At 56.9% G+C, this 50,147-nt stretch carries 30 protein-coding genes and 1 CRISPR repeat array (1 of these 31 only partly in view); of the genes, 20 read left to right on the forward strand and 10 right to left on the reverse strand.

Features of this window, described 5'->3' with window-relative positions:
* Positions 1 to 797 carry the beginning of a hypothetical protein gene (locus VEH04_04730; protein HYG22067.1) on the reverse strand. 1,753 nt of this gene lie to the left of the window's left edge, so only the first 797 of its 2,550 coding nucleotides appear in the window; it begins with the start codon at positions 795 to 797; its stop codon lies off the left edge, out of view.
* 414 nt (positions 798 to 1,211) lie between these two features.
* On the opposite strand from VEH04_04730, the gene VEH04_04735 reads away from it, so the two are divergent.
* From VEH04_04735 to VEH04_04775, 9 genes are all read left to right on the forward strand, one after another.
* Complete coding sequence (locus tag VEH04_04735; protein HYG22068.1) at positions 1,212 to 1,919, forward strand: prepilin-type N-terminal cleavage/methylation domain-containing protein; 708 nt, start codon at positions 1,212 to 1,214, stop codon at positions 1,917 to 1,919.
* Between the two features lie 79 nt (positions 1,920 to 1,998).
* Positions 1,999 to 3,852 (forward strand): glycoside hydrolase family 97 catalytic domain-containing protein, encoded by a 1,854-nt coding sequence (locus tag VEH04_04740; protein ID HYG22069.1) that lies wholly within the window; start codon positions 1,999 to 2,001, stop codon positions 3,850 to 3,852.
* A 201-nt stretch (positions 3,853 to 4,053) separates the two neighbouring features.
* Positions 4,054 to 5,868: an NPCBM/NEW2 domain-containing protein gene (locus tag VEH04_04745; protein ID HYG22070.1), complete on the forward strand. Its 1,815-nt coding sequence runs from the start codon at positions 4,054 to 4,056 to the stop codon at positions 5,866 to 5,868.
* 120 nt (positions 5,869 to 5,988) lie between these two features.
* Positions 5,989 to 7,074 (forward strand): glycoside hydrolase family 43 protein, encoded by a 1,086-nt coding sequence (locus VEH04_04750; protein HYG22071.1) that lies wholly within the window; start codon positions 5,989 to 5,991, stop codon positions 7,072 to 7,074.
* A gap of 25 nt (positions 7,075 to 7,099) precedes the next feature.
* A complete protein-coding gene (locus VEH04_04755) occupies positions 7,100 to 8,626 on the forward strand; it encodes a family 43 glycosylhydrolase (protein HYG22072.1) in 1,527 nt (508 codons plus the stop codon).
* Between the two features lie 61 nt (positions 8,627 to 8,687).
* Positions 8,688 to 9,386 carry an acetylxylan esterase gene (locus VEH04_04760; protein ID HYG22073.1) on the forward strand — a complete coding sequence of 233 codons (699 nt, stop codon included), beginning with the start codon at positions 8,688 to 8,690 and terminating at the stop codon, positions 9,384 to 9,386.
* A gap of 18 nt (positions 9,387 to 9,404) precedes the next feature.
* Entirely contained in the window at positions 9,405 to 11,168 is a 1,764-nt protein-coding gene (locus VEH04_04765; GenBank protein HYG22074.1) for a tannase/feruloyl esterase family alpha/beta hydrolase, read from the forward strand.
* Positions 11,169 to 11,325: 157 nt separating this feature from the next.
* Positions 11,326 to 16,416 (forward strand): RHS repeat-associated core domain-containing protein, encoded by a 5,091-nt coding sequence (locus VEH04_04770; GenBank protein HYG22075.1) that lies wholly within the window; start codon positions 11,326 to 11,328, stop codon positions 16,414 to 16,416.
* Positions 16,417 to 16,430: 14 nt separating this feature from the next.
* Positions 16,431 to 19,547 carry a hypothetical protein gene (locus tag VEH04_04775; GenBank protein ID HYG22076.1) on the forward strand — a complete coding sequence of 1,039 codons (3,117 nt, stop codon included), beginning with the start codon at positions 16,431 to 16,433 and terminating at the stop codon, positions 19,545 to 19,547.
* A 116-nt stretch (positions 19,548 to 19,663) separates the two neighbouring features.
* Here VEH04_04775 and VEH04_04780 read toward each other — a convergent pair whose 3' ends face one another.
* The 3 genes from VEH04_04780 to VEH04_04790 form a co-directional block, all read right to left on the reverse strand.
* Positions 19,664 to 20,431: a PEP-CTERM sorting domain-containing protein gene (locus VEH04_04780; GenBank protein HYG22077.1), complete on the reverse strand. Its 768-nt coding sequence runs from the start codon at positions 20,429 to 20,431 to the stop codon at positions 19,664 to 19,666.
* A gap of 430 nt (positions 20,432 to 20,861) precedes the next feature.
* Entirely contained in the window at positions 20,862 to 21,755 is an 894-nt protein-coding gene (locus tag VEH04_04785; GenBank protein HYG22078.1) for a prepilin-type N-terminal cleavage/methylation domain-containing protein, read from the reverse strand.
* A gap of 4 nt (positions 21,756 to 21,759) precedes the next feature.
* Positions 21,760 to 24,471 (reverse strand): hypothetical protein, encoded by a 2,712-nt coding sequence (locus tag VEH04_04790; protein HYG22079.1) that lies wholly within the window; start codon positions 24,469 to 24,471, stop codon positions 21,760 to 21,762.
* A 203-nt stretch (positions 24,472 to 24,674) separates the two neighbouring features.
* Between VEH04_04790 and VEH04_04795 the strand changes: the two genes are divergently transcribed.
* Positions 24,675 to 26,492 carry a glucoamylase family protein gene (locus VEH04_04795; protein HYG22080.1) on the forward strand — a complete coding sequence of 606 codons (1,818 nt, stop codon included), beginning with the start codon at positions 24,675 to 24,677 and terminating at the stop codon, positions 26,490 to 26,492.
* On the opposite strand, the gene VEH04_04800 is transcribed toward VEH04_04795, so the two are convergent.
* Positions 26,443 to 26,640 (reverse strand): GIY-YIG nuclease family protein, encoded by a 198-nt coding sequence (locus tag VEH04_04800; protein ID HYG22081.1) that lies wholly within the window; start codon positions 26,638 to 26,640, stop codon positions 26,443 to 26,445. The genes VEH04_04795 and VEH04_04800 overlap by 50 nt on opposite strands.
* Before the next feature lie 329 nt (positions 26,641 to 26,969).
* Positions 26,970 to 27,701, reverse strand: coding sequence for a JAB domain-containing protein (locus VEH04_04805; protein HYG22082.1), 732 nt, complete (start codon positions 27,699 to 27,701; stop codon positions 26,970 to 26,972).
* A gap of 1,090 nt (positions 27,702 to 28,791) precedes the next feature.
* On the opposite strand from VEH04_04805, the gene cas3u reads away from it, so the two are divergent.
* From cas3u to VEH04_04855, 10 genes are all read left to right on the forward strand, one after another.
* Positions 28,792 to 31,416, forward strand: coding sequence for a type I-U CRISPR-associated helicase/endonuclease Cas3 (cas3u, locus tag VEH04_04810; GenBank protein HYG22083.1), 2,625 nt, complete (start codon positions 28,792 to 28,794; stop codon positions 31,414 to 31,416).
* Complete coding sequence (gene cas8c / locus VEH04_04815; GenBank protein ID HYG22084.1) at positions 31,413 to 32,255, forward strand: type I-U CRISPR-associated protein Cas8c; 843 nt, start codon at positions 31,413 to 31,415, stop codon at positions 32,253 to 32,255. The genes cas3u and cas8c overlap by 4 nt, the downstream gene beginning before the upstream one ends.
* Entirely contained in the window at positions 32,252 to 33,424 is a 1,173-nt protein-coding gene (gene cas7u, locus VEH04_04820) for a type I-U CRISPR-associated RAMP protein Csb1/Cas7u (protein HYG22085.1), read from the forward strand. Before cas8c ends, cas7u begins: the two co-directional genes overlap by 4 nt.
* 12 nt (positions 33,425 to 33,436) lie before the next feature.
* A complete protein-coding gene (gene csb2, locus VEH04_04825; GenBank protein HYG22086.1) occupies positions 33,437 to 35,074 on the forward strand; it encodes a type I-U CRISPR-associated protein Csb2 in 1,638 nt (545 codons plus the stop codon).
* A gap of 12 nt (positions 35,075 to 35,086) precedes the next feature.
* Positions 35,087 to 37,216, forward strand: a complete 2,130-nt coding sequence (gene cas1, locus VEH04_04830) for a CRISPR-associated endonuclease Cas1 (GenBank protein ID HYG22087.1) — start codon at positions 35,087 to 35,089, stop codon at positions 37,214 to 37,216.
* A gap of 3 nt (positions 37,217 to 37,219) precedes the next feature.
* Positions 37,220 to 37,510: a CRISPR-associated endonuclease Cas2 gene (cas2, locus tag VEH04_04835; protein ID HYG22088.1), complete on the forward strand. Its 291-nt coding sequence runs from the start codon at positions 37,220 to 37,222 to the stop codon at positions 37,508 to 37,510.
* 203 nt (positions 37,511 to 37,713) lie between these two features.
* Positions 37,714 to 38,695: direct repeats of the CRISPR family, unit length 36 nt; unit sequence CTTTCCGCGCTCATCTGAGCGCGGCCCCGTTGAAGC.
* Positions 38,696 to 38,884: 189 nt separating this feature from the next.
* A complete protein-coding gene (locus tag VEH04_04840) occupies positions 38,885 to 40,336 on the forward strand; it encodes a hypothetical protein (protein HYG22089.1) in 1,452 nt (483 codons plus the stop codon).
* A complete protein-coding gene (locus VEH04_04845) occupies positions 40,333 to 41,085 on the forward strand; it encodes a hypothetical protein (protein HYG22090.1) in 753 nt (250 codons plus the stop codon). The genes VEH04_04840 and VEH04_04845 overlap by 4 nt, the downstream gene beginning before the upstream one ends.
* 55 nt (positions 41,086 to 41,140) lie before the next feature.
* Positions 41,141 to 45,442 carry a hypothetical protein gene (locus VEH04_04850; GenBank protein ID HYG22091.1) on the forward strand — a complete coding sequence of 1,434 codons (4,302 nt, stop codon included), beginning with the start codon at positions 41,141 to 41,143 and terminating at the stop codon, positions 45,440 to 45,442.
* A complete protein-coding gene (locus tag VEH04_04855; protein ID HYG22092.1) occupies positions 45,439 to 46,479 on the forward strand; it encodes a hypothetical protein in 1,041 nt (346 codons plus the stop codon). Before VEH04_04850 ends, VEH04_04855 begins: the two co-directional genes overlap by 4 nt.
* Positions 46,480 to 46,947: 468 nt before the next feature.
* Here the strand turns inward: VEH04_04855 and VEH04_04860 are convergent, their stop codons facing one another.
* The 4 genes from VEH04_04860 to VEH04_04875 form a co-directional block, all read right to left on the reverse strand.
* Positions 46,948 to 48,600 carry an IS66 family transposase gene (locus VEH04_04860; protein ID HYG22093.1) on the reverse strand — a complete coding sequence of 551 codons (1,653 nt, stop codon included), beginning with the start codon at positions 48,598 to 48,600 and terminating at the stop codon, positions 46,948 to 46,950.
* Positions 48,597 to 49,466, reverse strand: a complete 870-nt coding sequence (locus tag VEH04_04865) for a Druantia anti-phage system protein DruA (GenBank protein HYG22094.1) — start codon at positions 49,464 to 49,466, stop codon at positions 48,597 to 48,599. The genes VEH04_04860 and VEH04_04865 overlap by 4 nt, the downstream gene beginning before the upstream one ends.
* A gap of 55 nt (positions 49,467 to 49,521) precedes the next feature.
* A complete protein-coding gene (gene tnpB, locus VEH04_04870; GenBank protein ID HYG22095.1) occupies positions 49,522 to 49,860 on the reverse strand; it encodes an IS66 family insertion sequence element accessory protein TnpB in 339 nt (112 codons plus the stop codon).
* A partial coding sequence (locus VEH04_04875) for a hypothetical protein (GenBank protein ID HYG22096.1) occupies positions 49,854 to 50,147 on the reverse strand: 294 nt, incomplete at its 5' end. The genes tnpB and VEH04_04875, both read right to left, overlap by 7 nt.

Raw genomic sequence — 50,147 nt, forward strand, 5'->3', positions numbered from 1 at the left:
GACTGGTCGGTCCATTGGTCGGCTTTCTCCGATAACCTCTTTTTTTGAATTGCGTAGAACCCGAAACCTGTAGTGATCGCCGCGAAGACAGCAAAGGAAAGCACCAGGGCGGATTTGATTTTGCGCCGTTTTCGGAATTGCCGTTCTTGCTCGCGTTGCCAGCCCGCAATGAGGTCGTCCGCCGCCAGGGAGTTTCCTTGCGGGTCTATAGGCGCCCTCAGATCGACGGCGAGGCGCATGCGTTCGCGGTCAAAATCCCGGACCTTCTTCAAAGCACTGGAGTTGGACTGCTGCCCGCGAAGGTCAAAAAATATCTCGTGGTGAAGACCAATTTCCAATTGTGTGTCGGAGAAAAATGAGTTCGGGGCGGCGGCCGGGTCTTCTCCCTGAGTGACAGCGATGCGAACAGGACGGTCCCACTGGTTGTCGTTGTTCTGGCGAAGGAACTCCTGCAATTCCCAATCCATAAATGCAGTCGATTGATCCCGTCCAGGCCACAGGATTACAAGAGCTGCGGACCGTTCCAGGTAAGGCCTGATCAAGGCTTTGATCGGCTCAAGATGCTGGCCCTCCGGCGGCGACGGCCTCCCGCGAGACCGGGGTAGAACAAAGTCGCCGCCATCTCTGCAAATCCGCATGGGTTTAAGACGACGCCCCTGGATGCCGCGCTCTTCATGAAAACCCTCCAGGAACTCCTCAAGTTTGACGGCGAGCTTATAGTCCGCCCGCGTGGAGTAACTCAGAAACGCGTCGTAATCCCACTGTGGAGTTTTATTTAGACCGGTTGATTCGTTCACGTGCGTGCACTTGCGAACTGTTGATCGATGCGTGACACACAAATGCTAGATCTTGCGTCGTTGGTCAATCATCTCCCGGGGACTCGAGTGGTGTTCGATCTTGCACCGCGGAAGATGGAGGTCGTTCGTGGTTCGTGGCTTTTTGTCCCTTAGTCCTTTACTCTTTTGGTCCCGTCTTCTGTCCACCGTCCTCGGTTCTCATCTGGAATCCGTGTCCATCCGTGGTTAAGGTCCGGGTCTTCGGGAGTTTGCGCGTTGCTGTGGCTGAGACGGGCTCGGTCCTGTGACATACGTCCTAGAGCCGCGGTTCTGCGGTTTGGCTAGGTTGGCTTGAACCAAAACACACTCGGATTCGAAATGGCCGCTCATGAACTCGAGTGTTCAATGCGAGTGAGTGCCAAAATAACCATGCGTATGACTGCCTTCCGAATCCTTCCAACCGTTTCTGTTCCCGGCAAAAGGTCACGTGCCTTCACATTGATTGAGTTGCTGGTCGTGATCGCCATCATAGCCATCCTGGCGGCCATGCTGCTGCCCGCGCTCGCCAAGGCCAAAAGCAAGGCGCATCGAACCGTCTGCACGTCCAACCTCAAGCAGGTCGGATTGGTCATGGCGATGTACATGAGCGATTATCGCGATACCTTCCCCTACACGCCGGCCGGTTGGTGGCGCATGCCGCTGATTGATCTCCCCGGCTTGCAGCACAATTACATCAGCACCAACAACCGTGCATTCTATCGCTGTCCGTCGGAACGGGGCCTTGGTTTTAACTATCAATTGCTCATCGCACAGGGCCAGACAGGCATGACCAACCAGCTGCCGTTTTCGAGCTCCTATTATTATTATGCGACGTTTTATCGAAACAGGGTCAAGGTGAGTTCAGTGACGCGTCCAACCCAGAAGGCTGTTCAGGTGTGCTTCGCCAGCGCGAACAACGCGCTGTTCAACACCGACCTGAATCCTCCGCGAAATGGCGCACACGGCGACGGATTGAACTGGCTCTTTGTGGACGGCCGCTCGCAGTTCGCAAAATGGAAGCAGATGACTCCGTGCAGTGCCAACCTGGATCGACCCTATAATTACGACAACGATCCCGTAACTGCGATCAATCTGGCGAAATGAGGTGGCGGGGACATTGACTGGACGGACGTGCATTTCACCCCTCGCCTTCGACGTGAGGGTGGGGGAAAGGACAAACATTATGAGTTCCATGACAACAGCGGGCCTGTTTTCTGCCGCGGTCATCCTCTTTGCCGCCGCGGTTCAGTCCGCCGCGGTAAAGGTGAAATCGCCCGACGGAAAGGTGATGGTTACCGTCACCGACACCGGCGGGTTGAGTTACTCGGTTGTTTTCGACAAACGCGAAGTTGTTTCCACGTCCCGCTTCGGCATCATTTCCGATGGCGTCGATCTCGGCGAAGGAGTCAAGCTTGGGAAGACGGCATCGCGCAAACTTCGTGAGACTTACGCGATGTTTGGTGCGCATGCTAAGGCGGAGAATCACTGCCGCGAAACCACGGTGTCGGTCAGCAGCCCCGGCGGCGAAGCTTACGACCTGGATGTGCGCGCCTACAACGACGGCGTCGCCTTGCGCGCCCGTTTGAACGCCAGGCCGGGCAGGAAAATCAACCGGGAGACGACGGAATGGAAAATTCCCGGTAACCCGATGGCCTGGTATCAAACGGATTCCTTTAACTACGAGGGTATTTTCCAAGGCAGGCTGCTCGGAAGTTTTCGGACGAACGAACACATCGCGTTGCCGGTCACATTCACGCTGCCGGGCGGCGGTTATGCGCTCATTTCGGAGGCGAACCTTCTCAATTACAGCGATGCGGACGTGCAGGTTGCCCCCGATCATTCATTGCGCTTACGTTTTCATGCGCCTCCGAATCGGGATGGCTGGATGACGGATGCGGCCGTTGTCCAGCCCTGGCGCGTCACATTGCTCGCCCGTGATTTGAACGCCCTGGCGAACAGCGATCTGATTCGCAACTTGTGCCCGTCCGCATCGACTGAACTTGTCAATGCGGACTGGATCAAGCCCGGCCGATCTGCGTGGCAATGGTGGTCCATCGGCGATCCCCTGTTTCAGGATCAGCGTCAGTGGGTGGACTGGACCCGCGACCTGGGCTTTGAGTATTACCTCGTGGATGAAAACTGGAAGAACTGGAAGGACAATGGGCGCGACAATTGGGGTTGTCTGAAGGAGGTCTGCGATTACGCGAAGACCCGCGGCGTGAAAATCTGGATCTGGGTGCATTGCAACGACGTATCGAACCCGACGACACGCTCGAACTTCCTGGACCGTGCTGTTGCGCTGGGTGTTGCCGGTGTAAAGATCGATTTCCAGCCGCAAGCCGATGTGCGGTGGGTTAATTGGTATGACGAAACACTTCGTGACGCGGCTGCCCGGAAATTGATGGTGAACTTTCATGGGGCAAACAAGCCCGTTGGACGAGATCGAACCTGGCCAAACGAAATGACGCGCGAATCCATTCGCGGCCACGAGTGGCATATCATCCGTTACAGGCGCACGCTGCCACCGGCGCATGACACCATCCTGCCATTCACCCGATACGTCATTGGGGCAGGTGATTACACGCCCACGGTGTTTAATCCGAAGGAGCTGCGCGGCTATACCTGGGCGCGCGAGCTGGCGCAAGCGATTGTCTTTACGTCTCCGTTCCTCTGTTACGCGGATCATCCGACAAACTATCTTGCTAATCCGGCGCTCGACGTATTGAAATCGATTCCCGCGACGTGGGATGAAACGATCGTCCTGCCCGGCAGCGAGATCGGCAAGTGCACGGCCTTCGCCCGGCGCAAAGGCACGCAATGGTTCATTGGCGTGATCAATGGCGGTGAAGGCAGGACGCTGGATATCGCTCTGGATTTCCTGGGACGCGGCAAGTTCCAGATGGTGCAATTGGTTGATGTCGCCGACCGCAACGATGAGTGGCAGCGCACGGAAAAGCCGGTCACGCGCAGGGAGCGATTGAAACTTTCGTTGCGGCCGGGCGGCGGCTTCGTCGGACAGTTAGCGCCATTGAAATGAAATTGGAATGTCGGGACTTGTCCCGGAGCGCGGCGTTCAGATCGCGGCAATGGGCGCACTGAATCGTGGGAAGGCACTGCGCTGCGGGTCGCGAACGCTGAAGAGCCGTAAACGCCGCGTTCCTGTTGCGATCGTTGACACAAGGGTTGATCGAAAGAAACGGGACGGCCACTATTCAGCGGTTTGACGAATAGGATTACCATGAGGAAACATCGATTATCGCTCTTAACGCCGATCGTGGCAGGTGTGTGGATGACTGTGGTGGCCGTGGCGCAGTCCGCGCCTTTTCATTGGAAGTTCGCATCCACTCCGCCGCTGGGCTGGAACAGTTGGGATTGCTTCGGCACCACGCTGACAGAGGCGCAGGCAAAAGCGCAGGCGGACGCAATGGCCCGCGAACTTTTACCTTCGGGTTACCAATACTTCACCGTGGATATCCAATGGTATGAGCCAAACTCCCGCGGCCATGTTTATCGCGCGGGCGCGCCGCTGGCTATGGATGAGCACAGCCGCCTGGTGCCTGCGACAAACAAGTTTCCAGCGTCGGTGAATGGCGCGGGTTTCAAACCGCTGGCGGAGTATGTGCATTCCAAAGGTTTGAAATTTGGCATTCATATCATGCGCGGCATTTCACGCCAGGCAGTGAAACAGAACACGGCTATTCTGGGCACGACCGCACGGGCTGCGGACATCGCCAACACGCGGTCGACCTGTCCCTGGAATCCTGACATGTACGGCGTCGACATGAGCAAGCCGGGCGCGCAGGAATATTACGACTCGCTATTTGCTCTATACGCTTCATGGGGCGTTGATTTTGTAAAGGTGGATGACATCTCCCGCGCCTATGACAACGTGCAGAAGGCGGAGATCGAGGCGATCCACAAGGCCATCGAAAAATCCGGACGCCCCATCGTGTTGAGTCTTTCCCCAGGCGATACTCCGATTGGACGCGGGGACCACGTGATGAACCACGCGAACATGTGGCGCATCTCCGACGATTTCTGGGATCGCTGGCAGCCGCTCTACGAGATGTTTGGGCGTCTTGAAAAGTGGACGAAGTACCGCGCGGAAGGCGCGTGGCCGGATGCCGACATGCTGCCGTTCGGCATTGTTGAATTCACGCGTCCGACGCGGTTCACCCAGGATGAGCAAATCCTTTGCATGACGTTGTGGTGCATTGCGCGATCACCGCTCATTTTCGGCGGGGACATGACGAAGCTGGACACATTCACGCGCGACTTGCTGACGAACCCCGAGGTGTTGGCCGTGAATCAGGCCAGCGTGGGTAGCCGTCAATTATCGCGTCAGGACGATCTCATCGTCTGGAGCGCCGAAGTTCCAGGCAGCCGGGATCGATATGTCGCCTTGTTCAATGCGCAGAATGATGATTCGCCTTTCGATCTTTCGAAGGTCACGCATCGCAGCCGCTCCATTCGTGGCGCCGCGGGCAGCGAAATTGTCGATATCTCCGTGCCGGTTACGAATGCGCATCGGCTCGTGCTGGTTCTTGGGGATGCGGGTGACAATTCGCATTATGATCACGGGGCTTGGATTGAACCGACGCTCACCGGATCGAAAGGCAGCCTGAAGTTGACGGACTTGAAATGGTCGATGGCCACCGCTGGATGGGGACAGGCCCGCGTGAATCGCGCTGTGGACGATCAGCCGCTTATGCTGAACGGCGAGCCTGTGAATGGGATTGGGACGCATGCGGTATCGGTGATTGAATACGATCAGCTTCCCGAAGGGTACGACACGTTCACGGCGCGAGGTGTGATTACGTCAGGAAACCAGGGCAGGGGATCCGTGCAATTTCAGGTGCTTGTGGATCCGCCCAAGAAAGTGGTCCAGGATCGGAGGTCTGTTTCGGTTTCATTGGCAGAGCTCGGAGTTACGGGGGCGGTCACGGTGCGGGATTTGTGGAAGAGGGAAGATATTGGAACATTCACGAATACCTTCACTCGCGCGATTAGAAAGCAGAGTGCCGGCCTTTACCGCATTTCGCCCCAACGCTAAATAACCGCAGATAGCGCAAGTTTGGAAATTGTTTGGAAACCTGCGCCACGATCGCGATTGCAAAGCCGGCTGAGCGCTGGAATTTGCGGCGGGGTGTCGGTCGGACATTCGAAAGGCATTATGGCTGGAGTTTATTTAATGATCGCTGGGCTGCTGATTGCATCCCAGCAACTGGTGGCCCAGGTTCAAACGGCCGGCATCAAGATTGTGCCGGCGCTTGAAAAACCGAAGAACGCCCGCAATCTCGAGGAGAATGACCTGGCAGGCTACCTCTTCGTGTATTTTAAGGACCAGACGCATTCCGCGTATTTTGCGGTCAGCCGCGATGGTTACAACTTCACGGATCTCAACGGAGGCCAGCCGATTTTCGACGGCAAATTGCTCGCCGAACAAAAGGGTGTGCGGGATCCGCATATTGCGCGGGGACCCGACGGGGCGTTCTATCTCGCGATGACCGATCTCCACATCGCAGGCCAGCGCCACGGCTTCCGCACCAATCAATGGGAACGGCCGGTGGAACGATACGGTTGGGGAAACAATCGCGCCATCGTCCTGATGAAATCCTACGACCTCGTTCACTGGACGCATTCAGACTTCCGCGTCGACAAGGCCTTCGAGAAATTCAACGACATTGGCTGCGCGTGGGCGCCGCAGACGATTTATGACGAGGAGAAGGGCCGCATGATGGTCTATTTCACGATGCGCATGGGCGGGGTTGAAGCCTGCCATATTTATTACTCCTACACCGATGACGCATTCACGAAGCTGGAAACCACGCCCGAACGCATTTCGGGAATTGGGGGTATCGATAGCGACATCACGCGCGTCGGCGACACGTTCCATCAATTCTATGTGGCGGACGCGAAGATCCGCCATGCTGTCTCGGACAAGATCAATGACGGATACCGGGCGAAGCCGCGGCGGATCGATCCCAACACGGTCAGCACCGAAGCGCCGAACGTCTTCAAACGTCTGGGCACGGATCGCTACATTCTGATGTATGACGTTTATGGTGCGCGTCCGAACAACATGGGCTTCAGCGAAACCACGGACTTCGAAACCTTCGCGTACATCGGGCGATTTAACGAAGGCGTGATGAAGGGAACGAACTTCGACCGCCCGAAGCACGGCGCGGTCACCCATCTTACGTTGGATGAATTGAAAGCCATGGCTGATCACTGGAAGGTGGACATTAAATTGGACTGAATTGAATTCCTGAACTGTGGGTTCTATGAAGATCAAAATTCTGACAGCCGCGGTTGTTGCGCTTGCGTCCGCTGCCATTGCGCTTGATGGCACGGTTCAAATCCACGATCCCTCAACCATCGTCACGTGCGATGGCAAGTTCTACACTTACGGAACCGGGGGAGCGACTCTGGTTTCCGACGATGGCTGGACGTGGCGGCGCGGCATCACGCCTGTGCGAAGCGGAATGGCGCCAGACGCCATACAGATCGGCGACCGCTATTATCTGTATATCGCGCGGAACATCGGCGCGCAGCCCAGGGCGGACATCAACATGATCTGGAGCAAGTCTCTCGACCCGGATTCACCGGATTACAAATGGGAGGAAGGAGGCGTGGTTGCCGCATCGGACGGACTTGAAGATTGCAACGCCATCGCTCCCGGCCTTTTTCTCGATCCGAACGACGGCAAACTGTGGATGGTTTACGGTTCCTATTTTGGTTACATCCGGCTGGTCGAACTGGATCCGAGAACGGGCAAACGTGTCGATCCCAATGACAAGCCCGCGGACATTGCGATCAATTGCGAAGCGGCGATCGTGATTTATCGCGACGGCTGGTATTATTTGCTGGCGACCCACGGCAGTTGCTGCCGGGGCGCCGAATCGGGCTACAACATTCGCGTGGGCCGCGCGAAGAAAATTACGGGTCCGTATCTCGATAACGCGGGTGTGGATATGATTCTGGGTGGCGGCAAGCTGTTCGTCGGCTCTGGCGGGCGCGTGATTGGCCCCGGACATTTCGGCCTGATTGAGCTGGGCGCGGAAGTGCAGAAGTTTTCGCTTCATTATGAAGCGGACCTGGATCGCGGCGGCGCGAGTGTGCTGGACATCCGTCCGTTGTTATGGAAGGACGGCTGGCCGGTTGCAGGGGATCACTTCAAGGAAGGCACTTACCAGATTGAATCCGCACGAACGGGCACTGCGCTGGAACTGGCCGTGGAAGGGCTGCCAGTCGGCGGTCCGAGAGCGCGGCGCGCCGGACCCGGCGTTGGCGCGCCAGGCGCCCGAACGAATAACGTTGCGAGTCAAACGAACGCCGCTGGACCACGACCACCGCGGCCTGGTGGAGGTGGTGGCATGTTTGCTGGAACGGGCGTCTCGATCCCACCGCAGGAGGTCATGCAGGTCTCGACGAACTGGCCCTCCGGTAACATCCCCACCCGCATGGCCAATTATATGTGCCAGGCGCAGCAGAAATGGACCATCACGGCCGTCACCAATGCCGGCGGCTATATGGGATCGCCGTATTTCAAAATCACCATCGCGGGCACGGATCGCGCCCTGGCTGCCACAGAGGAATTTGAACTGACCACAGTGCCCGTCTTTTCCGGGGAACCGCATCAACTCTGGCGGATGGATCAACTCACTGACGGGACCTGGCGCATCATGCCAAAGGCGGTCCCGGGTGCCAAGGACTCGCCGGCGATCTCTGCCATCGGCAGCAGCTTTGCAACACTCGCGCGGTTCAATCCCAACACTGACCGGCAGCGATGGATACTCAAAGCGCCATGACGCTGAATTTGAAGTTCGTAATTCGAGAACGTTGAAAAATGGAAGTGCGCGAAACGTAATCATGATCACGCTCCACAAAATGCTTGCGTCGTTGTTTCTACTTGCGGCTGGTTCGTCGAACCTCGCGAATGGCGCCGAGGTGGGCGCTGCAACGCGCGATCCCGCAGCCTCGCTTTCACGACCCGCGTCCGCCGAGAAAGCTCCTGATGCCGCTGGCTTTCTGCAACGCTGGCTCATCCTTGAACCGATCAGCGCCAATGGACTCGCCGACAGGGCCGCGCAGGCCTTGGTGAAGAAGGAATACTTTCCCAACCAGTTCACCGTTGTTCCGCGCCATGGCGATTCTGTTACGGTGGGTGGCACGAATTTTTCGTGGCACGCTGTGGACACGAGGAATTACAACGTCAATCTCTATCACTTCGCCCACGCGCTCGGAAAACCAACTTCCTACGTTTTGTTCTGGGCTGTCACAACGGTCAATTGTCCGGAGGAAATATCCAACGTGCGGCTCGCCATCGGCTCGAACGCCGCGTCCGTCTGGTGGGTGAACGGTGCAGAGGTCATTGGCATTTACGGCGATCGACAAACTGTGATTGACGACGGAGTTTCCAAACGCCTGACGCTCAAGAAGGGGCGGAATGTGATTCGCTGCGCAGTCATCAACGGGGGCGGTGCCACCGACTTTTGCGCGCGGTTTCTCAACGAGGAAGGCGATCCCGTAACCCGATTCACTTTCAGCGTCGGGGACGTCGTGAAATGACCTTCCGATCCTTTTGATATGAAACATTACTCAGGGAGAAGCTCGTTGTTCGCGGCTGTGGCTCGATCCTGCCTGGCATTCGTTTTCGCTTCACCCTGCGCAATCCAGGCGGCCGATTCCATTCCCGCTCCAGGAACGAAATTCCCTGCGGTTACGAACGAGATCGTCATAACCGCAGACGACGTCACGCTGGAAAAGGTGGGAAGTTCGATACCGGCCAGCGCCATTGGCGAACCCGTGAATGGCGTGACGCTGTCCCCGCCGCGCTGGGTGGAGGCGACTGGGAATTCTGTCGCTCACGCAATCGTTGAAGGGTCGATTGCGCCCAAGGACCCGAAGGGAAAGCCGATCAATTTCCGCGTGTTGCTCCCGGCGGCCTGGAGTCGCAAGTCGATTCAAATCGGCGGTGGCGGGATGAATGGAATGGTTCCCATGTTGCGCGGTGAACGCCCGGGATCCGGCACCGCGGGTTATGCGCGCTATGGCAGCGATTCCGGCCATCAAATGGGAGGCTTCGGCAGCCCGCGATCTCAAAGCGGCGGAGATGACTGGGCTCTCAACGAGGAGGCCATTCGCAATCTCGGCTACATGCAGATGAAGAAAACCCGCGATGCCGCGATGGTGATCATGGAACGCGTTTACGGTGAACGTCCGCGTTTCAACTATTACATCGGGGCTTCCCAGGGCGGCAGGGAGGCATTGACCGTCGCACAGCGATACCCGTCGGATTACGATGGCATCGTTGCGGATGTCCCGATTGTGGGCTTCTCGACCTTGATGCTGGCGCCGGACCTGATTCGCATTAAGGAGAAGCCGATTTCCAATTGGGTTACCCGCGCGAAAGCCAATGCCATCCGCGCCGAATTCATGCGCCAGGCTGACAAGCTCGACGGCCTGGTGGACGGGGTGATTAATAACTACACGGCCGCACGCGCCCTGTTTGACATGTCGCAGGGCGACACCAACCGCAATCCTTGGTCGGCTCTCCGCGCTCCGAACGGCGTGGATCCAAATCCTGAAGACACGTCGGCCAGCGCGCGGTTGACCGATGGACAGATCGAGACTTTGAAGCGGGTTTACAGTGGTTATCCGTTCGCGACGCCGCTGGCAAACGGCGTTCGATCGTTTGGAATGTGGGTTCCAAACACCGACCCTGCCGGGAGCGGATTGATCGCGGAGCGGCGCTTCAAAGGACAGGAAGGCGCGGCGGAAAACGCGCCTGCTCACAGGCATTTGGGATCGCTCGGCGTGACCGGATTCCTGATGGAGGATCTTTCTGCGAATCCGCTCGACTATGTGGAAGGCGGTCCGTTGAACAAGCGACGGGAGGAACTTTCCGCATGGCTCGACTCGACCAATCCCGATCTCTCCGCGTTCTATCGCCGAGGTGGCAAGATGATCGTGACCATTGGGACGGATGACACCCTGGCATCGCCCGGCGCTCAACTGGATTACTTCCAATCGGTGCTCGACAAGATGGGCCGGCAAACGGTGGACGCGTTTGCACGCTTCTTCGTGCTTCCGCAAACAGGACACGGATTGAGCGGGCGGAGCGCGGCGACAAATGGCGACGGACAATCCGTGACGCCGTTTGCGATACCGAACCAGGTGGATCGCACTGCGTTGCTCATGGCATGGGTTGAGCGCAACGAAGCGCCGGGCAAAACGGTCATCGTCAAAGCTGGCGGCCGCAGCCTGCCGCTGTGTTCCTATCCAAACTTTCCGCGTTACAAAAGTGGTCCGGTGGAATCGGCTCACTCGTACGAAAGCGCGGCGCCGTAATGGTGAAATCAAACCGAAGGGCGACATTCATGCCGCTTCGGTGAAGGGCTGCGAGGGCGCTGTGCACCACAAACGTTCTGAAGAACGTCTTTGACTTGCGGGAAATTCTCGCCATTGTTGGTAGCAATCCCTGGGTTCGTTTCTCGAACCATTTCTTATGCGCGACCAATCCGTTTCAGTATCGGCGCAGAACAAACCCCTCCGACGCCTGTTGATTCTCTGCTGGTTTGGCGCGACCGCAGTGATTGGAGGGTTCAATGCCTGGACTGCAAGTTCCCTGGTGAATCGCACGTTACCGGCCATGCAATCTTGGAAGACAGGCCTGGAGTTCTCGGCCAAGCCAACCACCGACGAGATCTTTCGCGCCAGGGTTTTTGGCGAGCCGCTGGTGCCGATTGGGAGCGAGCCGAGCGCAGACGAGAATGCGCAATTGGCGACCGCCCTGTTAGATTACTCGAAACGAATCGAGCCCGACGACTTCTGCAGTTTGACGGATTTTCTGCGGGATCATCCTGCGTCGCCGTGGCGCGCCGCGCTGCTCACGGGGCTTGGGCTTGAATATTACAACACCGCATACTACAGCTGCGCACTCGTCGCGTGGAGGGAGGCGTGGACCCTGGGGCAAAAAGCCACGGACGCACGCGGCAAGTTTCTTGCAGATCGTGCGCTTTGCGAACTCGCGGCGTTGTATTCGCGTCTCGGTCGGATGAATGAACTGGAGGCGTTGCTTCAATCAGTCGAAATGCGCTCTTTCGTTGGCGGAGCAACCGAGAGAATCAATCTTGCAAGGGAGGCGCTCTCGATGATGAAACAACAACCGGAGATTTCCTTCCGTTGCGGACCACTGGCGTTGCAGAGCATCCTTCAATCGGATCCAGACGTTCTCAAAGGCTCTTTTTCAAATGCGTTTAGGGAGATTTTTAACTCTGCCTCGACCGAAAAGGGATTCTCCCTGACGCAGGTGGCGAAGCTCTCGAAGAAGATCGGGTTGAATTACCGAATGGCGTTTCGGGAACCCAGAAGAGCGCGGTCCGGTGAGCACGACGGCAATGGGACGGGCCATTTTTACGTTCCGTCGGTTGTGCATTGGAAAGCCGGACATTATGCGGCGATCGTGCGGCGGGACGGAGATCGGTATCTGCTGAACGATCTCACCTTCGGCACGGAATTATGGGCGAGCCGCAAGGCACTGGAGGATGAATCAAGCGGGTATTTTCTGGTTCCGCCGGGAGACTTGCAAAGTGGGTGGCGGGTTGTGGACGACAACGAGGGCGCCTCGGTGTGGGGAAGGGGAGTGACAGGCAGCAACGACCCGGACCAGTACACCTGCAGCAACGAACAAACACCCTCGTGCGAAGGTTCAGCCTGCAACGGCATGGCGGTTTCCACCGTGCATCTGATGCTCGCCAACTTGCAGGTGAAGGACACGCCAGTCGGTTACAATCCACCGGTAGGACCTCCTGTTCAGTTCACGGTGCGTTACAATCATCGCGACTATCTTCAGCAGCCCAGTGAGATCGGCCGGTTGCTGGGCCCGAAATGGACGCATGATTGGAACGAGTCCCTTCGAATTGATTCTGCCACAGCTACGCATTTCGTTGGAGGCGGAGGTGCGCGAAAATTTGCGGGTTTTGACACCAACACCCAGAGTTACGCGCCCAACCAGTTTGAGCAGACCGTGCTCAAGCGCGTCGCTGTGAACCTTTACGAAATGATGTGGCCTGACGGATCGAAGAAGATTTTCGGTCCTCTCAGCGGCGCGAATGGCTTGCTGCTTTCGCAAGTGATGGATTCCGCGGCCAACGCCGTCACGCTGACATACGGCGGGCAAGGACTGGCAGCCATCACGGATGCCATCGGACAGGTGACGACCATCTCCTACGGGTATCCGCCGGAGAATCCGACCAATTTGTTCAACATGATCACGAAGGTCACCGATCCGTTCGGACGGTCTGCGACTTTCGAATATGTCATAGGAGGAATTCCATTTCCGAACGTGGACAGCACCAATCATCTGGACACCGCATTCCTGGTAAAGATCACGGATGTCCTTGGACTCGAGTCACAGTTTACATACCCGCAAATGGGAACAGCCCACACCGGCACTCCCTCGCCGGAAGATGATCATCCGCTCATGCTGGATCGGATCCTCAACATGACCACGCCTTACGGACTGACATCCTTCAGCGTGGGGCAGGTGGGGACGAACGCGAACAGCCGGTTTGTGGAGACCACGTTCCCGGATGGGAGCCGCGAGCGTGTCGAATATAACCAGGCTTCGGGGCTTATCCCGGCAACCGATCCGTCGGCACTCCTTCCCGCGGGGGTGTTCACGTTCAATTCGACTTCGCCGCGAAACACTTTTTATTGGAACCGCACGGCATCGGCCAGCAGCTACGGCATTTACAGCCAGGCAAAGATCTATCACTGGCTCCACACCGACGGCGGAGCCCAGACGTCGGGAATATTGGAATGCACCAAGGAGCCGCTTGAGAACCGTGTCTGGTTTAACTACCCGAATCAGAATACCCAGGGCGGCTCGGCCTGGGTGGGTTCCATCGACAGGCCCACGAAGATTGGGCGTGTCCTCGAAGACGGGCAGACCCAGCTCTACACCTACGCCTACAATCGATTTGGCAATGTGACCAATTCGATTGACCCCGTCGGCCGGACGCTCAGTTACATCTATGACACCAACGGAATTGATTTATTGGAAGTTCGCCAAACGCGCGCTGGAAACAACGAATTGTTATTCCGCGCCACTTACGATGCCCGGCACCGGCCGCTGACGGCGGTGGACGTCGCCGGGCAGACCAACACCTTCACGTACAATGTCCGCGGCCAGCCGCTTACCCATGCCAATCCCAAAGGCGAGACGACAACCTACACCTATGGCGTTGACGGGCAATTGATGTTCGTTGATGGTCCGCTGGCGGGCACCACTGATCGCATTTCCTACAACTACGACGCGTTGTACAGGGTTCGCGCCGTCACCGATCCCAGCGGATACAGGGTTGATTTGGAATACGACGACATGGATCGGGTGACACGCATCACGTATCCAGACGCCACGTTTGACCAATTTACCTACGACCGGCTGGACATGGTCACGGTACGCGACCGGGCAGGGCGGCAGACGTTCTTTGAGTATGACAACATGCGGCAGGTTAAAAAACAAACCGATCCCTTGGGCCGGGTGTCGCACATGGAATGGTGCCGATGCGGACAGATCAAAAGCATAACAGACCCCCTGGGGCGCACCACGTCGTGGCTTACGGACGTGCAGGGAAGAACCATTGGAAAACAATACGCTGATGGCACCCAGATCACCTATCAGTATGAAAAGGGCAGCAGCCGTCTGAAGCAGGTGATCGACGAGAAACAGCAAGTCACGCAGTACGCCTGGAATCGTGATGAGACGCTCAACTCGATCGCGTATTTCAATTCTTCCGTCCCGACACCAGGCGTCAGGTTCACCTACGATCCGAATTACCAGCGGATTACTTCCATGGTGGATGGAACCGGAACGAACTTTTATTCCTACAATCCCATCACTGGCATTCCGGCTTTGGGAGCGGGAGCTTTGGCGAGCGTGGATGGCCCGCTGACGAATGACACGGTCACCTATGCCTATGATGCCTTGAGCCGCCCTGTTTACCGCGCCATCAATGGAGTCGCGACGAGGATGTCGTTTGATTCGGCAGGACGGATCATCGGGGCCACGAACTCGCTGGGCGTATTTGGTTACGTTTATGATGGCGCGTCGGATCGGCTGATATCCGCATCGTTTCCGAATGGCCAGACACAAAACCTGAGTTACGGCAGCACGAGCCAGGACCTGTTCCTTCAACGCATCACACACGCCATGGGTGGCACGCCGGTTTCGGAATTTCTGTACGGGTACGATGTTCCGAAAGGCCGCATTGCGAGCTGGTCACAGCGCGCGGGTGCGAACGTGCCAAATGTATTCTCGTTCGGCTACGACAGCGCAAACCAATTGCTATCGGCTGTTGTCACCAACGCCGGGATTCTCGTGGGAACGTTTGCCTACACTTACGACCCCGCGGGCAATCGCCTTACCGAGCAGGCTGGCGGTTCGCTCCGCACGGCCACTTACAACGCCTTGAACCAAATCAATGCCGGCACAGGGCCTGTGCCGGCGCGCACGAATGAATGGGATGCGCTCGACCGTCTTGCGGCGGTTAATGTCGGGAACCAACGAACCGAGTTTTCTTACGATGGCCTGGGCCGCCGCGTGGGAATTCGAAAACTTGTGAATGGCTTGCAGGTTTCGCATCGGCGGTTCTTATGGTGCGGTGATCGGATTTGCGAGGAACGCGATGCGGCCGGGAGCGTGACCAAACGATACTTTCCGCATGGGATGACAATTGAATCGGGGCCGAATGCGGGAAGTTTCTTTTACACCCGGGATCACCTCGGTTCCGTTCGTGAACTGACGGACAGTGCGGGGAACGTGCGCGCGCGCTACGATTATGATCCCTTCGGGCGGCAAATCAAAATGGGTGGAGATCTGGAATCGGACTTCCGGTTTGCGGGAATGTTTTGGTCTCCCGAAGCCAATCTCGCGCTGACACAATTCCGCGCCTACGATCCCGAACTGGGGCGCTGGCTCTCGCGTGATCCGCTTTCGGATGCGGAATTATTGGAAGGTCCCAATTTGTATGGCTATGTCATCAACGATCCCGTCAATCGGATCGATCCCCAGGGTTTGATTTCAAGCTTGAAGGCATGTGTCACGAGTGCCGCGGGTTTTGCAACGTGCGTGTCTGCAGGCATCATCACTGTTCGTGAAAAGGGCCGGCAAGCCGTCGAGTTCGCTGGCGCAGGACTGCACCGCGCGGGCTCAGCCATCAGGAGTTGCTTCAGTCGTTCGCCAGCTCCGCCACCTTCAGCGCCGCCTCCACCGGCGCCGGCTTACCCGCAGCCGTTGGGTTTCACAAGCGACATAGTCGAAGTATCACGCAGGACAGTCAACGGGATTGGCGCTGCCAGTCCGCGGGTCGCTCCACCGCCGCCTGGTTTGCGCGATGTTGCTCTCCTGGACCGGCGGCTGGCGCACCTGCAGGAGTCGTTTTCCGAAATCACATTGAGCGAGCGCTGGTGGTGGGACACCGCGCAAGCGACGAAAGATTGGAGGCTCGCGCTTCCCGGAACCCAGAACCAGGAGTTTCTTGAGTCGCTCGCGGAAACCGCGCAGAAACTCTTTGGCCCATTTTCATTTTTGTAAGACCGGCTCGCACCATGAATGCTGCCCGCCTTTATTTCATTTTGAGTTCTCGAGGCACGCGTGCGCGGGTAACGAAAGCGCTTAGCGGATCGTTTGTTCTCCTGTTTGCGCTGTTCGCGAGCGCACAGAATTCCACGTTCGTTTTCGATGCCAATGGCAATTTGCATATCCAGGCAGCGGCAACGCTTGCGCCCCCCCAGATCATCGCCCAGCCGCAAAACCGAATTGCCGCCCCGGGAGAATCAGCGTCGTTCTCTGTCGTCGCGGCGGATGCGCGATCGCTCGCGTATCAATGGCGGTTTAGTGGCACGAACCTCGTGAACGCCAACAAGGATACTCTGCTGCTCTCCAGCGTGAATGCGAACAGCCAGGGCGAGTTTCGGGTGGTTCTCACCAATCCGTCGGGAAGCGTGACCAGCGCGCCTGCATTCCTGATCATCGACAGCGACGCCGATGGCCTCGGCGATTCATGGGAGACAACTCAGTTTGGCGGCTTGAGTCAAGTTGCTGCAGGTGACTTTGATGGCGACGGCGCTTCCAATCTCCAGGAATTTCAGGACGGCAGCAACCCGGGCAACAGCAACTCCGTTCATTATCGGCTTCTCGTGATTCGCGATGGAGGGTCAGTCATCAAGGCGCTCGATAAAATCAGTTACACGAACGGCGAATCGGTGACCCTCACGGCCGTGGCGTCTGCAGGGCAGGAGCCGTTTCATTCATGGATGGGAGACATCCTCACGCGAAGCAACCCGGTCACTCTCGTGATGACGAATAACAAAACAGTGATTGCCCGCTTCACCCCTATCGTTTTGACCTGGACCAACCTGGCGGGTGGTGATTGGAACGTCGCTGTGAACTGGAGTCCCAATCTCACGCCCGGCTCGAATGACACGGTGATCATCCCTGCTGGCTCGGCCACGCTGAATACTTCTGCGGATTGTGCGGACGTCATCCTGAGCAGTGGATCGTTGGCAGGAAGTGGCACGCTGACGGTTTCCGGAACCTTCGCGTGGCTGGGCGGCGGAATGAATGGAACGGGGCGCACGGTTATCAAACCCGGTGCAATTCTCGAGATCGCGAGCGGGTCGGCTTCGTTGAACGCCCGTGTTCTGGAAAATGCCGGGACTGTGCGAATCACCGGTGCAGGCGTGTTCAGCGTGGTCGGCGGTGCGGTGATCACGAATCGTGCGGGAGCGTTGTTTGAAATTCAAAACGCCGTTTCGATCGGGAGCGGCTTCGCCAATGGCCGGTTGGATAACGCCGGGACATTCCGCAAATCCATCAACTCAGGCGCTGCGACTTTTGACGGCGGCATGAGCTTGAACAACTGGGGCGCTGTGGAGATTCAGGCGGGCACAATCAATCTCGGTGGCGGTGGTTCCAGCAGCAGCACTTTCATGGTTCCGGCTGCGTCAGCCCTCAACTGGACAGGCGGAACATTCATCGCAAATCCGGGGGCGCAGTTCCTGGGCCAGGGGCGTTACGGAAACAATTTTGGAACATTGACCGCGAACACGAACTTAACCATCGACAACCTCGACATGGTCAACGGCACGCTCAATGGAAGCGGAACGGTGAGTATTGCCACCGAAATGAACTGGACAGGAGGAACGATGAGCGGCAGCGGACGAACGTTCATCGCGGCGGGAGCCACGGTCAACCTGTCGAACCCGAGCGGGGTCGGCCTGAACACCCGCACTTTGGAGAATGCCGGGTCCATCGTTTGGACGGGACAGGGACCCATCGGCATGAACTTTGACGCGGTCATCACCAATCGGCCCGGCGGGTTGTTCCATGTGCGCACCGATGCGTCGCTGAGTTCAGGCGCTGGCGGGAACCGGTTCGACAATGCGGGAATCTTCCGGAAATCGATGAGCAGCGGCACGACGGTTTTGAGCAGCATCTTCAACAACCTGGGTGTGGTGGAGCTTCAATCCGGAACGCTCCAATGCAATGGCTTCTTTACAAATAATGGGACGCTGAACCTTTCGCTTGGCACGACGAACAGGATCGCCGGCGGAGGTGCCAGCAGCGGGATTTTTTCCACGCCAGCCACGGCTCTCGTCGAATGGGTCGGGGGGACGTTTACGTTGAACCCCGGCGCGCAACTCAATGGCATGGGTCTTTACAGGCTTAATGGGATCAGCACGATTGTCGTCGGCAACGAAAACCTGACCGTACAGAACCTGGATATTGTAAACCAGAGCAGCACGTGGAGCGGAACGGGCATCATGACAATCGGGAACGCCATGAAGTGGAGTGGGGGATCCATGGATGGAACTGGGCGCACCCTCATCGCTCCCGGAGCAACGCTTCACCTTGGGAGCAACGATAACATCACCTTGAAACGGACGTTGGAGAACGCGGGCAGTGCGTTTTGGGATGGTGCGAGCAGCTTCATCTTGTTGAACGGCGCCATCACGAATCGGGCGGGAGCGCTGTTCCAGGCGCAGAATTCCGCTCCAATTTTCTATGCCGGCGGGAGCTGCCGGTTCGACAATGCCGGAACCTTTCGCAAGGCGAGTGGTATTGGCACCACGACGATTCCGGGCGGCGTGCCTTTCAACAACTCGGGCGTTGTGGATATTCGTAGCGGCGTGCTTGCCGTCAACGGAGGCTACGTTTCTTCAACGAATGCCTTGCTCAACTGTGGCCTTGGGGGAACCACTGCGGGTACGAACCATGGACAGCTTCAAGTTGCTGGCGCAGTTGCGTTGAACGGCGCTTTTAGCGTTGATCTGATTCCTGGATTTGTTCCCGCGACCAACGACACGTTCACTGTAATTGTCGCAGGGTCGCGCAATGGGACCTTCAGCAGCTTCCTTTACCCGTCGAATCTGGTATCGATGCAACTGAGCAACAGCCCAGGCTCCGTCGTTGTTCGCGTGCTGGATGTTTTGGCTCCACTTTCCCTCCCCTATTTGTTCACGCCCGGGCGGATCGGTTCAAACTGGAAACTGAGCTGGACTGCGGTGTCGAATGCGAGTTACAGGTTGGAATACAACCCAGAGTTCGGATCATCAAACTGGGCGGCACTTCCCGGCGATGTCACCGCGTTGAGCAATACAGCGAGCAAGCTGGATATTTCGACACCGAGCAACCGGCTCTATAGAGTGCGCGTCCTGCCCTGATCGCGATGTTTCGAGAGTCCTTACGGGCGGTGTAGTGGTGCTTCCCTAAAGCGAAAGCAGGACGAACGCGAGGTCCGCCCTGCTGGCGTGGTCAGGATCAAAAGCAGAACCGCCCGTTATCGCGTACGGCGGAAGGTGAACAGTGCGACTAATCCGATCCCCATCAAGGCGAATGTGCCGGGTTCGGGTACCACAGTGAAGGTTGTGTCGGTGAACACAGCGTTGATGAAGTCACCAGGGGAAGCGCTATTGGCTCCTTGCGCATATACTCCCAATTGATAATTGAGCGGTCCACCTTCGAGGTTTGACCAGGCGAGCGGTCCGGTTGTTACAACACCCGAACCCCTGTCGATGAAGAACTCGATCGTGGTCGGGGCGCCGCCTATACCATCGCCGCCACCGATTTGCCTGATGCCCAGGAGAATGGAATCGCCGGGAGTGTAACCGTTCCCGCCGGTGTTGTTGCCAAACAGATGGAACGGGCCGCCGAACGTGACGATCTCGCCCATATCGGAGTTGACTAGGAACAGCATATCACCCGTGATTGGGCTGTTGAGGCGGATGCCAGCTTCCTTCCTGGGCGAATTGAATCCGTCTGTCAGGACGAGCCTGGTCGTGAAGGTATAGCTGTCGTCGATGCCGAAGTTATAGGCAGTCAGGCCGCCATCGCCGGAGGCCAGCACGTCATGGCGATTGGCGCCGGTTCCCGTGAACTGATCGTTGATTGTGATCGTGGACGGATTGCCATTGATTGGAGCTCCAGGCGTGATTGTGAGGGTTGACCCGGGCATGTCATTGAACACACGCGGGTTGGTGTAGAAACCGTTGATGGTTTGAGCTTGGGCTGCTGTGCTGGCCACGAGACAGAGCCCGATGCCAGACATAATATGTGCGCAACGCATTGATGAGATCATAGACGAGTCCTTTGGGTTAGCCGTTTCTTGGGTGATGTGCCAGCGTTGACGGCGATTCGAACTAAGTCAAGTGAATAGCCAAGCAATTCGTTTGGGCGAGCCTCATTAAAAGTCGGTGGTCAAACTGGGTTTATGCAAACTCCCTCTTCCGCGAAAACAGCACCCCACTTATTTTTCAAACATGCTCTAGGCCAGCCTGCAGCGAAGCAGCCGTATGAGTGTAGCGTCAGGCATCCTTGCCTGACGTGGAGGGCGTGCATCCTTGCCGCCCGGAAAATCCGTTAGGCACGAGAGACACTCAGATCCTCTCAAGGCGCCCGCCTCGTTTGAGGTTCTTTCCACCGGGCTGGAAGCCTGGTTCTACGGCAGGCAAGGACGTCTGCCGCCATTGGGTCAGTGTCTACGGGAATTTCCCGGTGCCGACGGCATGTAAATTCAGCCAGTAAACGTCCGCGACGCCCGGCTTTCCAGCTAGGTCGTGATCATTGATTGGAGTGGATCGGATTGGTTGCGTAATCCAACTGGCGGTCCATTTGTGAATCTCTGAATGTCCGTCCGCAAAAGAAAGTCCGCCGGCCCCCGCGTGATAACTGGCGGGAACATCCGGCAGGAAACCGGGCCTGTCCACAGCGGTGAAGAACGTGCCATCGTTGATGCTGTCCTCCCGCTCGTCGAGAAAAACAAAGGTCATTGCCGGTGACAGGATGCTGGTAATTTTCAGGTAGGGAGGATACTTGCTGGTGCCTTGCGGATTCGTCACCGGGATTCCGACTCCTGTGTTCGAACGGGACGGCGAACCCAGGAAGTTGTTCATCGAAAGGCTGCGAACCCGCGGCTGTCTTGTGCCGAAGATGAGGGCGGATGATCGGTCGGCCGGGCACTTGAAGGAGGCGGCATTCTTGATGTAGGAGCCAAGGTATGCGCCGTAAGGGAACAGCTCGTGGTTGAGCAGCATGTCCTTGTTGATGTTGTCGGTGCTCGCGGTATTCAAGGTCAGCCACCCGGCAACCCAGCACGGAGTATTGGCGCTTTTGCCAGCCGTTTGAGTATCCACATTGGGAGCGAGTTTTCCCCCGTTGTCATCGGCGTACATGTTCCAGGCCAGCGCCATTTGCCTGCTGTTGTTCATGCAATAGACGCCATTCGCCTTCTGCTTCGCACGGCCAAGCGCCGGCAGAAGCATCGCCGCGAGAATGGCGATGATTGCGATCACCACCAGCAATTCAATCAATGTAAAACCCAGCCGGCGCGCAGGAGCGGAGCTCTTTTCAAATGCGCCGTGTGAGTTGTTCATAAGGTTACGGAGAGGTCACCTTGTAAAAGCGCTGCCCGTCATTCGCGGGGTCCGTGACGAACTTTACCGTGCCGTCGCCAAGCACGTTGGTCAGAAGAGTCCAATTGCCCCCTGACAAATCAGTTCGGTAGAAGACCCGGTATGCAGCACCCGTCTGGGTTTGGAATGAAAGCCTGCCGTTATTCCCGGATCTTACGGCTGACAGCGTAAGGCCGGACGCAGGAACGAGCATGAAGTAATTCGGGTAGCAGAGGCCGGTTGGGGTTGTGATTCGCAGCGTGTTGGTGCAGCCCAGCCGGACCGCAACCGGGGCAGAGAGGCCCTCATCGGTCAACTGCACCCAGTCGTAGATTTGCTGGCCGCGACCGACAGCGTTCCAGACCCCGAGGCGTTTTGTCGCCTGGTTGGTTGTCCCTGCGCCGCTGACGACCTGGTCCAGATACATCGTGTACGAGGTGCCCAGGATGCCGGCGGAACGAACATAAACATAAAAGTGGCCCGTAGGATAATCGCGGGTGTAGTTGGCCCAATCCCCGGCTCCGAACCAATCCAACTGGTAATCAAATCCGCCGACGTCAACGAACTTGTTGCGCGCTTCAAAGGAGTAATTCTGCACCAGGCTGACGGGAATTCCGCCGAAGCGGTAGGGGTACAACTCGCCATCCACAGTGGTGTGCTCGAAGTCGATGTTGGTGGTGGCTCCGAGGGCCAGATAAACACCGGGATACCATTCAGCGTTGTTCACAAATTGCCCGCCGTCGTAGTCGAAGTCCTCTGTTTCAACCATGTAATTGTCCTGGCTGAACGTATCGAAAGTGTTCGTCAGGCGGATGCCGTGGCCGAGCGCATTGGTGACCGTGATAACCGCCGTGTGAAGGGCGTTCGTTTGCAGGGAAGGATATACCACCGTTTTTGTTGAGGCCGATCCCGTGATCACGAGGCCTGCGGAGACATCGATGCCATTCAGGCTGACTTTGATTCCATTGGTTGGAAAGGTTGATCCCGCCGTGGTGACCGTGAAGCTTAAGCTGTTGGTTTGCTCGAACGGCCTCGTGCCTGCGGGGTACATGCCGTACAAGAAAGGCAGATCAACCTGCGCCGCAACGAGCATGAAGAAATTGGGCAACAGATTGCCGCCGCTGGTGACGCGCAGGGTTTCCCTGCCGTTGAGGACGACGCTGACATTGTTGCCGTTCGTGTCCTTCAGATAAACATTGTCGAAGGTGAACCATCCCCGGCCGTTATCAATGGTGAAGGTTCCGAGGTCCGTGGTGGTCATGTCGTTGGTGTTGACCTTGCTCAAGGTCAGGACTCCCGACAGGCCGATATCGGTGGCGAGGCGAGCGACCACCCAATTAGTGCTGTTGGGCCAGTCGCGCGTGTAATTCACCCACTCGCTGAAGTTGAAGGGATCAATTCTGTAATCCGGCCGGTTCGCGACATAAAGGTTCTTGCGCAGGAAATCTCCCGAAACCGAGGTGCCCATCGGATCATCAGGACGATACTGATGGCTGCCGCCGGCATTGAGATTATGCTCATCCACGCCTTCAACGCCCACTTTTCCAAAGTAGCAATTGGGATTTCCGGCCGTGTTGCAAAGCTCCGGTTCGTTGATGTACATCCCTCCGCCGAAATCAAAATCCTCCGCCTCCCAAAGATAGGTGACCGGTTCGATTCCGACCCATGTGGTCTCGAAGTACGTGCTCGCGTTGGCCGAAAAGTTGAAGCTGTCCGTCACCGAAATGGATGCGGTGTAGGTCCGATTAGATAAAAGCCCGTAATAGGCAACGGTCTTGCTTGACGACGACCCGTTGATGACAAGGTTGCCGGAGACATCCACGCCGTTCAGCACAAGGCGAATCGCGTTGTTGTTGATTGTAAAACCGCTCGGCGAGTTGACGGTGAAGGTCACGCCGTTGCTGGGAGCGACGAAGATCATGTTCAGCGGGAAAAGGTTGCTGATGACCGGCGGAATCGGGCCGCTGATCTGGTCCAGAACGGCATCGTCTAGATGGGCGGAACCGCCTTGATTCACGGCTTGGCTATACGCATAGCGATAGCGGACCGTGGTGGTTCCTACGGGCGCAATGATTTGGCTCACGCTGCCGGTCACGGCGTAGGTTGGATAGTTGAGGTCGCCGGGCGGCAGGGGCGCGGAGATATCACAAGCTTGTGTTACCGGGTATTCCAGCCAGATATCCGTCCCGGCAGCGGCAGTGAAGTTCTCGGACTTATACAGCGCGAGCAGGTTGCTGCTGGCCCCGAGAAATGAAACTTCCAGCCAGGTCATGCAATCAGTTCCCAAAGCATCGTTGCCCTTTGTGAACATCCAGCCGCTGGCCTGGTAAACCGACCCGAGTGCGCTGCTGAAACTTTGAGACAAACCGGCCACGTTGGTTTGTCCGATGGCATAAGCCGCGCCCCACTGTTTCCAACCCACTGCGCCCGAATGCGCTGGGGCTTCAATGGCGTAATTGCCCGCAGGTTGGGCGTTGGTGGGAGCAAAACGAGTCCAGCCCACGGGAATGACGTGGCCACTGTTGGCCTCAAAACCGGGGTTGACCAACAGGTTGGCGGCGTGAACCCGCGCGGCTGCAAGCATTAAAGCGGCTGCCAGGACCAGGAGCGGGGCGCGCAAGGCCATGGAATTTGTTCCATGGTTCTGCTTGCGGACGCAGAGAGAATTGCCAGTTGCAGAGTATTTCGAGCATTTCATAGAACGGGGGACGGAAGGTGTTGGCCAACTCTTCCACGACGGTTGGGGAGTGTCAAAGCATCTTTGGTTTTGATTCTCGACTGCCTTGATGAGCAGCGCAGATTTCCAAGTCTGGTGTCCGGAATCGGAAGTCTGCGCTACGTGATTCCGATTGAACTGGCGGCCTTCGATGATACGTTCGTGCCATTGCCACCCGTTTCACCATGAAACCACCCCTGTCTTTTCAAATCGCCTTCATTGCGTGCACATTGCAAATTGCGGTCGCTATCGAACCGCCCACGGGATTGGTGAGCCGGGCAGGGGATCAGAGCATCGTTCTGCATTGGGACAAGAATGCTGAAGCCGATCTGGCCGGTTACCGCGTGTATCGTTCGTCCAGCATCGGCGGTCCGTTCGTCGCGCAAAGCCCGAACTTGGTGACGTCCCCGGGGTTCTGCGATCTGAGTAATGGCGTGATCAATGGTCAGACCAACTTCTACCAGGTCACTGCGTTGACGACGACCGCCCAGGAAAGTTCGCCGTCGGCCACGCTCGCAGTGGCAGCCCGTCCCTTTGCCGACGATGACGAGTTCCTCGAATATGTCCAGCAGACCAGTTTCGATTACTTTTGGTACCTGGCGAATCCGGACAACGGTCTGATTCCGGATCGCAGCGCGGCAGGATCGCCGTGCAGCATCGCGGCGGTGGGATTTGGGTTGAGCGCGATCTGCATTGGGATTGATCACGAATGGATAACACGGACGCAGGGTGTTACGCGGGTGCTGACGACCTTGAATACGTTTCTGAACGGGCCGCAAGGTCCCAACACCTCGGGCACCATTGGTTACAAAGGATGGTTCTACCATTTCCTGGAAATGAACACCGCGGTGCGGTCCCCCAATTCCGAGCTGTCTTCCATCGATACGGCCTTGCTGCTGGCCGGGATTCTGCACGCCAAGCAATACTTCAATGGCACCAACTCCAGCGAGATCGCGATTCGAACGATGGCCGATGCCATATTCAATCGTGTCGATTGGAACTGGATGGCGCGGGGCACCGACGTTGTTTCGATGGGCTGGTTTCCAAACTCGGGTTTCATTCCCAACGATTGGATAGGGTATAACGAGGCGATGATACTTTACTGTCTCGGCCTGGGCGCTGCCACCAATCCGCTGCCGGCGTCGGCGTGGGAGCAATGGACGAGTGGATATACCTGGGCCACCCATTACGGTTTTTCGTTCGTGCAGTTTCCACCGTTGTTCGGGCATGAGTATTCCCACTGCTGGATCGATTTCCGTCACATCGCCGACGCTTACATGAACGGCCGCGGCATTACTTACTTCGTGAACTCCCGGCGCGCGACGCTGGCAAACCGGGCTTATTGCATCGATAACCCGTTGAACCGGCTGGGATACAGCGCAACCATCTGGGGGTTGACGGCGTGTGACGGGCCGACGGGCTATGCTGCGCGGGGTGCTCCTCCGGCGCTGAACGACGATGGCACGATTGCGCCCACTGCAGCGGGCGGGGCCATGGCTTTTACGCCGGAATATTCCCTGCCGGCTTTGCGCCGTTTTTACGGCTTTCGGCGAAACATCTGGACAGCATATGGGTTTCGCGACGCGTTTAACCTGGGCCAGCAATGGTATGGACCCGACGAACTGGGGATTGATCAAGGCCCATTCGTGGTCATGATTGAGAACTATCGCACGCAGCGGGTGTGGCATCATTTCATGAAGGATGAAGCAGTCCAACGCGGTTTGCAGAGAGCGGGCTTTGTCCCGCTTCCATTTGTCGAGCCGGCCGTGGAGGCGCTGCCGGCTGAGAACGCTGTGAGCCTGACGTGGGACGCTTCGGTTGACCGCACCTATCAAGTCGAGTACTCGGCCGACCTTGTTTCCTGGTTTGCTTCGCCGACGGGGGAAGTGACCGCCACAAACTCCGTGACGCGCTGGTTGGATAGCGGCCCGCCCGACACTTTGGCCACGCCCTTTAACGTGCCTCAGCGATTCTACCGCGTCTTCCAATTCGGCTCTCCCTAAGTGACCACGGAACGAACTTGGAAGTGTGGGTAACTTTGCCGGAATTGTGTGATTGAAGCCGCTGCTTCAGAGCAGCCGTTTGACCCGCGTAGATCTGCTCACGATCAGACTCCGATGGAAGAACGTAGACGCAGGGGTAGGCGTTCATCCATTCCCTCCCAGGTGACTAGCCAGCCGTAGCTCGCAGGAGACAATGCCCAACGCCCGCCTTCGCTAAACGGCAAGCTACCGCGCACAGCCTTCGCTCTCCGCTGCGCTGCAAGCGAAGGCTGGAGGCGAGGGTCGGAATCGGGCAGGTTCATGCCCGGTCTCACGGTAAAAATATGCGATTCTACGAGGTAATTCAAGTAACTCCTGCACTGCTTGGACAAACAAAAGCCAACCCCTTTACTGAAGGTTTTACTGAAACTTTCACTGAAGGTTTCAGCGGCAGATTCTCAGGTGATCACTTGGTGAATCATGGGTTCGCAGGCGTTCTCAAGCGGAAAAATAGCCGAGGGCTTTCAAAGAGGAAAAATTGCCTGCGCCGACGATGACATGATCGAGCACTTCAATTTTGAGCAACTGTCCGGCCCGAATCAAATCGCGTGTCACTTTGATGTCCGCATCACTTGGGGAACTGTCGCCCGAGGGATGGCAGTGCATGATAATCAGAGCGTGCGCGGCGGTCGTGACCGCCAACCGAAAAACCTCGCGACTATGAACCAAAAGGGTGTCCTGAGTGCCGATGGTAACAAGCTGATGTCCTTTGATACGGCGGCGAACATTCAAAACCAGAACCGCCAGACATTCACATTCGGGGTTGAAGTGCGGATGAGTGGCGATGTGCAATTTCCAATATTCAACGGCCTTGTCGGGCGTGTCACATTGCTGCAAAGCGTCCGGTGTTGGACACTCGCGCAACGGCACGACTTTGTATTCGTAAGGGCTGGCGGGAAACGTGAACGGCTCAACCAGCGCAGGAAAAAGAGACGTGGTGTTCACGGTTGGTTCAAGCGTTGAAGTTGGTGGCAGAGCGCGAACCGTATTTGCTGCGCGGATCGCCGGAATGAACAGAATAAGGGGCACAAGAGCCGCACGGGTGCTGCCAGAGGCAACGGCGTTGATTCCAGTGAAAGCCCAAACGCCAGAGAGTATTGGCGGCGGCGCGGTGGCTGCGGGCGGGAAACTCCAGCCAAATCCACCGTCCCACAATTTCGGCCAGTTCATATTGCTGGGGCAGTTGGGCTTTGGGCAGAGCCGAAACCGAATTCGTAGGCATCTCACGGTTGGAGCGACGCGCCGCGAAGGCGCGGATCTTTGAAACCGACGCAGGCCGGACACTCGCCGGTGCTGCCGCTTCGTTTTGGAGATTTGTTGTCTTCATAGCTTTTTTTTGAAACCGCTGTCCGTCACCCTGCCGTTTGCTGCTCGCTTCACTGAGGGGGAGGCAGCCAGCCGCGCGCGCCAGCGCATGAAAAATTCAGCGAAAGCTAAAACCGTGACAGCGGTGGAAAGGGAAAGAGGGAAACCGCTGGCGCGGTTTTAGATCTCGCTCCAAATCTCGGCTGGGTGCCGGACCAGTGAGCAGCAAACGGAAGGAGTGACGGCGAGCGCGAAAAAGGCGACGACAGACAACCTAACTTCCTCGCTTCTTCTAGTGTCTTTGCAAGAGTTCTTGCCACCAAACGAATGGCGGATGCCAAAAGACCTAAAAACCATCTGAGCCTTTTCCGACTTCTGGCGCGAGTAGAGGTCAGACCGAACAGTTATGTAAGCATTGAGAGTCACTTGGCACAGCGGAATGCGGAACCGCTCGCTGCGACAGGTCTTCCTCACGCAGCTTCAAGTGAATGGATTTAGGCAGGTATATCGCTAGGTTTAACGTGCAAAAGTATGATCCGCTTTTCGCATTATCAGCAAAACTCCTGATGTTTTCATGCTGGTAAAAGGGTAGTCGTTTGATAGATACAAGACACCCGCCGAGGGAAGATGCAATGTGGAATGGGCCTTGGCGAACGTGGACTAGGAATTATGAACCGGCGGTTCGCATCAAAACGCAAAGGAGAAGGCGCACCATGAGCCTGCTTCCATTCGACAGATTTTTTCACGCTTTCACGGGTAACTCGCCATACGACTATCAATGCCGACTGGCGTGCGGTTCGCAGGCGAATTCGGATAAGCTTGAGACTTTGCGGAATGGGGTGAGTTGCCAATCACAACTCATAAATATACCCACAGGCTTGGGGAAAACCGCTGCCGTCGTGCTCGCGTGGTTTTGGAATCGTGAGGGACAATCAGATGAATCTACCCGGACCAAATGACCACTACTTCTTTCACTGAGCTTTTCAAAACTCTCACCACCGGCAACGCACCGTTTCCGTGGCAGTGCGCGCTATACGAGCGGATGGTTTCTGCGGACTTCCCAGCGGCGGCCGATCTTCCCACAGGCCTCGGAAAAACTTCGGTCATCATGGTCTGGCTGCTAGCTTTGCTCACGCACCGCGATAAAGTTCCGCGCCGTCTTGTCTATGTCGTGAACCGCCGAACGGTGGTTGATCAGACTACGGCGGAAGTGGAGCGTGTGAGACAGGAACTCCAAAAGAATCCCGACCTTCGAGCCAAACTCCAAGCGATGTGTGCAGTTCCAACCGAGGAACCGCTCGGTCTCAGCACGCTGCGCGGACAGTTCGCAGACAATCGAGAGTGGTGCGCCGACCCGGCGCGGCCTGCGGTCATCGTCGGCACGGTGGACATGATCGGCAGCGGTCTGCTTTTCAGTCGCTATACCTGTGGATTCAAAGCGCGACCGCATCATGCGGCGTTGCTTGGGCAGGACGTGCTGTTGGTGCATGATGAGGCACATTTGGAGCCAGCGTTTCAAAAGCTGCTGGATTCCATCGAGGAAGAACAGAAGTGTTCCGGTGAGACCCGCCCGTTGAAAGTCCTCAAATTGTCCGCAACGAATCGAAACGATGCGGCACCGGCAGATTTCACGCGGACTTTGCGCCTGAGCAAAGCCGACGCGGACCATCCCGTGGTCGCAAAGCGAATCAATGCCACAAAGCTACTGCGCCTGGCTGCTCTCGGGGACGAAAAGCAGCTCGCCGACAAATTGGCTGAACTGGTGCTCTCCCGGCGCGATTCCGGGCGAGCGGTGCTGATCTTCGCCCGCTCCGTCGAGGTCGTGCAGAAAATCGAGGCTTCGATAGGCAAGGCCAAGCTGCCTGTCGTTGCTCTCACTGGCACAATGCGGGGGAAGGAACGCGACACGCTTTCTGGCAATCCGACATTTGCCCGGTTTCTCCCGCCATCATCGCGTGCAGACTCAACGCAGGAACTCACCAGCGGAACGGTGTATCTCGTCGCGACCAGCGCGGGCGAAGTTGGCGTCAATCTCTCGGCCGACGAACTTGTATGCGACCTCTCCACTTTCGAGAGCATGGCGCAGCGATTCGGACGCGTGAACCGCTTCGGCCAACTTACCGACGCAACGATTGTTGTCGTCCACCCGGAGAAATTCAAAGCCGACGACGCGATGGACGAAGCACGCTCGCGAACGCTTGATTTACTTCGCCAACTCAATGGCAATGCCAGCCCTCACGCGCTCGGACAACTGGATGCCGCAGCCCGCAGCAACGCCTTCAGTCCACCGCCGAAAATCCGGCCTGCGACGGACATCCTTTTTGACGCGTGGGCGATGACGAGCATCCGTGGTCCGCTACCAGGGCGTCCACCGGTTGCGCCTTATCTGCATGGCGAGACCGAATGGGAGCCGCCGGAAACGTATGTCGCATGGCGCAGCGAGGTCGAAATCATCACCGATGCTTTGATTGCCAACTACCCGCCGGAAGAACTGCTCGCCGACTTCCCGCTCAAACCGCACGAACTGCTCCGCGACCGTTCCGACCGCGTGCAAGCTGAATTGGAAAAGCTGGCGGACGCGGCTGTCCGCAACGCGGAAAAGATTGTCTGGCTCGTTGACGAAGATGGCGAAGTCGCTCGCAAGCAATTGAAGGAGCTACTGGGGAAAGATTCGCAAGCCCTGCTACACGGGGCCACCGTTCTTCTCCCGCCGTCGGTTGGCGGACTGTCCAAACGCGGCCTGCTGGATGGGAAATCGGAGGCCCCAGATGACACGGGGCTGGATGTCGCCGACATTCTTTCCGGCCCGGATGAGAAACCGCTACGGTGCCGTGTCCGCTCCGATAAGACCAAAGTGCCCTCTGGATTTCGCGGCCTCCGCATCGTGCGCGTGATTGACACACTGCGAGGCAAGGAAGATTTGGACGAAAGACCCGAGAGCGAACTTGAAACCCGTTATTGGCTCTGGCTCGAAGCCCCAAAGTCCGCAGGCGTGGAAAGCCTGCGAAGCGCGGATGAATCAATCCTGCTTGAAGACCACACCAGCGACGTGGAGGCGCACGCACGGGCTATCGTTGGAAAACTCGCAATTCCATCGCCGCTCGCGAACTGCGTCATCCTTGCGGCGCGCTTCCACGACCTCGGCAAACGGCGGCTCTACTGGCAGCGCGGTATTGGCAACATCAACGCTGATGTTTGGCTGGCAAAAGCCGGGCCGGATCTGACTCCACGTCAACTTGAGGAACGCTATCGCCACGAATTCGGCTCGTTACTCGATGCGGAGAAGGAGACGGAGTTCCGCAAGCTACCGCCACATGAGCAAGACTTGGTGCTTCATCTCATCGCCGCGCATCACGGGCGGGCACGTCCCCATTTCCCGACTTCGCCCCACGACGAAACGTTCGAGCCCGAGGCTTCTCTTGATGACGCCCGGCGCATCGCCGCCGAAGTCCCGCGCCGCTTTGCACGACTGCAACGCCGCTACGGCCGCTGGGGACTCGCGTATCTCGAATCCCTCCTCCGCGCCGCCGACTACGCCGCCAGCGCGGGCATCAAACCACTTCCGGAGGCAAAGCCATGAGCGAATCCACCCACACTATCCGCATCCGCGTGGATGCCACGAACCCCGGCCAATTCTTCGCCTGCTGCGGGTTGCTGGAACTGGCCTCACGTCTCAATCCCGGTTCTACGGCGTGGTTTGTCGCCAATGAGTTTTGCATCTCCACACAGCTCACGCTTCGCGAGATTCTCGGCTGCGCGAAGAATATTACCCTCGCGGGTAGTGCAGGAGTTTCTGAGAGCGAAGGAGAAAACGAAGACGAAGACGAGAGCGAGGGCGAAGACGACAAAGCTGCTCCACCATTGCTCATTGTTGCGCCAGTTGCCATGCGTCTGGATTGGTGGTTCGACAAGCCTCTGAAAACTTGGGCGGGGTCTATGGATGCACGGGCAATTTTTCTGGCCATGTGCAAGGCGATTGATGCCGAAGGAGTGGACCCTTTGAATCAGGCGCAAGTTGTGTTTGAAGAGCAGGGTCTAACAGCGACGGGAAAAAAGCGGAAACCAAAGAAGAGGGAGCCGTTTTACTTCGATGCCCGCCGCACTGGGAATGCCCACTCCATCGACATTGGATTTTCACCGGACAAGCTAAAGGCGCAGACTCTTGCTCACCCGGCTGTTGAGGCGCTGTGTTTCATCGGCCTTCAGCGGGCGCGTCCCCGTCCTACCGAACGCCCCCGCGTCTTTGATTACCAGCTTTGGAGCGAACCAACCGAGGTCTCACTGGTTCCCGCGGCTGTAAACGGCCTGATACCAGATGGTCGTCCCCGAGTTTTCCGCTTCGAGAACTGGTTCCGGACGGGCCAGCGCAAACACAAGGCTTTCCGAACAGCAAAACCAGCAACCACATTACAACCATGAACAAAGACATCACTCGATTCGACAAATACCTCACCAGCGGCGGCCCTGCGGCGCTGGTCATTCGCGAACACCTCGTCCCGGTTGAAGGGCCAGACGCTGCCCTGTTTCCCCCAACCTTCGCGGCGTCACCCGCCGACGGTTTTCCCGGCGGCTACAACATTGATGGCGAAGGAAACGAGCCGAAGATTGCGCTGATTGACACGGTGGGTGCCCAATCGAACCGCATCGAGCCGATGTTCGCTGAGCCGGAATATGCCGCGCTTGTGCCGCAAGTTGTCATCCAAGCAGGCGTGAAATTCGTGAATCTGCTTCACGCGAGCCACCGAGCGGGTGATGCCATTGTCCGCTGCACCCCGCTCCAGACTGAATTGGAAGCTGCGTTCAAGGAATTGCTCAATGGCAATGCCACGGCGCTGGCGAAAATCGCCCCCACGTCACTCGTCTTCGGTGTTTGGGACTCCCGCAAAACTCAGGCGAAAATGCCACGGCTCATCGCCTCGACGATTCGCGCCTACGACGTCCGCCGACTCACCCGCCATGCTCAGTTCAATCCCACAATGGACTACGTTGCGGAAGGAGTCTTGGCCGAACCGGAGGATCTTCGGGATTCGGAAGGCAAAGTCATCGGCAAACATCCGTTCGCCCAGCGCGGCTTCACTCATGTGCCGGTCGGCAAAAAGGAAAATACTCACGGCGGCGTCATCGCCGACGGAGGAATCCGGCGGGATGCAACACTCGCACTCGCGGCGCTGAACCTCATCAAAGCTGGCTCCGACAAAGAAGCTACGCTGCGGCTCCAGCGATACATCCTTGGACTGGCGCTCGTCGCGTTCACGCGGCTGCCTGGTGGTTACGTCCGGCAGGGGACCCTGCTTGTGTCCGATACCCGCGAAGGAATGGGACGGGAATCAAGTGAGGTCTATCCTGACGGCAAGCGTGTGACGTTCACAGTGACTCACGAACAAGCATTGGCTTTCGCCAAGGATGCAGCGGGGGCTTTTGGAGTTGGTGAGAATCGCAACGTCGTCTTTGAACCAAAACTTGCCGCGCTCGACCTCAAAGAAGCCGACAAGGCTGGCAAAGGCGGGAAGAAAGGGAAGGGAAAGAAAGCTGATGCAACCGACTCCGGCACGGAAGCTGAACAGAACGCTGACGCGAAATCCGAGTAACCGGACAACTTTATGCCGGATTTTCTTTGCATCAGCATCCGCTTTCTCGGCGGGGCGTTCCACGGGCGCGCCGACCACGGCGAAACCGAGTGGCCACCTTCGCCGTTGCGGCTTTACCAGGCCATCGTCGCCGCGTCCGCCGCGCGTTGGAACGAGCGCGGGCGGTTGCAACACGCCGACGCAGCACTCCGCTGGCTAGAACAACTGCCGCCGCCCGTCATCGTCGCACCGCCAAAACAGGAGAGGCAAGGCTACCAACTCTACGTTCCTGACAATGTCGCCGACCTAGTGGCAAAGCAGTGGTCGGCGGGTAAGTATTTCGACGGCAAAAACCACCCGATAGACATCTCCGGCTATCGCACCGAAAAATCCGTCCGCCCGCTCGCGGTTCCCGACGAAGCGGCAGTGCATTACGTTTGGCCGCTGGCCGCTGCGCCCGCCGGCTTCGACGAGCATCGCGAAACTCTCACCACCGCCGTCCGCTCCATCACTCATGTCGGCTGGGGTGTGGATTTGGTGGTCGCGGATGTTTCGATGCTTGATGAAAGCGCGGTGCGGAGTTTGAAAGGAGAACGCTGGCAACCTGGCACAGATGGCGCAGGCACGCCGCTCCGCACTCCCGCTACCGGCACGCTGGACGACCTCAATCGTCGTCACCATGCGTTTCTAAATCGTATCACCGCGAACGGTGGGCTCGTTCCCGTCCCGCCGCTCACCGTTTTCGGCATCACGGACTACTGCTCCGACTTGCAAGCACCGAAGGCACCACAAGCCGTGTTTGTGTTGCGAAAGCCGGACGACAGCGGCTTCCGCGCTTACGACTCGGCGCGGCGCGGCTTGCATGTCGGAGGAATGTTCCGCCACACCGCGTGCAAGCAGGAGGTCGTGCGCAGCGTTGGTTGGAGCAATGACGACGCTCGCCGCATCATTCTCGGGCATGGCGAAACCCCTGGTGGCGAACACAAGCCCGTCGAGGGAGGACGTGTCGTCTTCGTGCCCCTGCCAAGCATTGAAGTGCGCGAGGGCGGCGAACGTGTCGTCGGCAGCGTCCGCCGCGTCCTCGTGACTGCGCGCGGCAATCTCACACCGGAAGAGTTTCGCCGTTTCACCACACGTCTCGATGGACAGGAACTCACCGACGAGAAATCGCAGGAAACCGCCGCGCTCATTTTCCGCCATAACGAAAACGACGGAGCGATTCGCCCCTACTTCGAGCAGTCTGCGACTTGGGCCACCGTCACGCCCGTCATCCTTCCCGGCTACGACGACCCGCGAAAATTACGGCAACGACTCAACGCCAATGATTCTCCGCCGCTCACCGCCGAGGGAAAAGCGGAACTCCTCTGCAAACTGGATCAGCGAATCGAATTGCTTCTGCGAAAAGCAATCCGCCAAGCGGGATTCTCGGAGGCGATGGCGCAACAAGCCGAACTCGACTGGCGCAGTTCCGGCTTTTGGCCTGGCGTGCCATTGGCATCGCAATATGCCGTGCCCGAACAGCACCGTCGTTTTCGCCGACTGCATGTGCGTATTACTTGGCGCTCTTCCGATGGTCAGAGGCTCAAAGTCCGCGGGCCAATTTGCATTGGTGGGGGCAAGCATTCCGGGTTGGGATTGTTTGCCGCCTTTGATGATTCAACTCACCCATAACCAATCACAATTATGAACGACAAAGACCCATCGGCTCCATCCGAAAATTGTTTGAGTGAACCGGAATCGTCACCGAAGCCAAGGGGTCTTTCTCCAGGCACATCGAGAGCAAAACCACACGACAATCCGCAGCCGCGCGAATCCACAACTGAACCAAATCAGTTGAAGATTGTGCTGCGCGTCGCACCAGCCGAAACGCCACCGAGCGAACCGTCAGAGCCTCTTGATGAAATCTCGGCTCTGCACGTCACAAGTCCTTCGCCGTCTCAGAACTCAGATTTGCGGATAACCGTGCCTCGGGAAACCCTGGAACGCAAAGTTCGCGTGGAAGGCGAACCACAGCAGATTCCCGCTCGCATGATGAACGAGTTCGTTTATTGCCAGCGGCTGTTTTATTACGAGTTTGTGGAAGGCGTATTTGTCGAAAACGCAGATACGTTGCGAGGCAACGCGATTCATCAGCGGGTGGATTCAGGAAATGGCGCTCTGCCAGCCGCTAAAAAGAAAGCAAAAGCCGAAAACAAAGAACCTGACGACAAATCCGGCGATGCCGCATCTTCGAGTGAGAGTAATGAGGAGCCGGAAACGATTCATTCGCGTTCAGTGCAGATGGGGTCGGAACGTTTGGGCATTGTGGCAAAGATGGATTTAGTGGAATCCAAGACGGAAAAAGACGATCTGCTGTCTGCATTGGAAGTCTGCCCGGTGGATTACAAAGCGGGTGCGCCGAAAGAAGGCGAGGAAACGAACGAACTCTGGGATACGGACAAAATGCAGCTTGGATTGCAGGCATTGATTCTCCGCGACAACGGTTACACCTGTAACGAAGGTGTTATTTACTATCGCGCCACCAAACAGCGGGTTCGTTTACCAATCACCCCCGAACTGGAGAACTGGATTCTTCACCAAATCACCAATGCAAAGCATGTCATTGCCGGATCAATTCCAGCGCCATTGGTTCATTCGTCTAAATGCGTGCGCTGCTCCCTCGCGCCGGTTTGTCTGCCAGACGAAACGCGGATGCTGACACAAAGCTCGGTTAAAACTGAAGCCGATGTTTCCGCTGAAGCGCCGCGTCGGTTGATAGCTGCACGGGATGATACACGGCCGTTGTATCTCAACACGCCGGGTTATCGCGTCGGGTGCAAAGACGAGGTTCTGACGATCAAGGACAAGGACAAGTTGATTGACGAAGTGCGGATGCGAGACGTGTCGCACGTGGCACTATTCGGCAATGTGCAGATTTCGACGCAGGCTATTCAGTCGCTATGCGAACAGGAAGTGCCGGTGACGTATTTCTCGATGGGTGGTTGGTTTTATGGCATCACACGCGGCCATGCCCTGAAGAATGTATTTCTCCGCATGGAACAATTTCGCCTCGCAAGAGATGAAAAAACCTCTTTGTCGCTCGCGCGGCAGTTTGTCCATGGGAAAATTCGGAATCATCGCACGCTGCTGATGCGCAATCATCTTGAACCGCCAGAAGCAACGATCACAAAGCTCAAACGTGCATCGGAAGACGCGTTGACGGCGAACTCCATCGAAGAACTGCTTGGTATCGAAGGATCTGCGGCCAGCCAGTACTTCCAACAGTTCGGAGGTATGGTGAAAGTAGAAGACGATCTTCCGGGATTGGGCATACAGGTTGAGAACACCAAACAACGCACGTTCAACTTCAACTTTAATCATCGCAATCGTCGCCCTCCTACCGATCCCGTCAACGCAATGCTGTCGCTCGCTTACAGCATGTTAGCGAAAGACTGCACACTAGCAGCGCTGGCTGTGGGATTCGATCCTTACCTGGGGTTCTACCATCAACCACGTTTTGGACGTCCTGCGTTGGGATTGGATTTGATGGAGGAATTCCGTCCGCTCATTGCGGAATCCACGGTGTTGAGTTGTATCAATAACCGCGTGGTTACGGATAAGGATTTTGTCAAAGCCGGCCAAGCTGTGAATCTTTCCGCTCCGGGGCGAAAGCGGTTCTTTCAAACCTACGAACAGCGAATGAGTTCGCTGATCACACATCCGCTCTTCGATTACAAGGTTAGCTATCGTCGGGCTCTGGAATTACAAGCCCGGTTGCTGGCAAAAACATTGACCGGTGAAATCACAGAATACATTCCTTTGATGACGAGGTAATTTATGCGCACGACCTATCTGGTTTGCTACGACGTAGCCAATGACAAGCGGCTGCGGAAAGTTTTCAAGACGTGTAGTAATTTTGGCGATCATCTCCAGTTCTCGGTGTTCGAGTGCGATTTGAATCCATCAGAAAAGATTGAATTGGAAACTGCTTTGAGCGACATAATCAACCACGATGAGGATCAGGTGATCTTTGTCGGATTAGGGCCTGCAGAAGGTCGAGGTGATCGGGTGATCACTGCTTTGGGATTGCCCTACGTGAAGCTGGATGCGCCATGCTACGTGGTGTGAGAAGTCGTTGATCTTTGACAACTCACACGCGAGTGGCGGCGTGATGCCGGAAACCCCGTCGTCGCTCGCATGACGTAAACGCTTCACACTCAAAAGAATAGCAACAACAACCAAGCGCCATGAATGCGAACGCCCTTGAAAAAGTGCCGCCGGTCGCAATCGAAAGATTGCACCATTGCGCTAGAAGAAGTAAGAGAAGGGCTCTTTCCGCGCTCATCTGAGCGCGGCCCCGTTGAAGCCGGCAGCGGGTAGTAGTAGCTCATCATTGGACCTTCCTTTCCGCGCTCATCTGAGCGCGGCCCCGTTGAAGCCAAAAGCTGCTGAAGTGGTATCCCTACGCTTTGGCGGTCTTTCCGCGCTCATCTGAGCGCGGCCCCGTTGAAGCAGGACTGGCGAGGAAAATCAAATCATTTCGCGGGTTCTTTCCGCGCTCATCTGAGCGCGGCCCCGTTGAAGCCGTCAGAACCCGCTTGGTCGGGGCGCAAGGCTGGGTCTTTCCGCGCTCATCTGAGCGCGGCCCCGTTGAAGCGCGAGGGAAGACATCAGCTCGAAGCAGCTCTGGATCTTTCCGCGCTCATCTGAGCGCGGCCCCGTTGAAGCCACGATGACGAATCGGCGGGCGACTGGGAGGATGGCCTTTCCGCGCTCATCTGAGCGCGGCCCCGTTGAAGCGCCAAGTTCCATTCGTCGGACTTGATCTTGTATTGCAACCTTTCCGCGCTCATCTGAGCGCGGCCCCGTTGAAGCACATTAGAAGAGGTTCAAAAGGTTATTGAATCCGTCCTTTCCGCGCTCATCTGAGCGCGGCCCCGTTGAAGCGAAGCCGACGATTTGAAATCTGCCGCTGAATTGCTGGGCTTTCCGCGCTCATCTGAGCGCGGCCCCGTTGAAGCGAAAGACCATCTGTTTCTATAGTATCAAAATTAGGAACTTTCCGCGCTCATCTGAGCGCGGCCCCGTTGAAGCCACTCAGACTTTGCCCTGTGATGGGTGCGCCAAAGCAACTTTCCGCGCTCATCTGAGCGCGGCCCCGTTGAAGCATAAACGGGAGACTCATGTCCGTGGCCGTTTGAGTACTTTCCGCGCTCATCTGAGCGCGGCCCCGTTGAAGCACCGCCAACCCCAAGCGGAGTTGGCGGCGACGCAGTGCTTTCCGCGCTCATCTGAGCGCGGCCCCGTTGAAGCTCAGACTTCCGCGCAACGCCAATGCGCCCGAAATTGGGCTCTCCGCGCACTAACGAATATATGTACACGCCCTTTGCTTTTCCATTTTGACGCTTTTCAAAACAGAATATTTAATCAGCGATTGGAAATTACGAAGACACTGAATTGGACTGTATTTGTCCTACTTGACTTGGTTAAATCCACATCACGATGAAGGTGATCCCCAATTCACAGACTTGGTGGAGCGCGGCCATTGACAGGCAGCGATCGCTGGCGACCACGGCGCCGCTTCAGTCGTTAGATGCCTTCAAAAGCCACATCGGAGCACAAAAGCACGACATTCGCATGTATTGCTTGTATGTGATTGACCAGGTCGTGTTGGGAATGCGCGCGCATCGCGGTGAGCGCATGGATGTCGTTCAGAAAGCTTTGGGTGAGTTGATCGCCCGATGCGATCCACAGGTGAGCGAGGAATTCAAAGGGCGCATCATTACTTACGTGATTGACGGGTTGCTCAATGCACGAGGGCGCGGTGAACCGTTTTCTGAAACGCTCACCGTCTTTGACGAATCCGGCACAGCACACCGCGAGCGTTATCCTTTCACTCTGCTTGAAGCCAAGGACATCGGCGATGACGATTTCTACTTAGTTGCGAGCCCTCAAGCCATTCGTCTCTACACGGATTTGCTCGCGCGCGATGTGACTGACGAGCAGGTCGCCAACGAATATCTGTTCCGATTTTTGGTCGAACGCGGAGAATGGCAAAAGGCGGCTGAAGAGTCGGCGCGTATGGAGTTGTTGAGCCTCGAATACGAACAGACAATCCGCAAAGCGATTGAACAAACCGAAGTAAATGTGCGTGCTCTAAATTGGAAAGACACAGTGCGCGTTCTTCAGCGTGCCCGGTCGCATGTGGGCGAGCGGGTGAAAGCAGAGAATAGTGTTCTTGCGTCGCTTCGGGAGAAACTCGCACAAGGCGAAGCTTTGTCCGACGATGATCGGGGCAAGCTCGTCAGGGTCGAAGAAACGCTCAACACGGTCATCTGCCGCCACACGCGGCTCGCGCAAACGCTGCTGGACGCCAATCAGCGGTTTGCCGAAGCGCAAGACGCGCAGTGCTATCGTCCGCGTCGTTTGAGCAGCTATGCCGATTTGGAAAACGATTTGTTTCGTCCGTTGTTGTTGATGCCGACAGGACGGCTTGCGGCAGCAGCCGAGGAATTCGCCGAATTTATTTTCCGGCCAGAGCCTCGTCCACTGCCAAGTCTGGTCGAAATGATTGACCGTTTGCTCCAGCCTGAAAAAGAACATCACACACCCACCGGTGACACAGACAGTGACCTTGAGGGAGTTGAACCAGAGCCGCCATTCCTTAACGCTGACGATTTCGCTCAAGCGGCAGCAATGCTCACCTCCATCAACGAACCTTGCCTCCTTACCGACGTATTGAAGGAAATGTCCACGCAGGGATTGAAACCAAAAGTGCGCGACTTGGTTGTGACCGAACTGCTGAAAATCTCCGGCACACCTGAATCTCGCCTGCGAGTATTGGGCACGGGAAGAAAATTGGCTTTCGATAGCTACACGGGAGATGAACTGGCGATTGAATTATCGGACATCTCAGTATCGCGATCTCTGCAACCCAAACAACTCCACGCATGAGTAATCTAGCTGACAATGCTTTCAAAGCTGGCCGGTTGTTTCATTACGCCTGCAATATCCGCGAGCGTCCCGGCGTCCAAAACCCGGAATACGCCCAACTCATCAACGACTACCACAGCCTTCCCGACATGCGCTGCATTTTCGATTCCTACGCTGACGCTTGTCTGCTGGAAGTTCTCGAAGTTTCGGAAGTGGGTGTATTCCTTGCCTCCAAGACTGGTGGACGGCGACAAGGCAGTGCGTTCAGTTATCGGCTCACCGATTACAAAACGTTCGATGATGCACGCGAGCGCGTGTTGCATGGAGTCATTCAACTTGTCATCGCCAGCTTCGTATTCCCATCGCCCGAACGGCTGGAAGACCCGATTGACAGCCTTGGGCCAGCCGTGCAGGTGGGGCAACTTGTTGCCCATCTGGACGGCTTATTGGAACAATTCCGGCAAGCTTGCCAGCGAATGCCCTCGGAAAATCCTGATGACGATCCGATCTGGCAACAACTCCGTGTGCTCGTTCGCGAGATGCCTACCGATACTGGCAGACAGGCGCGGCACACTCTGACGCGGCAGGTTCAGACCGCGTGCGCAGTGCTTGAGCGGGAAGGCTTCTTCCGCAAACAGGAGGCGCGGCCCGGTAACCCGGAAAAGTATATTCCGCTCCCCCAATATCGCGTCCATGTGCGTCACTTGGCGGATCACCGGCGGTTGTATGACTTCGTGGCAAAACTGAAAGGCGAGGTGGCCAATGCTTAAACTTCGTCGTTGTCACCTCTCGTGTATCGGGAATCGTAGCGCCCGGTTCAGTCCTGTGTCGTTGGATTTTTCGAAGGGAGAGAGCGCGGAAAACAGCGTCGTGTTCCTTGAGAATGGCGGCGGAAAAACCACGCTGGCGGCGTTTCTTTATCTGACCCTGTGGCCGGAGCAAAATCACTTTTTGCTCAAAGCTGCCAAGAATCCCAAAGCCCGCGTTGCAAACTATCTCTCGGCGGGACAGGCGGCCTACATCGTTTTGGAATGTGAAACGCGCGTCGCCGGTCTCGTGGACGAACCGGTTGTGCGCGTCATCGGACAAGTCTTGAAACGACGCGACACGACAGAACAATCGCCAGTGGACCGGCACTTTTTCACTTTCCTGCCGCGTCCGGGAATGGCGTTCGATGATTTGCCGATTCATGGCATCAACGGACAGGCAGCCTCGTTGAGCTACGATGATTTCCGTGCATGGCTTCGGGAACGCCAAGGTCAGTTCGCGGGCGCAGAATTATGGGAAGGCAGTTCAGTCGAGGAATACATCAAGAAGCTTCGGGAAATCCACGCCGAACCCGAACTTGTCCGTGTTCAAGTTGATCTGAACAAGCGCGAAGGCGGCATTGACGACCACTTTAAGGAACATTGCGCTGATTCACGGAAATTCGTTCACACGTTTCTCGACCTCGCGTTGCAAAGTGCCAAAGGCGATGAAACCGTTGGCGTGCTGGGAAAGTTTTTGGCGGAGTGGCAGAATATCGGCCACTTGGAGGAAGAAACAGCCTTCTGTGACGAATTTGTTGCCGCATTGGCATCGCTCGCGGATGCGCAAGACCGTTGGTCGCAGTCGCACAGAAAGTTGCGTGATTGCCAGCAACGTGCTGCTGGACTTTGGCAAAGTCTGAATCGGCGCGTGGACGAACTGAAACAGCAACAGGGGGAGACAACACAAAACTTGCGGGAGGCGAAGGCGAAGGCGCTCAAGGCCAAGCAAGATGTGGACAATTCGTATCATCACACTATCAGCTACGAACTGGAATGGCTGGAACTTCGGGCCAAAGAGGCGGCGCGTGATGCCGCCGATGCAGAAAACAAATACAAGGAGGCAGAGCGAGCAGACCGCCTTGCAAAACTTGCTGTGTCAATTGGCGACATTGAACGCCGCCGCCGTGATTTGGAAGCCAAGCGCCGAATTCTTGCAGACAAGCAGGCTGAATTAGCGCCATTGCTTTCCAAATTAAACTTGCTCGGCTCGGCGTTCGCTGCGCGTTTGAACGATGAGGCAAACCGAATTGAGTCTGATTCCAATGAAACCGCCAGCTTATTGACAGATGAACAAAATCGCGACAGCGATCTCGAAAAAGCGCAACAAGACTTGGCCGTGGAATCGAGTCGGCATGAGCAGACATTGACCACAGTGAAGGGCTTTTTTGATCGTCGCAGAAATCAACGCGACAAACTCGGTGAGCGAGGACTACTTGAAGCAAACGAACGAGCTGAAGATGGGCGAATCCGTTGGGATGTTCGGCGGCAAGCGGAAGAAGCAAATGTCGGCGAACAGCGTGAGCGCCAGCGACAATTCACCCAGCGCCTCTCGGAGTTGAACGTCGAACATGCGCGGATTCAAGGCGAGGCGGCGAAGGCCCAAAGTGAAGCCCGGCAGTCGAAAAACAAACTGACAGCGGCGCAACGCGAACGAAGCGACATCATCCACCATGATTTGATTCTGGCGCACTTCGGCGACCAGTTTGATCCATTGCGGCACGGCGTGGAGGAAGAAGTTACACGGAAGCAAGCCGACGCATTCCACTCGCTGCTGAATTTGCAACTTGATGCGGCCGCGTTGTCCCGCAATCGCGAAGGCATCGCCCAGCATCAGGTGCTTCCGCCTCCACGCGACGTCGAGTCCGTGCTGGAGCGTTTACGCGAAGCCGGAGTCGAGGCGCTGCCAGGCCTGCGCTACCTGGCGGACACCTGCGGTTGTGAGGAGGCCGAGCGTGTCATCCGTGCCGACCCCGCGCGTTATGGGGGCGTGTTCGTGTCTCCCAAGCATTGGGAAAAGCTGGCAACTCTCGCTTGGCCGGAAGTTTCGCAACCTGTCGTCGTATCGGCGAATCCCGACAAATTTTCAGACGCTGCTCAACCTGACCGGCGCATCATCATTCCGACGCGCGCCGCGTTTGACAAGGCCGAGGCCGGGCGACGGTCGTTGCGGTTGGAGGAGGAATCGGCTGCCACGCAGCGACAACTCAACGAGCGCAAATCGGAGTATGATGGACTGGCGGATGTGTTGACCCGGTTGCGGGCGTTTGTCGGCAACTATGGTGAAGGCAAATTGGCCGCGCTCGAACGCGATGTTCAGGCGAAGGAACGTCACGCCCAAGCTTTGGAAACGAGCATCACGGAACTCAAAAACCAAATCGAAGACACAACCACTGCGCGCGACACGGCGCGGCAATCCGAACTGACCTCGCTGAATGGATTGGAAAATCAAATTCGCCCCGTGTTGACCGTTATTGAGCGGTTCATCATGGACGTGGAAAGCCAGATTGACGAAATGCGGTCACGCGAAACTACCGCGCGAGATCGCCTGGCCGCGATTGAAGGCGAACGCGAATCGCTCAAGGGGCAGCGCGAAACCTGCAAGCAATCCATAACAGCATTTCAACAAAAGTCGTTTGCACTTCAGCATCAGTTCAATGAGGCCCGAAACGAGTTGAGTGCCATTCACCACTGCGATGCGGCAGTGGACGCCGAACTCGTGCTGCAATCGTTGGAAACACTACGAGCAAGTTATGACGAACAGCGTAAATTTTACGAGGGCAAGCAGGACGTGGAAGCCCAAATTGAAATCAGAACGGCTGAACAAGTTATCTCCTCGAAACAAGCCGACTTCACCAGCCAACTCAAAGACATCCCCCAAGCGGAGGTAAGCGCGCTGGCAAGAGAGAACGATTACGCCGAAGGTAGGTTGCGCGAATGTGCCGATTCAGCCGCGACGACATTGGGGCTTTCAATCAACGACCGCGCCCGCAGAGAAGCGGCCAGAGACGCTGCTAAAAAGGATTGGACTGACAAGGAACGGAATGCGCCAGAGGAAGGAAAGCGACGCTTTCCCGATGGCGAGAGACGTCCGCAAACAAGCACCGACGCTGCGGCGTTATTAGAGCAAGGCCGCGCATTGCACCAGCAACGCCAAACCCGCAAGCAAGAGGCGGATGCGAATGTCACTTCCTTGATTGAGCACGGCAATGATCTTGAAAAGCAGGCGGCGGAATACGAAAGCCAGCGCAACCTACTTGACCGCTTCAAAGAGGGCGAAGCCACAGCGGTCGAGCTTCCTAAAGACACCGCTGACATTCGCACGGCGGTCACAACCTTGTGCGGGGATGAAAAAGCCTCCGCCGCAGACGAACAGCGGATCAGGAATGAGCGTGGTGGCAAATTGAAGACTGCGCGTGAGGTTACGACCAACGAGCGTTTCGGAGGCAAAGTCTCCCTAGCGAAACGATTCGAGGCATACACAGATGACAGTCTATTGGGTGAACTCACGCAAATCCGCCATGACCTTGACCAGCGCATCACCAGCAATCGCGACCGCCTAGCCGGACTCAAGCAGACTCGTGAGCAACTGGTTCACATGATGAACGGCCTGGCCGACGAAATTCTTGCGCTGTTAAAAAGCATTGAGAAGGTCAGTCGTTTGCCCGAGGAAGGCATGGGCATTTGGAGCGGAAAGCCATTTATCAAAATGTCCTTTTACCAGCCGGACGATGCGGAACGGCAGGTTGCGTTGCGGGGTCTGCTGGAAGAATTGATTGAGTTGCGTCGTTCGCGCAACAGTGACACACCCGATACTGATGCCAGCGGCCTGATGCGGCTGATTGCCGACCGCCTTGTGTGCGACAAGAGAGTTCGTGTCCAGATTCTCAAGCCGACGCCTGTCCGCACGGACACTTACGAGGACGTGGAAATGTTGCGTCATTACAGCGGCGGTGAAGGTGTGACGGTGGCACTTCTAATGTATCTCACCATCGTTCAACTTCGCGCGCAAAGAACACAAAGCACGCACCGCTTGCAGGACGCCGGTTTTCTATTGCTCGACAATCCGTTTGGCAAATGCAACCGCGAAGACCTCGTGCGGATGCAAGTTCAACTCGCCGATCAACTTCGCGTGCAACTCATCGTTCTCACCGGCCTGCGCGAACCTGTAATCATGATGAGTTATCCGCGCCGTGTTCGCCTCGTGAATGACACGGTGAATCGGGTCACGGGCGCGAAACATGTGCGCGTCGACGGGGATGGCGATGGCAACATTACTGCGGTCGAAAATCTCCGCCGTTTTTCTTTCAATGGATCATGAACCGTAGCAATGATGCGCAACAATTCTGGGACGTGCTGCGACTGGCACATCCACACCGCACGCGGTTTTCGCTTGAACATTTGCTGGAGAATTTTAGACAAACGTTCCCGCATCGTCGCGGTGATACGGATGCACGCTTTGTCTTGGCAACTTTGCTTGGCGAATTGGAACAGTCCGGGAGTATCCGTTTGCCGAACAAGACTAACCGTCGTGCTTATGACCATTCCGAACGAACTTCGCTGCCAAAGCACGTTGTTCGCTGTGACCGTCCAATACGGGTAAAACAATCGAGCTTGGTTTGGCGACCCGAACTCGCATTCGCCCCAGAAGTTGGTTCCTCTTTGCAAACAGAACTGTTTGCGATTCAGGAATGGTTTCGCAATGGAGGAACTACCGCAGTGTTTGTCGCGCTGCGCGAACGGTCGGTTGAAATCTTCGGCGACGAAAAGCGGCTTGATTCGCTTTTGGGAAGCCAATTGTTCGCTCCAGGTCGCCTCACCCTCGAACTGCTGCGCTGCTATCTTCCGTCCGTGCCGATTTATGTTGTGTCCGTGCCGGATGATGGAGCATCTCGTCCACTGCTTGTGGTCGAAAACCACACCACATTTGACACGCTGTGCCGGTGGAACGAGAAGCAGCGGCTTTATTCAGCGATAGCTTTCGGTGCGGGTGCCGCCTTCATCGCCGCCTGCGAATCCCTGCGACCGCATCTCATTGCGCCGGGTTGCTCGGGCAAATTGTTATACTTTGGCGACCTTGACCCGAAGGGGCTTTGGATTCCAGCACGCGCATCTAAAGATTCCGGCATTGAAGTGCAACCTGACGAAACTCTCTACAATCTTTTACTCCTGAAAAATAGCACTTACAGGGGACCGCAGGGTGATTCATTCTTATTTGATACTGAATTGTTGAATTGGCTTCCCTCAACTTTTCGCGAGGAAGTTAAACAATGCTTTCATCGGGGCAGAAGACTCCCTCAAGAGTTGGTATCGCTTATCGATCTCACTTGTGGGGTGCTTTACCCAAGTTCTACATAGATTGAATTGTATCCATGCTTTCCTAGCAGCATGAGACGGATGTGTGTGTGTCCGTGATGGACGCAGAGGCGTGGCCAGAGTAGGCCTGCAATTTCCAGGACCTCTTCCGGTCCACGTGAATAACCGACGATTGCTGTAACAAGCTGCATCACTTCAGATGTTGCTTGCGAAAGTTCGGGGCGGACTCTCATGCGCTTTCCTTGTTTTTGCGTACCACAGAACGCTGTCAGGATACGATCATTTTTCCGCGCCATTGCGGGTAAAGAGAATGTAAGCGGTAAGGCGTGGGCGTTGCACTATAGGGACAACTTTCGCCGAGAACAAAGCAAGATATGTGGTGTGATCTCTGTTGCGAAAAGTCCCGGCCATCCCTATGAATGCTGACCTCGGTTAAAGCAAAACCACCCTTGTCGCAGCCGAAAGGGGCTGAGGGATCGAGCTGCGACAAGGGATTTTCTTTTTGCAGATTCAGGAGGAGTTGGGCGCCGCAGGCTTCCAGTTCTCCGGCAAAAGGCAATCAATCTCCGTGTTCTTCATTCCAGGCAAACGCTGGAGGACATCGGTCAGGTAACTCTGCGGATCGATTTGGCGTCGTCGACAGCTCTGAATGATGGAGTAGATGACGGCACTGCGCCACCCGGCCTGGGGATGAGCGATGAAGAGCCAGCGCCGCTTGCCGACGCAACTGGGTCGAATCGCATTTTCAACGAGATTATTGTCCACCTGATAGTCGGGCCGCTCCAGATAGACCTGCAACGGGTCGAATTCACGAAGGAAGTAAGCGATTGCCTTGCCCAGGGAGCTTTGCGGCAGGACCAGCGGTTTGAGCTGCTCAGCGCGTTCCTTCATCGCGGCCCAGAGCGCGGGTGCGCGTTGGGTGCGCAAAGCCTGGCGTTCGGACGGGGAGAGCGGGCGCGCCTCATCCTCGATCAGATAAATCTGGCGGAACTGGGCGATAAACCACAGGGCTTGCCGGTCGCCTTGCAAGGCAGCCTCGTAGAACTTGCGCCTGGCGTGAGCCGCACAACCGGCCCGGCGGACGCCCGGCAGCTTCTTAACCAATGTTTCGTAAGCGCTGAAGTCGTCGCTTTGGAAGAGGCCGTGAAAACCGGCCAGCACCTTTTTGGGAACTTCATGCGAACGGCTGCGATCGAAGATGAGCACGACGTCGCCGCCCGGAACCGCGATGAACCAAAGATAACCCTTGGCGGCCTTGCCTTTGACCTCCGGGTCGAGAACCCGGACGGGCGATTCGTCGATTTGCAGGTAACTGCCCTGGACGATCCGCTCGAGCATCCGATCGACGATCAAACGGAGCAGGCCGGCAATGTGCTCAATCCATTGCACCATTTGCTGGCGAGGAACCAGGACGTTGTGGCGTTCGCGGAAAGTCCGTTCCAGGGTGTAGAGCGCGATATGATCGTCGTACTTGGAAAGCAGGATGTGGACGGCCAGCCCGACTCCGAGTTTGCTGCCAGGCAGCAATTGCGGGGGCAGCGGGGCGATGGCTATGCCGCCGCAGCCACATCGGCATTTGCGTTTGATGCGCACCGTTCGCCGGACGACGAGTTTGGCGGGAATCAGATCCACGACCTCGCTGGTTTCCCGGCTGACTTCCTCGCCCATCTGGCCGCAGCGTTGACAGGGCGGCTCCGACGGTTCCAGCACCGTAGTCTGCACCTCCAGGTGCACAGGAATGCTCCGCGGCTGGCGTTTGCGGCCTTTGGACTTCTTGTCCTTGCCGCCCTCATCCTGGTCTTGGCCTTTGTCGTCGTCCGTGTCTTCGTCGAGGACATCGCCACTATCCGGAGCGGGCCGGGATTGCTGCTCGTCGAGATCGCTTTTGACTTGGTTCAGTTCGGCGGTGTGTTCGTCGGTCATCCGCTCGGAGGTTGGCCCAAAGAGCATGCGCCGGAGCTGGGCGATGAGCGCCGCCTGTTCATCGGCTTTGGCGCAGAGTTCGGCAATGGTTGTGTCCCGGACCGCAAGCAACTCCCGATAGATCTGTTCCTGGGATCGCAAGCTGCGGTTGTGGTGCTCCAACTGCCGGAGTTGCTCCTCGGACTTTCGGAGCTGCTCCTCCAGTTGCCGTGCTTGCTCTTTTAACTCTTCCCGACTCATGCGCACAGCCGTGCCCGAAATTTTAGGTGCAGCGGATAGAGGTAAACATCCTTGCGTGGAACCTGGATCTGGCGGTGTTGATCCTGCCGCGTTCGCCCGGTCGTTTGTCCGGCTTTGATCCAGTTGGCCGCTCGATAGGCCGTACCTTGGAAACGTCCTTGCTCGACGAAGGTCTCCAAAAGGTCGATGTCGTGCCCGTACTTAGCTTGCCAGTCCCGGCGCAAGCGCCGCGCAATGGTTCCCAGAATGCAGCTGGCCAGATGCGGCACCACCACCCAAGGCAAGATGAGAAATCGGCTGTTATTAACGACGCGATGGAGCTGGCGTCCGCGTTGCTCGAGGGTCCAGCCGATGAACTCATCGCGAGCCTGGCACTTCCAAGCAGCCGCACCGAAGACCATGCACGCCAGCAAACGACCGTTGGAATCGCGCACCGCGTATTGCAGGTTCTGTCCCACGGGTCCGGCGTATCCCAAATAGTGATGCAATTGCAAATAGGCGGCCAGCTCCGAGCGCAACGCCGGATCCCGGCTGACTTCCGTCACGATCAGCGTACCCAGTTCTGCCAGGGCGCACTGAATCGGCGCTTCCTCCGGACTCGGAACGGGTGCGGGTTGCCGACGCATTCGGTTGGGAGGAATCTGGCGGCGTTCGGGCAGTTGAATCAGGCCCCGATCGTGCAGTTTAACCAGCAATGTTCGGCTGGCCATGTCCTTCCATTGTCCCGCGCCGTTGCGCCAATCCCATTGTTCGCACAACGCCAGCGACAACTTTCGCCGGCTCCATCCGGGATGGCTGGAGATCATCTGTCGAATCTGTTCCAGGTGAGCCCGACTGAGCGTGCGGCCCTGCACCGTCAAGTTCATGGGCGCAAGTATGAGGCAGGGATGGAGCGGAGTCCAGCTAAAAATGAAAAATGGATTAAGCGCTTCGATACCACCGCTGGCGCGGCTGTCCGTCGATCCCGTGAACCAGCAGTTGCAGTTCTTCCGGTCGCAACCCGCGGCTGATGTCCTGGCAATCGGGCCACGCATAAGAGCCGCGCTCAAGTCGTTTGCAAAACAGGCAAAGGCCCGAACCGTCCCAGAAGAGAATCTTCAGACGGTTCTTTCGCCGGTTGGTGAACACGAAGAGGTAACCACTGGTTGGCTCCTGCTGCAGCGTCTCTTTGACCAGGCTGTAGAGACCGTTAAAACTTTTGCGGCCATCGACGGGCGTCACCGCCAGAAAAATGCGCGTGGCCGGTGAGAGGCTTAGCATGGCCGTCGAAAACGTTCGACCAACCCGGCCACCACATCAGGATCGCACTTGCCCTTCAAGCGTACCGTGATATCCGTTCCGACGGCGATCTCCACCGACGGCGACATCAGCAAATCCAGCGCCTGTGAAGGAGGCGCCACTTCACGAAATGCGACTCGTCTCAGCCTGGCGGTGGGCGGTTGATCCCGATAAATCCATCTGCGCAAGGTTCCCAGACGGATCTGGCGCGCTGCGGCGAACTCCTCCTGCGTCTGTTGGCTCTGCCGCCACTCTGTCACGAAGCTTCG

It is taken from the genome of Verrucomicrobiia bacterium (assembly GCA_035629175.1).
GTDB lineage: Bacteria > Verrucomicrobiota > Verrucomicrobiia > Limisphaerales > DASXHY01 > DASXHY01.

Coding starts and splice junctions, on each gene's coding strand:
- VEH04_04735 (HYG22068.1), top strand. CDS start 1,212: ATGACTGCCTTCCGAATCCTTCCAACCGTTTCTGTTCCCGGCAAAAGG.
- VEH04_04740 (HYG22069.1), top strand. CDS start 1,999: ATGAGTTCCATGACAACAGCGGGCCTGTTTTCTGCCGCGGTCATCCTC.
- VEH04_04745 (HYG22070.1), top strand. CDS start 4,054: ATGAGGAAACATCGATTATCGCTCTTAACGCCGATCGTGGCAGGTGTG.
- VEH04_04750 (HYG22071.1), top strand. CDS start 5,989: ATGGCTGGAGTTTATTTAATGATCGCTGGGCTGCTGATTGCATCCCAG.
- VEH04_04755 (HYG22072.1), top strand. CDS start 7,100: ATGAAGATCAAAATTCTGACAGCCGCGGTTGTTGCGCTTGCGTCCGCT.
- VEH04_04760 (HYG22073.1), top strand. CDS start 8,688: ATGATCACGCTCCACAAAATGCTTGCGTCGTTGTTTCTACTTGCGGCT.
- VEH04_04765 (HYG22074.1), top strand. CDS start 9,405: ATGAAACATTACTCAGGGAGAAGCTCGTTGTTCGCGGCTGTGGCTCGA.
- VEH04_04770 (HYG22075.1), top strand. CDS start 11,326: ATGCGCGACCAATCCGTTTCAGTATCGGCGCAGAACAAACCCCTCCGA.
- VEH04_04775 (HYG22076.1), top strand. CDS start 16,431: ATGAATGCTGCCCGCCTTTATTTCATTTTGAGTTCTCGAGGCACGCGT.
- VEH04_04780 (HYG22077.1), bottom strand. CDS start 20,431: ATGTCTGGCATCGGGCTCTGTCTCGTGGCCAGCACAGCAGCCCAAGCT.
- VEH04_04785 (HYG22078.1), bottom strand. CDS start 21,755: ATGAACAACTCACACGGCGCATTTGAAAAGAGCTCCGCTCCTGCGCGC.
- VEH04_04790 (HYG22079.1), bottom strand. CDS start 24,471: ATGAAATGCTCGAAATACTCTGCAACTGGCAATTCTCTCTGCGTCCGC.
- VEH04_04795 (HYG22080.1), top strand. CDS start 24,675: ATGAAACCACCCCTGTCTTTTCAAATCGCCTTCATTGCGTGCACATTG.
- VEH04_04800 (HYG22081.1), bottom strand. CDS start 26,640: ATGAACGCCTACCCCTGCGTCTACGTTCTTCCATCGGAGTCTGATCGT.
- VEH04_04805 (HYG22082.1), bottom strand. CDS start 27,701: ATGAACTGGCCGAAATTGTGGGACGGTGGATTTGGCTGGAGTTTCCCG.
- cas3u (HYG22083.1), top strand. CDS start 28,792: ATGACCACTACTTCTTTCACTGAGCTTTTCAAAACTCTCACCACCGGC.
- cas8c (HYG22084.1), top strand. CDS start 31,413: ATGAGCGAATCCACCCACACTATCCGCATCCGCGTGGATGCCACGAAC.
- cas7u (HYG22085.1), top strand. CDS start 32,252: ATGAACAAAGACATCACTCGATTCGACAAATACCTCACCAGCGGCGGC.
- csb2 (HYG22086.1), top strand. CDS start 33,437: ATGCCGGATTTTCTTTGCATCAGCATCCGCTTTCTCGGCGGGGCGTTC.
- cas1 (HYG22087.1), top strand. CDS start 35,087: ATGAACGACAAAGACCCATCGGCTCCATCCGAAAATTGTTTGAGTGAA.
- cas2 (HYG22088.1), top strand. CDS start 37,220: ATGCGCACGACCTATCTGGTTTGCTACGACGTAGCCAATGACAAGCGG.
- VEH04_04840 (HYG22089.1), top strand. CDS start 38,885: ATGAAGGTGATCCCCAATTCACAGACTTGGTGGAGCGCGGCCATTGAC.
- VEH04_04845 (HYG22090.1), top strand. CDS start 40,333: ATGAGTAATCTAGCTGACAATGCTTTCAAAGCTGGCCGGTTGTTTCAT.
- VEH04_04855 (HYG22092.1), top strand. CDS start 45,439: ATGAACCGTAGCAATGATGCGCAACAATTCTGGGACGTGCTGCGACTG.
- VEH04_04860 (HYG22093.1), bottom strand. CDS start 48,600: ATGAGTCGGGAAGAGTTAAAAGAGCAAGCACGGCAACTGGAGGAGCAG.
- VEH04_04865 (HYG22094.1), bottom strand. CDS start 49,466: ATGAACTTGACGGTGCAGGGCCGCACGCTCAGTCGGGCTCACCTGGAA.
- tnpB (HYG22095.1), bottom strand. CDS start 49,860: ATGCTAAGCCTCTCACCGGCCACGCGCATTTTTCTGGCGGTGACGCCC.